The organism is Planomicrobium stackebrandtii (assembly GCF_030814955.1).
Lineage (GTDB): Bacteria > Bacillota > Bacilli > Bacillales_A > Planococcaceae > Planococcus > Planococcus stackebrandtii.
In genome coordinates this window covers 400,346-458,016 of record NZ_JAUSWB010000002.1, presented here as the reverse complement: position 1 = coordinate 458,016, position 57,671 = coordinate 400,346, and the positions used below count along the sequence as shown (strand labels likewise).

Annotated in this window: 56 protein-coding genes (2 of these 56 running past the window's edge); 5 read left to right on the top strand and 51 right to left on the bottom strand. The window is 45.7% G+C overall.

Annotated features, from left to right (window positions below):
- Positions 1–196: the 5' end (the start) of a WecB/TagA/CpsF family glycosyltransferase gene (locus QOZ98_RS05810; protein WP_308786533.1), read on the bottom strand. 539 nt of this gene lie to the left of the window's left edge; only the first 196 of its 735 coding nucleotides appear in the window; its start codon is at positions 194–196; the stop codon falls past the left edge of the window.
- Between the two features lie 118 nt (positions 197–314).
- Positions 315–2,285, bottom strand: coding sequence for an S-layer homology domain-containing protein (locus tag QOZ98_RS05805; RefSeq protein ID WP_308786532.1), 1,971 nt, complete (start codon positions 2,283–2,285; stop codon positions 315–317).
- A 427-nt stretch (positions 2,286–2,712) separates the two neighbouring features.
- On the opposite strand from QOZ98_RS05805, the gene QOZ98_RS05800 reads away from it, so the two are divergent.
- Together QOZ98_RS05800 and QOZ98_RS05795 are read left to right on the top strand one after the other, a co-directional pair.
- Positions 2,713–4,104 carry an N-acetylmuramoyl-L-alanine amidase gene (locus QOZ98_RS05800; RefSeq protein ID WP_308786531.1) on the top strand — a complete coding sequence of 464 codons (1,392 nt, stop codon included), beginning with the start codon at positions 2,713–2,715 and terminating at the stop codon, positions 4,102–4,104.
- A 76-nt stretch (positions 4,105–4,180) separates the two neighbouring features.
- Complete coding sequence (locus QOZ98_RS05795; protein ID WP_308786530.1) at positions 4,181–5,827, top strand: S8 family peptidase; 1,647 nt, start codon at positions 4,181–4,183, stop codon at positions 5,825–5,827.
- Positions 5,828–6,035: 208 nt separating this feature from the next.
- Here the strand turns inward: QOZ98_RS05795 and QOZ98_RS05790 are convergent, their stop codons facing one another.
- The 16 genes from QOZ98_RS05790 to QOZ98_RS05715 form a co-directional block, all read right to left on the bottom strand.
- Positions 6,036–7,070, bottom strand: a complete 1,035-nt coding sequence (locus QOZ98_RS05790) for a C40 family peptidase (RefSeq protein WP_308786529.1) — start codon at positions 7,068–7,070, stop codon at positions 6,036–6,038.
- Between the two features lie 333 nt (positions 7,071–7,403).
- Complete coding sequence (locus QOZ98_RS05785) at positions 7,404–8,822, bottom strand: alanine/glycine:cation symporter family protein (RefSeq protein ID WP_308786528.1); 1,419 nt, start codon at positions 8,820–8,822, stop codon at positions 7,404–7,406.
- 199 nt (positions 8,823–9,021) lie between these two features.
- On the bottom strand, positions 9,022–10,113 hold the full coding sequence (locus QOZ98_RS05780; protein ID WP_308786527.1) for an amidohydrolase: 1,092 nt from the start codon (positions 10,111–10,113) through the stop codon (positions 9,022–9,024).
- Positions 10,114–10,335: 222 nt separating this feature from the next.
- A complete protein-coding gene (locus QOZ98_RS05775; protein WP_308786526.1) occupies positions 10,336–11,292 on the bottom strand; it encodes a nuclease-related domain-containing protein in 957 nt (318 codons plus the stop codon).
- A gap of 228 nt (positions 11,293–11,520) precedes the next feature.
- A complete protein-coding gene (locus tag QOZ98_RS05770) occupies positions 11,521–11,874 on the bottom strand; it encodes a hypothetical protein (RefSeq protein WP_308786525.1) in 354 nt (117 codons plus the stop codon).
- A 276-nt stretch (positions 11,875–12,150) separates the two neighbouring features.
- The gene (locus QOZ98_RS05765; protein ID WP_308786524.1) at positions 12,151–13,764 is read right to left on the bottom strand and encodes a M20/M25/M40 family metallo-hydrolase; all 1,614 of its coding nucleotides are present in this window, start codon (positions 13,762–13,764) and stop codon (positions 12,151–12,153) included.
- 138 nt (positions 13,765–13,902) lie between these two features.
- Positions 13,903–14,817, bottom strand: a complete 915-nt coding sequence (locus QOZ98_RS05760) for a DMT family transporter (protein WP_308786523.1) — start codon at positions 14,815–14,817, stop codon at positions 13,903–13,905.
- Positions 14,818–14,897: 80 nt separating this feature from the next.
- Positions 14,898–16,358, bottom strand: coding sequence for a sodium/pantothenate symporter (gene panF, locus QOZ98_RS05755; RefSeq protein WP_308786522.1), 1,461 nt, complete (start codon positions 16,356–16,358; stop codon positions 14,898–14,900).
- Positions 16,355–16,624, bottom strand: a complete 270-nt coding sequence (locus tag QOZ98_RS05750; RefSeq protein ID WP_308786594.1) for a YhdT family protein — start codon at positions 16,622–16,624, stop codon at positions 16,355–16,357. The genes panF and QOZ98_RS05750 overlap by 4 nt, the downstream gene beginning before the upstream one ends.
- Before the next feature lie 185 nt (positions 16,625–16,809).
- Positions 16,810–18,108, bottom strand: coding sequence for an HlyD family secretion protein (locus QOZ98_RS05745; protein ID WP_308786521.1), 1,299 nt, complete (start codon positions 18,106–18,108; stop codon positions 16,810–16,812).
- A complete protein-coding gene (locus QOZ98_RS05740) occupies positions 18,101–18,793 on the bottom strand; it encodes a hypothetical protein (RefSeq protein WP_308786520.1) in 693 nt (230 codons plus the stop codon). The genes QOZ98_RS05745 and QOZ98_RS05740 overlap by 8 nt, the downstream gene beginning before the upstream one ends.
- A 453-nt stretch (positions 18,794–19,246) precedes the next feature.
- On the bottom strand, positions 19,247–19,477 hold the full coding sequence (locus QOZ98_RS05735) for a DUF2187 family protein (RefSeq protein ID WP_236015552.1): 231 nt from the start codon (positions 19,475–19,477) through the stop codon (positions 19,247–19,249).
- Positions 19,478–19,628: 151 nt separating this feature from the next.
- Positions 19,629–20,576 carry a C40 family peptidase gene (locus QOZ98_RS05730; protein WP_308786519.1) on the bottom strand — a complete coding sequence of 316 codons (948 nt, stop codon included), beginning with the start codon at positions 20,574–20,576 and terminating at the stop codon, positions 19,629–19,631.
- Positions 20,577–20,603: 27 nt separating this feature from the next.
- Positions 20,604–21,527, bottom strand: coding sequence for a S66 peptidase family protein (locus QOZ98_RS05725; protein WP_308786518.1), 924 nt, complete (start codon positions 21,525–21,527; stop codon positions 20,604–20,606).
- 612 nt (positions 21,528–22,139) lie between these two features.
- Positions 22,140–22,610 carry a transcriptional regulator gene (locus QOZ98_RS05720; protein WP_308786517.1) on the bottom strand — a complete coding sequence of 157 codons (471 nt, stop codon included), beginning with the start codon at positions 22,608–22,610 and terminating at the stop codon, positions 22,140–22,142.
- A 576-nt stretch (positions 22,611–23,186) separates the two neighbouring features.
- Positions 23,187–23,558 (bottom strand): hypothetical protein, encoded by a 372-nt coding sequence (locus QOZ98_RS05715; RefSeq protein WP_308786516.1) that lies wholly within the window; start codon positions 23,556–23,558, stop codon positions 23,187–23,189.
- Between the two features lie 197 nt (positions 23,559–23,755).
- Between QOZ98_RS05715 and QOZ98_RS05710 the strand changes: the two genes are divergently transcribed.
- Together QOZ98_RS05710 and QOZ98_RS05705 are read left to right on the top strand one after the other, a co-directional pair.
- The gene (locus tag QOZ98_RS05710) at positions 23,756–25,288 is read left to right on the top strand and encodes a hypothetical protein (RefSeq protein WP_308786515.1); all 1,533 of its coding nucleotides are present in this window, start codon (positions 23,756–23,758) and stop codon (positions 25,286–25,288) included.
- Positions 25,285–28,008, top strand: a complete 2,724-nt coding sequence (locus QOZ98_RS05705) for a DEAD/DEAH box helicase (RefSeq protein ID WP_308786514.1) — start codon at positions 25,285–25,287, stop codon at positions 28,006–28,008. The genes QOZ98_RS05710 and QOZ98_RS05705 overlap by 4 nt, the downstream gene beginning before the upstream one ends.
- Before the next feature lie 63 nt (positions 28,009–28,071).
- On the opposite strand, the gene QOZ98_RS05700 is transcribed toward QOZ98_RS05705, so the two are convergent.
- Both QOZ98_RS05700 and QOZ98_RS05695 read right to left on the bottom strand, forming a co-directional pair.
- A complete protein-coding gene (locus tag QOZ98_RS05700) occupies positions 28,072–28,215 on the bottom strand; it encodes a hypothetical protein (RefSeq protein ID WP_308786513.1) in 144 nt (47 codons plus the stop codon).
- A 27-nt stretch (positions 28,216–28,242) separates the two neighbouring features.
- Positions 28,243–28,653: a single-stranded DNA-binding protein gene (locus QOZ98_RS05695; RefSeq protein ID WP_308786512.1), complete on the bottom strand. Its 411-nt coding sequence runs from the start codon at positions 28,651–28,653 to the stop codon at positions 28,243–28,245.
- A gap of 292 nt (positions 28,654–28,945) precedes the next feature.
- On the opposite strand from QOZ98_RS05695, the gene QOZ98_RS05690 reads away from it, so the two are divergent.
- Positions 28,946–29,383 (top strand): YwpF family protein, encoded by a 438-nt coding sequence (locus QOZ98_RS05690; RefSeq protein ID WP_308786511.1) that lies wholly within the window; start codon positions 28,946–28,948, stop codon positions 29,381–29,383.
- Positions 29,384–29,489: 106 nt separating this feature from the next.
- Here QOZ98_RS05690 and fabZ read toward each other — a convergent pair whose 3' ends face one another.
- From fabZ to fsa, 31 genes are all read right to left on the bottom strand, one after another.
- Complete coding sequence (gene fabZ / locus QOZ98_RS05685; protein WP_142827149.1) at positions 29,490–29,927, bottom strand: 3-hydroxyacyl-ACP dehydratase FabZ; 438 nt, start codon at positions 29,925–29,927, stop codon at positions 29,490–29,492.
- A 136-nt stretch (positions 29,928–30,063) separates the two neighbouring features.
- Positions 30,064–30,327, bottom strand: a complete 264-nt coding sequence (locus tag QOZ98_RS05680; RefSeq protein ID WP_308786510.1) for a DNA-directed RNA polymerase subunit beta — start codon at positions 30,325–30,327, stop codon at positions 30,064–30,066.
- An 87-nt stretch (positions 30,328–30,414) separates the two neighbouring features.
- Positions 30,415–31,440 (bottom strand): rod shape-determining protein, encoded by a 1,026-nt coding sequence (gene mreB / locus QOZ98_RS05675; RefSeq protein WP_308786509.1) that lies wholly within the window; start codon positions 31,438–31,440, stop codon positions 30,415–30,417.
- Positions 31,441–31,714: 274 nt separating this feature from the next.
- Entirely contained in the window at positions 31,715–33,013 is a 1,299-nt protein-coding gene (murA, locus tag QOZ98_RS05670) for a UDP-N-acetylglucosamine 1-carboxyvinyltransferase (protein ID WP_308786508.1), read from the bottom strand.
- A 355-nt stretch (positions 33,014–33,368) separates the two neighbouring features.
- Positions 33,369–33,602 carry a DUF1146 family protein gene (locus QOZ98_RS05665; protein ID WP_142827145.1) on the bottom strand — a complete coding sequence of 78 codons (234 nt, stop codon included), beginning with the start codon at positions 33,600–33,602 and terminating at the stop codon, positions 33,369–33,371.
- 443 nt (positions 33,603–34,045) lie between these two features.
- Entirely contained in the window at positions 34,046–34,450 is a 405-nt protein-coding gene (locus tag QOZ98_RS05660) for a F0F1 ATP synthase subunit epsilon (protein WP_308786507.1), read from the bottom strand.
- 24 nt (positions 34,451–34,474) lie between these two features.
- On the bottom strand, positions 34,475–35,890 hold the full coding sequence (gene atpD / locus QOZ98_RS05655) for a F0F1 ATP synthase subunit beta (RefSeq protein ID WP_308786506.1): 1,416 nt from the start codon (positions 35,888–35,890) through the stop codon (positions 34,475–34,477).
- A gap of 303 nt (positions 35,891–36,193) precedes the next feature.
- Positions 36,194–37,051: an ATP synthase F1 subunit gamma gene (gene atpG / locus QOZ98_RS05650; protein WP_308786505.1), complete on the bottom strand. Its 858-nt coding sequence runs from the start codon at positions 37,049–37,051 to the stop codon at positions 36,194–36,196.
- Positions 37,052–37,098: 47 nt separating this feature from the next.
- On the bottom strand, positions 37,099–38,607 hold the full coding sequence (atpA, locus tag QOZ98_RS05645; protein ID WP_142827141.1) for a F0F1 ATP synthase subunit alpha: 1,509 nt from the start codon (positions 38,605–38,607) through the stop codon (positions 37,099–37,101).
- Between the two features lie 28 nt (positions 38,608–38,635).
- Positions 38,636–39,166, bottom strand: coding sequence for a F0F1 ATP synthase subunit delta (locus QOZ98_RS05640; RefSeq protein WP_142827140.1), 531 nt, complete (start codon positions 39,164–39,166; stop codon positions 38,636–38,638).
- Positions 39,163–39,684, bottom strand: a complete 522-nt coding sequence (gene atpF, locus QOZ98_RS05635) for a F0F1 ATP synthase subunit B (RefSeq protein WP_142827139.1) — start codon at positions 39,682–39,684, stop codon at positions 39,163–39,165. The genes QOZ98_RS05640 and atpF overlap by 4 nt, the downstream gene beginning before the upstream one ends.
- Positions 39,685–39,845: 161 nt before the next feature.
- Entirely contained in the window at positions 39,846–40,070 is a 225-nt protein-coding gene (atpE, locus tag QOZ98_RS05630) for a F0F1 ATP synthase subunit C (RefSeq protein ID WP_006829234.1), read from the bottom strand.
- Positions 40,071–40,128: 58 nt separating this feature from the next.
- Positions 40,129–40,839, bottom strand: a complete 711-nt coding sequence (gene atpB, locus QOZ98_RS05625; RefSeq protein WP_142827138.1) for a F0F1 ATP synthase subunit A — start codon at positions 40,837–40,839, stop codon at positions 40,129–40,131.
- Between the two features lie 27 nt (positions 40,840–40,866).
- Positions 40,867–41,238, bottom strand: a complete 372-nt coding sequence (locus QOZ98_RS05620; RefSeq protein WP_308786504.1) for an ATP synthase subunit I — start codon at positions 41,236–41,238, stop codon at positions 40,867–40,869.
- 1 nt (position 41,239) lies between these two features.
- Entirely contained in the window at positions 41,240–41,461 is a 222-nt protein-coding gene (locus QOZ98_RS05615) for an AtpZ/AtpI family protein (protein WP_142827136.1), read from the bottom strand.
- A gap of 232 nt (positions 41,462–41,693) precedes the next feature.
- The gene (gene wecB / locus QOZ98_RS05610; RefSeq protein ID WP_308786503.1) at positions 41,694–42,812 is read right to left on the bottom strand and encodes a non-hydrolyzing UDP-N-acetylglucosamine 2-epimerase; all 1,119 of its coding nucleotides are present in this window, start codon (positions 42,810–42,812) and stop codon (positions 41,694–41,696) included.
- Positions 42,813–42,831: 19 nt separating this feature from the next.
- Entirely contained in the window at positions 42,832–43,461 is a 630-nt protein-coding gene (upp, locus tag QOZ98_RS05605) for a uracil phosphoribosyltransferase (protein WP_142827134.1), read from the bottom strand.
- Between the two features lie 215 nt (positions 43,462–43,676).
- A complete protein-coding gene (locus tag QOZ98_RS05600; protein WP_308786502.1) occupies positions 43,677–45,851 on the bottom strand; it encodes a bifunctional diguanylate cyclase/phosphodiesterase in 2,175 nt (724 codons plus the stop codon).
- 255 nt (positions 45,852–46,106) lie between these two features.
- Positions 46,107–47,342 carry a serine hydroxymethyltransferase gene (glyA, locus tag QOZ98_RS05595; protein WP_308786501.1) on the bottom strand — a complete coding sequence of 412 codons (1,236 nt, stop codon included), beginning with the start codon at positions 47,340–47,342 and terminating at the stop codon, positions 46,107–46,109.
- Positions 47,329–47,913, bottom strand: coding sequence for a TIGR01440 family protein (locus QOZ98_RS05590; RefSeq protein WP_308786500.1), 585 nt, complete (start codon positions 47,911–47,913; stop codon positions 47,329–47,331). The genes glyA and QOZ98_RS05590 overlap by 14 nt, the downstream gene beginning before the upstream one ends.
- Positions 47,914–47,925: 12 nt before the next feature.
- Positions 47,926–48,363 carry a ribose 5-phosphate isomerase B gene (rpiB, locus tag QOZ98_RS05585; RefSeq protein WP_142827130.1) on the bottom strand — a complete coding sequence of 146 codons (438 nt, stop codon included), beginning with the start codon at positions 48,361–48,363 and terminating at the stop codon, positions 47,926–47,928.
- Between the two features lie 152 nt (positions 48,364–48,515).
- On the bottom strand, positions 48,516–48,944 hold the full coding sequence (locus tag QOZ98_RS05580) for a low molecular weight protein arginine phosphatase (protein ID WP_308786499.1): 429 nt from the start codon (positions 48,942–48,944) through the stop codon (positions 48,516–48,518).
- Between the two features lie 21 nt (positions 48,945–48,965).
- The gene (locus QOZ98_RS05575; RefSeq protein WP_308786498.1) at positions 48,966–49,958 is read right to left on the bottom strand and encodes an L-threonylcarbamoyladenylate synthase; all 993 of its coding nucleotides are present in this window, start codon (positions 49,956–49,958) and stop codon (positions 48,966–48,968) included.
- Between the two features lie 90 nt (positions 49,959–50,048).
- Positions 50,049–50,906, bottom strand: a complete 858-nt coding sequence (gene prmC / locus QOZ98_RS05570) for a peptide chain release factor N(5)-glutamine methyltransferase (protein ID WP_308786497.1) — start codon at positions 50,904–50,906, stop codon at positions 50,049–50,051.
- Positions 50,893–51,972 carry a peptide chain release factor 1 gene (prfA, locus tag QOZ98_RS05565; RefSeq protein WP_142827126.1) on the bottom strand — a complete coding sequence of 360 codons (1,080 nt, stop codon included), beginning with the start codon at positions 51,970–51,972 and terminating at the stop codon, positions 50,893–50,895. Before prfA ends, prmC begins: the two co-directional genes overlap by 14 nt.
- A 189-nt stretch (positions 51,973–52,161) precedes the next feature.
- Positions 52,162–52,752 carry a thymidine kinase gene (locus tag QOZ98_RS05560; RefSeq protein WP_308786496.1) on the bottom strand — a complete coding sequence of 197 codons (591 nt, stop codon included), beginning with the start codon at positions 52,750–52,752 and terminating at the stop codon, positions 52,162–52,164.
- 242 nt (positions 52,753–52,994) lie between these two features.
- Entirely contained in the window at positions 52,995–53,210 is a 216-nt protein-coding gene (gene rpmE, locus QOZ98_RS05555) for a 50S ribosomal protein L31 (RefSeq protein ID WP_006829249.1), read from the bottom strand.
- Between the two features lie 149 nt (positions 53,211–53,359).
- Positions 53,360–54,643, bottom strand: coding sequence for a transcription termination factor Rho (gene rho, locus QOZ98_RS05550; protein WP_142827124.1), 1,284 nt, complete (start codon positions 54,641–54,643; stop codon positions 53,360–53,362).
- Between the two features lie 282 nt (positions 54,644–54,925).
- Positions 54,926–55,891 carry a class II fructose-bisphosphatase gene (glpX, locus tag QOZ98_RS05545; RefSeq protein ID WP_308786495.1) on the bottom strand — a complete coding sequence of 322 codons (966 nt, stop codon included), beginning with the start codon at positions 55,889–55,891 and terminating at the stop codon, positions 54,926–54,928.
- Positions 55,892–55,966: 75 nt separating this feature from the next.
- Positions 55,967–57,265 (bottom strand): UDP-N-acetylglucosamine 1-carboxyvinyltransferase, encoded by a 1,299-nt coding sequence (locus tag QOZ98_RS05540; protein WP_308786494.1) that lies wholly within the window; start codon positions 57,263–57,265, stop codon positions 55,967–55,969.
- Positions 57,266–57,419: 154 nt separating this feature from the next.
- Positions 57,420–57,671: the final stretch of a fructose-6-phosphate aldolase gene (gene fsa / locus QOZ98_RS05535; protein ID WP_142827121.1), read on the bottom strand. Its footprint extends 411 nt past the window's final position; 252 of the gene's 663 nt are visible here — the last part of the coding sequence; its start codon lies off the right edge, out of view; it ends in the stop codon at positions 57,420–57,422.

Here is a 57,671-nt window from a genome sequence, read left to right as displayed (position 1 = left end):
CTGTTATGTACTGGGCTTTTGCCAGAGTCTGTTTGTATTGATCGTCTTCCAGGGAGTGCATGACGATTTCAGGATTTGCGGTTACCACGAAGGTCTTTTCCTGTTTGGCGATGCGGCTTTGAAGGGTGCTGATAAAATCTTTCTGGGATGTGTTAACAAACGGCACTCCCAGTATATGGACGAATTTTGAAGTCATGATTAATCTCCTCTTTAGGGCAAAATATCTTAGGCTAGTATAACATAAAGAAGAACCCTGTGTTCAAGCTATGACCGCTTGAACACAGGGTTCTTCTATTAAAGTTGTGTAAATATTATTACTGCGCAAGCGGCAGCATTTTGATATACGAGCCATGGACATAAGCTTTCGTAAAGGCTTTGTCTTCCGATGCGACTTCATACCATAGCGCTCCGTTGGATGCTTTTGTTTCGTTGTTGATGATGACCGGAACCCCTGCCGTCTTCAATGTATAGATAGAAGCAAAGTTTGTGCTCGCATCCTTTCTGAAGTTCAGCGGAGCGGTCGTCGTGTAGCCAAGTTCATGCTTGTTCAAGTCCTTGTTTCCAAGGTGGGCATCTGCACGGAACATGTGGCCCGCGATTTTTTCTCCCCAGAATGCATCAGACGCATAGCGAACGTTCATGCCAATGCCTTTGTTGCCCAGGACCGAGCCGTTGTAAAAGCCGCCAGTTGGTACTTGGTAGCCTTTGTTGATGCGCGTTGCTGCGTCTTCAATCGATTCTCTGAAAGTAGCATAGGAATAAGCACGGTTATAAGCATCGCCGTCCACCGCTCCATAGCCGAACAAGTTGAACTTGTCCTGTGCGATTTTGCTGACTCCCCAGCCGCTTTCATGAATGGCGTGGGACATCAGGTAAAGTGCGTTGATCTTATAGGTTTTTTCCATTTCTTTAAAGAACTTTCCAGTGCCGACAAGCGGACTGGTTGTCCATTTCTTGCCATTGAGAGTCTGGTTATAGTACGGGAATTTATCCTGCAAGTATTTGTCCAACTCTGCAGCTGTGTAGCTGGTTGCGGATTGGAGCGGCAGCATGTTGAAATACTGATGGCTCTCAACCACTTTGGCGCCGGATGCGTTGGTGAACGTCGCTCCGTCCCAGCTGTAATACTTCATGCCGCTGACAAATTCTTTCGGTGCTTTGCCGATGACGCCGGTTGATGCATAGCTGCCTGTTGCATGGTTGAAGATTTTATGGACCATGTTGCTGCCGGACGCTTCATAATAAGACTGCCCTTTTTGCATCAGTTCCGGAATCAGTCGGACCACTTTTGAACTGACATAGCCGACTTCGCCAGCCAACTCCACTTTGACGGTCGTCGCTGTAGCATCCAGGAATTTCAATTCTGTGTTGGCCGGTACGTAAGGACGGAAAGTTCCGTTGGCTGCCTTCAGGCTGTCCGTTGGATAAATTTCCGTAAAGGCGTTGGTAGATGCAATCCCCTGCTTCATCCAAAGGATCTGGTTGCTGCGCTCGACTGCCTGAACTTTTGCGTTATTTTGAGCATAATCTTTTGCCTGGGCAAACGTATCGAAATGCTTTACGACAGTTGTTTTATCTGCCGAAACCGCTGACGCCTGGAACTCCAGGTTTTGAGGCGGGAACACTTCATCTCTGGCTCTCAGCATAACTAACGCCACCATCCATCTTTCTGAGCTGTCTTTCGGTCTGAAAGTATTGTCTTTGTTGCCCGTAATGATTTCCAAATGGGAAAGAACACGGACATCGTCTTTATGTTCATTTCTGATTGTTGAAGTATCGGTAAAGTTTAACGCCGGTGTTTCTGAAACATTAATGACGATGCCTTTTGCTGTCAAAGCACGAGACACCATGGTCGCCATCTGTTCGCGGTTGATCAGTTCGTTGGGCTTGAAAATATTATTCGGGTAGCCTTTGATAATTCCAGCATCTACGGCTGTAGCTATGTCATTGTAATACCATTTTTCTGGAAAAACATCCTTAAAGTCCATCGTTGCTGCTGCTGTTGCTGCTGCCGTAAACCCTGCATTTTCAACAGAAGCACTTTCTGCGTCTGCCCCAAATTCAAATGATTGAACAACCATTTTAGCGAACTCTGCGCGTGTTACTTCTCTATTAGGCCGGATTGTTCCATCATCATATCCCTTAATGACACCCAGTTCCATCAATTCTCTTATTTCATCTTCATATGCATGGCCCGTTAAATCATCCGCTGCTTTTGCAGTCTCTTGCGTGAAGGTCGAAAGTGCTAGTAGCACCACCAGGAATCCAAGTAGTAGTTTTTTCATCTTTTAATAAATCCCCCTTTTACAAATTAAACCAATTTTTCTTTATCCATAAAACAAGCAACTTAAGGTTAGTATCTCTTTCTCCTACAATAAATCATATTACCCGGGCAAACTATACTTCATATTATCTATATTTATACATTTTTACATGGACAAATAATTAAATAATACCTACAAGTGTACCATTAGAGGGAGTATAGGAGTAAAGACAAATTTTTATTAATTTTGTTTCGTTGTAAAGTTTTTAGATTAGTCTGATATTATTACCAATAAAATAGGCATAAAGTATTAGATCAAAAATCCCTTTCCAAAATTACAACTTTTAAACCATACTATTTTCTTATTTATTAAAAAAAGGCATTAATTACAATAAATATCTGCTAATATCACTATCAGATAGAAATTACTAGGAGGAAATGACAAACCCATGAAAAACGTATTATCAAAAATTACTTTATTTCTCGTTGCTGCTGTTATTGTGATCTCGAGTTTAGGCATACAACCCGCTTCCGCTGCAAGTAATCCCTTTAAGGATGTTTCAGCTTCAGATGAAGAAATTTTGTATTTATGGAATAGAGGCTTGATTAACGGAGTCAGTAAAACATCATTTGGCCCAGAACAGGCAGTAACCCGTGAGCAAGCCGCAGCATTGATCGGACGGGCAATCGGACTTAATAAAACACTCCGCAAAACAAAGTTTTCGGATGTGGATCCAGGCCGTTATAGTTCTGGCTATATCCAATCAGCTGTTGATAAAGGCATCATAACTGGAGATTCAGATGGAAAGTTCCGCCCATACGATACAATGACGCGTGGCGAGATGGCTTTTCTCTTAAGCCGTGCATTCAATTATAATAAAACTGGCAATGTCTTCTTCTCAGACATCACGACCAATAATACTTCAACAAGCCTTTATACGGCCGTCAATAAAATTGCGGTTGCAGGCGTTTCAAACGGAACAGGAACTGGCACTTTCTCCCCTACTAAGAAATTGATCCGCAGTGAGTTTGCTGCTTTTGTAGCACGTGCACTGAACGCTAATTACAGAGTTGCTTATAAGAATACGACCGTTGCAAACTTGAACGTAACAGTCAACGCTTTGAATGTCCGCACTGGACCAAGCACAGGTTATGGTTCTATCGGCAAGTTGAACACAGGCGCTCCATTCCAGGTCTATGGCTATAACGGTTCATGGGCATACGGCAAAAGCGGCACCATCACTGGCTATGTAAGCACTGCCTACTTGGCAAAAGCGGCACCAGCCACTGCCAATAGCCGTTTTATCACAATTGACCCAGGCCATGGCGGTTCAGATCCTGGAGCAGTCGCTAACGGATTGCTCGAAAAAAGCATCAACCTTGATGTATCAAAACGTGTCGAAACTAAACTGAAAGCTAAAGGCATCAAAGTTTACATGACCCGCTCAACTGATGTGTTCCATACGTTAGGCGCACGCGTCGATAAAGGTGTCGCAAGTGGATCCAACGCATTTGTCTCCATCCATACAAACGCGGCTACTGCTGCTGCGAGCGGATCTGAAACGTTCTATTCTGCTTCAGTCGGCAACGACAGCAAGCAATTAGCTACATTTATCCAGAACCGTCTTTACAAAGCAATGGACCATCCAAACCGCGGCGTTAAAAACTACGGTTTCCAGGTTCTCCGCACTAACCCACTTCCAGCCGCTTTGGTGGAATTAGGATTTATTACAAACCAATACGATGCAGCTAAACTGGCATCCGGCACATACAAAGATCGTGCTGCAACAGCCATTGCTGATGGAATACAAGATTATTACAACTGGAAAGCAAAAAATTAATTTCACAAACGGACTTTTTAGTCCGTTTTTTTGTTGTATACTACAGGAAAGTTTAATGTATGCAGGAGGGAATCTATTGAAAAAATTATCATTTTTAGCAATTTCCGCTGTCCTTTTCAGTGGGTTGGCCAGCACCGCCGCCGCCGAAACTGACAACGCTTCAGAGCGTGTAATTATTTCATTTAAAGAAGAAATCGATTATGAGCTGCTCGAGGAAATGGGAGCAGAGATTCACGAGGAATTTGACGCTATTTCTGCAGTATCCGTAACGCTGCCGGATGAAGCAACAGTCCAGTCAGCAAGCATTGATTCTTCCATTGAGTACATAGAGGAGAACTCTGTAGTCCGTGCCGCAGCACAGGCAAGCACCTGGGGCTACCGCTCAGTCAAAGCAAATACGGCTTCGAGTCTTGGCTATACCGGCAAGGGCGTGAAAATTGCCATCATCGATTCAGGCATTAACTCCAAGCATCCTGACCTGAAAGTTGCCGGCGGCGTTTCCAAAATCGCCAATTCAAGTGCCTATACAGATGGACTGGGACACGGCACGCATGTTGCTGGAGTCATCGGCGCCCAAAACAATTCGATTGGCACGGTTGGTGTCGCACCAGACGCTCAGCTCTATTCGGTCAAAGTTCTTTCCACTAAAGGCCTCGGCACTTTAGAAGGCGTGGTCGCGGGCATTCAATGGGCCATCGACCAAAAAGTGGACATCATCAACATGAGTTTAACTACCGTCACCAACGACCAAACTTTGCGCGACATCACCAAAAAAGCGTATGACGCTGGTATCCTCATCGTAGCGGCTTCCGGCAATGAACGCGAAAGCGGATTGTACAGCGATGTCCTGTACCCGGCACGTTTCCCTTCCGTTATAGCTGTCGGCTCGGTTTCACAGCTCAACAGATTGTCCTATTTCTCAAATTACGGCCCATCACAAGAGCTCGTGGCGCCTGGCGAAAACATTCTAAGCAGCTTTGTCGATGGAACCACCACATCGCAAAACGATTATGCCATCTCTGAAGGAACGTCAGTCGCTTCTCCTTTTGCAGCCGGCACTTTTGCCCAATACATGGAAGCTTATCCGCACCTTTCAAACAAACAGCTGCGGGAAACCGTTAAACGCGCTGCAACGGATCTTGGACCTAAAGGACGCGACAATCAGTTCGGCAATGGTCTGGTGCAATCCCTCGAGACCAAAGCCGCATTATTTCCAGATTTAAAGAATGATGTCTGGTACTCAGAACCGATCCAAAAGATCTTTGACCGGAACATCATCACCGGTTTGTCGGACGGAACATACCGCCCGAACGCGACCATTACACGGGCTGAAGCCGTCACGATGCTTGGCCGTGCGCTAAACTTGGACAAGAGCAATACAAAACACCGCTTCAGCGATGTTTCAAAAGATTCTTTCGCAGCCGGCTATATTAACAGCGCCTTTGAACTGGGCTATATTAAAGGTGTGACTGCCACTAAGTTCCGGCCGAATGACCCGATCAAGCGAGGCGACATGGCAATGATCCTGCAAGCCGCATATGGGCTCACCAGCACACAGCAAACCGCCTTTACTGATGTACCAGAATCGATGTACTATTACGACGCCATCCAGGCAGCCTTTTCAAGCAATGCTGTAACAGGCTATAAGGACAATACTTTCCGTCCGAAAAACCCCATCACCCGTGCAGAGAATGCACAATTTATGAGCAACCTAGTGAAATAAGCAAAGCCAGAAGCCAACGGGGTTGCCGCTTGGCTTCTGGCTTTTTTGCATCAGCTTTTGCTTTTACCCTATGTTCATATTGATACTTTACAGCTTGTTGAGTGCTGCACGAAGTTTTGCATTTCCAATAATTCTTCCAACAAAAACAGCAGGACATCCCGGGTTAATAGGCTGTCCTGCTGTTTTTGATGCTTCCTATAAAAGAACTTTAGTTGCTTTCGATAGACCGGTAAACAAATGCGGTGAATTCTGATCGCTTAGCATTGGCATTTGGCTGGAATGACCCGTCTTTATGGCCAGTCGTCACTTTGCTGGCAGCCAGGATTTTGATGGAGCTTTCAGCCCAATGGCCTTTAGTATCCGTGAAGGATACGGCTGAAGATGCAGATACATTTTTAAATTCATATGCTGTTGTCAACAGTTTGCTGATTTCTGCACGGGTGATTTTAGCACTTGGTGCAAAATAACCCGGCGAACGCCCTTTGACAATACCCGCTTTCATAACCGCGTTAATATTGCCGGCTGCCCAATGTTTAGCTGGCACATCTTTAAAGGTAGTACCTGAAACCGGCTTTAGCTTTAATGCTCTCGCAATGATTGTCGCGGCTTCCGCTCTTGATACATTGTCATTCGGATTAAAAATACCGCTGCCGTCTCCTGTGAGAATTCCCTGTACAGTCAACGTTTTAATTTCATTAGCTGCCCAATACCCTGTTGGCACATCATAATACTGCCCAAGCGAAAGAGCCGGCTTTGCTACTGGTTTCGCCACTGGTGTAGCTACGTTTTTGACTTCGCTCAAGCGGCGTGCGCCCGTGTATTTAGGAGCCCAGTATGGATTGGTATTCAAGTTGGCAATTGTGACACCACCGCTTGTGGCAGAAATGAAATTGCCGCTTCCGACGTAAATGCCGGCATGTGAAATTCCTGCTTTATAAGTCCCTGAAAAGAAAACCATATCGCCTTCTTTCAGATTGCCTTTGCTGACGCCAGTACCCATTTTATACTGTTCTGCGGCTGTCCGTGGAATTGAAATATCAAAGTTGTTGAATACATAACGCAAATAACCTGAACAGTCAAAGCCTGAAGGTGTTGTCCCTCCAAATTTATAAGGTGTGCCTTTGAATTTCTTAGCATATGTCGTTAACTCATTTGGTGTCGCTGCACTGGCTTCGTTGGAGTTGAATGGATTTGCTGATACTAAGAGTACTGCGACGATTAGGAACATTAATAGTTTCTTCACTTGGCACCTCTTCTTTTGGAATTCGGGATGTTGATCAGACATCGACCGCTTTTTTCTTCTTTAGTATATTTTTGATTGTATCAGTAAAAACTACCATTTTATGTTACATTTATATTACAAATGTGTAACATGACCTATTTGTATGTTTAATTTTAGGAAATAAGGGGATACTAGTGTTTATTTTCTAAGCCACTGAAATAAGCATATAAACCTGTCAGATTTTATGGAGATATTTCTTTTCTTAAGTGGCATGCACCTATGTTTTTTCAGTCTTTTAATGCAAGCACAAAAAAGACCTTTTTGCACTTTGGCAAAAAGGTCTTTTGGTTTTATTTATTCGTGTCGGCTTTCGCTTTCGCCCCAGCATTCGGTATTTTTCAAGCCGGGGATGTTTTTCGCAAAGAACTCCGGATTTTTGCCCGCTTTGCGTTGAGCGGTGTAGTCGTCCAGCACCTTGAAGGCAATTTTGCCGAGCATGGCGATGACGACAAGGTTGAGAACAGCCATGAAGCCCATGAACAGATCGGCCATGTTCCAGACCAATTGAACCTGCGCCAATGCACCGAACATGACCATAGCCAATACGCCAAAGCGATATGCGGTCAACCAGCCACTGTGGGCGTTGATAAATTCGATGTTGGTTTCACCGTAATAGTAGTTTCCGATGATTGAACTGAACGCGAAGAACAGGATGGCAATCGCCAGGAAGTAAGGCGCCCAGCTGCCAAGATGGACATCAAGCGACGCTTGTGTCAGCAAGATCCCTTCTTGTTCTCCGTTGGAATACAAGTCTGCCAGGATAATGATGAAGGCAGTTGCCGAACAGATGATGATGGTATCAAAGAATACACCCAAACTTTGCACAAGGCCTTGTTTCGCTGGATGCGAAACGTTGGCAGATGCGGCTGCGTTCGGTACAGAGCCCATACCGGCTTCGTTTGAGAACAAGCCGCGTCTTACGCCCTGCATGATAGCTGCACCGATACCGCCGCCCACTGCTTCTTCCAAGCCGAATGCGCTTTGGATGATCAACGTGAATACTGCAGGAATTTCAGTGAAGTTCATGATGACGATGTACAAAGCAACAAAGATGTAGATTGTCGCCATAATCGGCACTACGACTTGTGTAACACGCGCAATGCGTTTAACACCGCCAAATATGATTACAGCCGTTAAAAGTACAAGTCCTAATCCAACAGACCAATCTGGAATATCGAAAACATCCTCGAATGATTGTGCAATTGTGTTTGATTGGACCGAGTTGAAGATAAACCCGAACGCCAACGTCAAAAGAATCGCAAAAACAATCCCGAGTTTACGGTTGCCGAGCGCTTTTTCCATGTAGTAAGCAGGGGCGCCGCGGAATTGTTCGCCGTCGCGGACTTTGTAAACCTGCGCCAATGTGCTTTCAATGAAAGCGGTGGCCATCCCGATAATAGCAACCATCCACATCCAGAAAACCGCTCCCGGTCCCCCGATGGCGATTGCCAATGCAACGCCGGTGATATTGCCGGTTCCTACCCGTGACGCTGTAGAAATAGTGAACGCCTGGAAAGCAGATACACCGCTGTCCCCATCTTTTTTCTCGGTGATGACACGGAACATTTCACCGAAAAGGCGAACTTGAACGAATTTGGTGCGAATCGTAAAGTACAGGCCAAGGCCCATCAGAAGTGCAATTAGTATGTATGTCCAGAGTAAAGTGTTGACGTTATCAACGAACCAAGTGATTCCATCTAAAAAAGCATCCATCCATATTCCTCCCTTTTTTAATTAAACTTGTCTACAATACCCTATTTGAGGCAACCAAAACGCTCTTTGCCCATCGGATATAAAAATGAGACCCTCTAGTAAAAGAGGGTCTCGGATATCGGCTCACCTTCATCATAGCATGATATTTGGCGAGATAAGAGTTGTTAGTATTTTAAGTTATTTCCCGGGGAATAATGCGTTAGGTAGCTCTAATGGTATTTGCCAGCACCTGTGCACCGATCGCCAGTGCTTTCGGGTTGAAACTCATATTGGGATGATGAAGCCCCGGCGACAAATCTGCGCCGATGCCGATCATGGTCGCATTAAGTTCAGGCTTTTTGATGGTATAAAAATGAAAGTCATCAGCACCTGTCGTGTGGATTGGCAGTGCCGTCGCTGCGTCTCCAAGTGTTTTGCGAATGGCGCCATCCGCAATTTGCATGGCGGTTTCCGATACTTCTGCAGCAGGCGTATAATCGGTCCATTCGAAGCTGATCCCAACATCGTGCAGCTTGGCAATGGAGTGCAAACCATCGGCGATTTTCTGCTGGAGTTCCTTCATTAATTCATTCGACTGGGAACGGACATCCATTGAAAACAGGGCAGTTCCCGGAATGATGTTCAGGCTGTCCCCGCCTGTCTGGATATGGGTCAGTTTCGCCGAATAGGATTCGAACGGCGAGAAATAGATCGATTTCACGAATTGATGTATTGCTGCGATGACATCGATGGCGTTCTTTCCTTGATGCGGGCGCGCTCCGTGGGCATCGACTCCCGTAATTTTTCCTCTCAGAAAAATTCCGGATCCGTGGTGAAGCGCTGGTGTCACCTGGCCAAACGGCAACTCTTCGATTGGACGCAAATGGACGCCGTATAAATGCGTAACATCGTCAATTGCCCCCCGTTCAATCATGGACAGCGAGCCGTTGCCAAGCTCTTCCGCCGGCTGAAAAATAAAGCGCACACGCTTCGTCAGTGTTTCATCTTCCAAGTGCAGGAGTGCTCCGAGCACCATCGCCATGTTGGCATCGTGTCCGCACGAATGATTGGCTTGCAGCGTGCCGTCCACTTCCTGCCAAAGCGCATCGATGTCCGCACGCACCGCTACAACTTGCTCTCCTTCACCAATTTCCGCAATCAATCCGGTGACATCGGGGAATGTATGAAAGTTTACGTTGAGGCCTGTCATAATCTCGGCCAGTTTCTTGGTGGTCTCCACTTCTTTCCAGCTGACTTCGGGATGTGTGTGGAAATGGTTGAAGTACTCGAGTATTTGCTGTTCGATTTCCATTTAGTCGTCTCCTTTTGTGTGAGAAATTCTGTTTGATTGTTTAGTTTGATTGTACACGAGTATAGGTAGTTTGTGAGTGGATTGGGCTGGGCGACGAGTGTGTGTGAGTGGGTTCAACCCGGGTGTTCGTTGTGTATACCCTGGTGTTCGCGTGTTATACCCAGGTGTTCGCACGGGCTACCCGGGTGTTCACAATTTCAACCGAAAATCCAATAGTTTTCACTATTTCTCCAGTGGTTCACGGATATAATGCCGATATCGCCGGCTGCCGACCGGCTTACAACCACTTTTGAGGAGAAAATGTTTGGCGTTATCCAAGTTTTTTAGGCCGATAAAATCGCGGCATTCGGCTGTTGTGATGCTCGGTTTTATAAGCATAAACCAATCGTTGAGAGCTTCAGAGTGAGCGTTTCTGCTGATCAGCCGACACGTCTCGCATTCCCAGGCGACGTGCGTTCTTACCATTTTCACGAGCAGGCAGCGCGGACAAAAGACACCGGTTTCGATTTCTGAGATTTCAATCTGAAACTTTGGAGCCAGGGGAAATGGCTGGTAGTCCCGATGGGCGTCCAGGAATGCTTGCCCAAGCCGATGGAGTCCTTCTATAGAAAGGATCGGCTTTGCTAATTTCATCTTCGACAAATAATAATTGACTTCTCCTGCTGAAAGAACTTGCGTATTATGCGGCGCATCTTCAACAATCTGTGACGGATGCGCAATGACAATCAAACTGATAATCGGCAAGCGGCAAGCGAGCATTTTCAAAAAAGCATACATCCGCATAGTGGTTTCATTCATTTGCGTAACTGGGCTTTTATAGCTCATGATCTTTCCGTCCGCAAGCACGGAATGCAGCGCGCTCGGATTTTTCTTGAATTGCAGTTTTCCGGTAATGTTTTTGACTTCCAGTAAGAATACACAACTTTGAGTTAACACTACCGTATCTACCTGAATTTTGAACGGTGCTGGCAATGAAAAATCCCGAATGATTTGATGCGCATATGGCGGGGCGAAAAATTCCATGGCTTCGTCCAACCGCTCTTCCCCTCCAAACCCTGCTTTGGCGCTATTGAGGCTCCTTTTAACCGCATGCCGCTTCGGATGCGTTGGCGGCAATCTTTTTAATAAAGCCTCGTATCCAGCAATTTTTACGGGCTCTTGTCGATATTTAATAATCATGAAACTCCTCCTTTTGTTTCTAGTTTAGCAGGAGTAAATATAAATTACCATTTATATCCAAATATTAGATTTAAACTTTCTATAGCTATCAAAAATGAGATTTGAACTGCCTTCAAGTGCAAATATGCCAAGCCCCAAACACGCTTTTCGCGCGCGAAAAGCCACAAACCAAAAAAGGCTTAAAGACAGGTGCCTCCAAGCCTTACTGATCAAAGAAGTAAACATTTGTTATTCTTTTTTTAACAAAACTTCTTTTGAAATTATCCTTATTATCAATTGTCCTACCAGCGAAACAACTGCCACAAATACTACTGCACCGCCTCTACCTACCGGCTTAAACCAACCATCATCTGGAATAAAGTAAATGGCCAAAACCAACGAAATTATCAATGAAATAGTATTAACCAAGATGACCGAACGAATTTTAATATGACGAGAAAGAAATCCAGTTACGACAACATAGAGTATAGAACCTACTAATAAAAAAGGGGCTTCTTCTCTTTGAACGTGTTGTCCGTATTCATAAAAATGAAAGAAGAATGCCGCGGGTATTAAAGTGAGTATCAACCATGTAACTTTCATAAAAACCTCCATTATAATTTAAAATATACTTTATTTAAGCTACCAAATTTATCAAGCTCCATTTTTATATTTACATAAATATCCAATAACCCTTATCAAATTATAACTTCTATATTATGGCTCGCACCTTGCCCATCAACTATTTCTAACTATTAAGAGAGTCCTCACTCTGTTAAAACTCTTGGAATTTAATAAAAAAGACCAGTCCAATAAAATGAAAATTGGACTAGCCTCTGGTGTGTTGTTTAGCTTTGTCATTGAAATAGAATTTTTACCTCAATGGCGGCTTTTCACTGGAATCGACAAAATCATTTCTTCTAACAGGATCGGCATTTCTTCGAAGGTGTTTTTGATATGAAGGCGCTCTGTTCGTTTGTGGGCATCTTTTCCGTAAGGGCCGACGTTCAGGACCGGCGCTTTCAGCTGCTTCATTGCCTGGAACGGGATGCTGTAAGGATCGCCGTAGACAGGTGTGTTGTTTTCATAGGTAATCCAGCCGTCGCTTTGGTTGTTGTAGTTGACGTAGCTCAAGTCTGAGATGCCGTTGAAATAATGGACTTGTTCGATGTCCAGATCAAACTTCTGTTTGGCGTTGGCTGTGACTTGCTCAACACATAGCTTGACCAGCTCGTTTTCTGACGAATTGACGGGCGGGTAGTACGGCGGCGCGTACATCAGCACCATCGCAGGCGTCAGTTCCTGGCAGTTGATCAGCAGGATGTCTGTCACGTGCATGGATTTTTCACGGACGTCCCATTCCGGGTGCATCAATGTGTCGTGCAGCAAATCAGTGATGTAGTCGTGGCCGAATTTATTGAGTGCGTAATCCATCAGTTTTTCATAGCGCATCACCGTGATTGGGCCGACGGGCTGAATGTTTTCTCGTTCGCACATGGCGTGGTAATCGCGCTCGCAATGTGCAGCCGCTTCTTTTGCGACGTTTTCAAAAATCTGAAACACTTCTTCAGCGTCTCGTTTCATTGTAAATACATTGTACATCGCGGATGTGCGGTAAGGCGTCTGCGCTGAGTATTCCAGCTTCAAGTCACGTTGCGTCAGAGTTACCGGCAACGGCGTTGTTTCACCGTAAACGACTTCTTTGAAATTCGGGTTCCATTCCATGCGATGTGTCAGGTAAGTCGAGATGTAGCTTGACGTAATTCCTGACAGCGGTTCGCCAACATGGGTTTCCTTGCCATAAAACAGTGCGGATGGCATGATTTTGCCGATCGACCCTGTGTACAGGTAATGGGACTTGTCGCCAGGTTTCATTGCAAAAACGGGTTCGCCGTTCAGGAACAGGGTGTATTCGAGGCCATGTTCGCGCTCCAAGTCGAGCAATTTGGACACGCCGTAGCGCATGCCCGCCGAGTTGACTTCCTCATCCGGAACCGTCATCAGCAGCAAATTGATCGGCCATTCTTCAATCGAGGCCTTTTCAATCAATGCCATGTGCAGCGCAAGTCCTGCTTTCATGTCCATGGTACCGCGTCCGAAAAGGTATTCACCAGAGTCAAGATCGCTCAACGTGTCCGCATCCAGTTCATCGCGTATTAACTTAAACGCTTCCGCCAGTTTATAGGGGCTGCATGCCAGAGGTTCCAAGTCGCCATATTCTCCTGTATGCACGGTATCAAAATGGCTGATCAGGACGATGGTATCGACCGCTTCCGGGTGCTTGTAGAGAGCCGTTACGTTTTGCCGCTCCCAATTCACTTCACCCAATCCAATGTATTCCGGATGTTCCTGGAAATATGGAAGCTCCATCAGCTTGTCTTTCAGCTTATAGGCAAACTCCACTTCTCCATCGGTCAATGTCAGGCTTTTCCACCCGACAAGTTCACACAATAAATCCTGTAATTTCTCTGGCGTCCCCCATAATGTGGCCACGGTTATTCACTCCTCTAGTTGTTCAAAGCTATCTCACTTCCTTCTATTATAATGAACTTACTTCTAAATAAAAAGAGGCTGCCCAAAATAGCGTGGACATGCCGATAAAGCAAAAAAGTTGCCAAATAAAAAAACGGCTCAACTTGAGAGCCGCTTTCTGCGTTTTTTCAAAAGGTCTTCCGCTGCTCCCGAACCGAACAGCACGCCGATGACAATCAGCACCAATCCATAAATATGGCCCACTGTAATTTCTTCATTCAAAATCACGCTGGCGCCAACTAAAGAAAACAAAGTATTCAAGTTCATAAAGATAGCGGCTTTTGTCGGTCCCGCCTGTCCGATTGAATAGTTGTAAAGCATGTGGCCAACTGCTGTGCCAAGCATCGCCGAGAATGCGAAAGCAATCCAGAACGATGTCGGGACAGTGGCGAACGTCCGGATTTCACCCGGTTCCTGAATCAGTGAAATGATAAACAGCACCACTGCACCCACTATAAACATATAGCCTGTCAATAAACGCGGATCCAAGGAGCGAGCTGCGTTGGCGATGACAATATAGCTCAGCACCTGTGCCAAAATCGAAATGAACACAAACACATCGCCGACGTTCAAGCCCGTTGCCGCGCCGTTTCCCACCAGCACCGTAGCAGCTACACCTGCAAAACCAACCACAACGCCCAGCCATTGCAGCTTCGACGGGTAATTGCGCATAATCAGCGACACCAGAACCGCGGTCAGCATCGGTCCTGTGCCCAGGATCAGCCCAGCATTCGAACCCGTTGTCAGAGACAGGCCGTTCGACAGGAAGTAATGGTGCGCGACGACATTGAGCAGCGAACCGAGGAAAATGAACTTCCAATCGCTTTTGGCTGGCCATCGCAGCATTCTGAAGCTGGCGAGAATTCCCATGACCGACAGCCCGGCCAGTAAAATACGGAATGCCGTCAAGGTGACAGGATCGACAAATTCCACCATGTATTTAACAGAGGCTAAGTTAAAGCCCCAGACAATCATCACTGCTGTCAGGATGCCGTAAATTTTCCACTGAGTCAATTGCGAAGACCTTCTTTCGTCTATCTGAATATAAGCATTTATTTTACGCCTGTTTTCGGTTTCTGTAAACGTCCGATAATTTACTTTAGAGCTGGCGCATTGTATTGATAAGCCTTCCTGCCGACCAACAAGCTAAAGATGATAAAGGCCACAAGCGACAGCAACACCGGCAGCGTCACGGTATGGACGCCGAACAAATTGCCGTTTTCCAGGTTGTAAAAATGCAGCCCGATATAGCTGACGATTCCCGTCGCCATCGATGCAATCGCCCCGTATTTATTGCCCCATTTCCAATACAGCCCGAGGACGATCGGCCAAATGAAAGCTGCTTCCAATCCCCCAAAGGCAAAAAGATTCAAGAAAATCAGCAGCTCAGGCGGATTCAATGCCAGCAAGAAGACGATGATGCCGAGCATGCCCGTGACACCGAACGAAATGCGCTTGATGGTTTTGATGGAGGCATCGGGTTTTATGTAATTCAAATAAACATCTTTGACAATCGACGAGCTGACCAGCAGCAACAAGGAATCGACGGTCGACATGATGGCAGCCATTGGAGCGGCCAAGACAATCCCCGCTACCCATGGCGGCAAAGTTTCCAATGCAATGAGCGGAATGACTTTGTCGCCGATTTCGATTCCAGGCATGACCGGACGTGCAAAAACACCGATCAAATGCATATTGAGCATGATAAGTCCGGTAATGATCGTTCCGATGATCAATGCCCGGTGCATCGAACGCGAATTTTTATAGGACATGGCACGGACGGCAATCTGCGGCAGGCCGACAACGCCGACACCGACCAGAATCCAGAACGACGACACATACGCAGCCGTCAAATCACCGTTTGCTCCGTACGGCGTGACCAAATTCGGGTTTTCATTGAGCAGGTCATTGACGATGTTCGGAATGCCTCCGCCTGCGATAATGACCGCAATCAGCAGGATCAGGGTCCCGATGAGCATGACGGCCCCCTGCACGGCATCGGTGAGTGCAACCGCACGGAAACCGCCGATCGTGACATAAACGAGTACACTGACAGCAAATAAAAATAAGGCCGAATTATACGATAAGCCCGTCAGTGATTCCACCAGGCGCGCACCGCCGATCCACTGCGCTGCCATTGCGGAGAACAGGAAAATGATGATGCTGAAAGCCGACAGCAGCACGACGGCTGAACTGTCATAGCGTGATTTCAAAAAATCAATCATAGTGATGGCTTTGTAACGGCGCGCCATAATGGCGTATTTTTTGCCGAGGATCATTAACACAAAATAGCCTGTTACCACTTGTGCCATTGCCAGCAGCACCCAGCCAAATCCCATGGTGTAGGCAGTTCCCGGACCACCAAGAAAACTGGACGCACTGCCATAGGTTGCCACCATGGTCATCGCCAGCACGAAGCCGCCAAGTTCCCGTCCGCCCAGGAAATAGTCGCTGATAAAATTGGACGATGCTGTCAGTTTGCGGCTCGCCCAATAACCGATAAAGAAAATAACCAATAGGAAGACGATCATCGGGACCAATACTTCATAATTCATGGCGAACCCTCCTCATCATCAAATGGCACTTCTGTAAAAAAGAAGTGGACAATTACGATGACCAGAACCGCAATCACTAAAAAGCCGAGGACGCAGCTATAGAAAAACCAATCCGGCAAGCCGAAGACGTAGCTGTATTCCTCGACTGGCCGAGACCCCATTCCGTACGCAAATCCAAACCACCACACAAAATTGAACAGCGCCAGGCCGACGCCGATTTTCGCCTCCCGGTGAGCTATTTTAAACCGCCAATCCGTTTCTTCCATTACACACACTCCGTTCAATCGCTTTTTTCGTCCTGCTTTCGTGCTCATCAACGTTTCTCTTTAACGGGAGCACGCTTTGTCTGAGTCTATCGTACACCATTGCCAAGTGAAGATTAACCCAATTTCTGTATTTTTGGCCAGTCAAAAACCCGAAAGCTGCTGCTTCCGGGTTGATCTGATGAAATTTACCGTGCCAGCAGGTATTCGATATAGGCACGCCAATGCGTATTTTTGGCGTATTCAAAATCAGGCTGATGGCTTGGAAACGGCATGAAGACTTTTGGAGGCGATACGAAATTTTCCAGCTTTTCTTCATTGATGACCATTGTTCCAGCTTCCGGGCCTTCGGACAGCACAGTTTTTGCCCCATCTTCAAAATCGGCTGCTACTGTGAGTGTCTGGGGGCGGCCATTGATGTTCAAGAGATGGGTTTTGCCGTCAACCCCGTCGTAATCGAAAAGCCAGCCAGTTGGAAGTGCAACTGCATCTTCAGCTGTTTCCAAAGTGATAGCCGCATTGACATTGTTGCCATATGGCATGGCGTGATCGAGCGGCTCGTCTGCAACAATCCGCACTTCGTAGTAGGCCAGCGGGTTGTTTTGCTCTTTTGGATCCAGTTGATGATAGGCTTCCAGCCATTTGGACTCTTCAGCCGGCATTTCGGAAACGCTTTGGACAGTTCCTGTGGCAACGCCCTCAATGCCCTCGCCTTGGATTTTCACCACGTCTGCCACTTCCACAAGCGGCCATTCATCTTCCAGCACATAGCTCAGGAACACTTTGTCATTGGAATAAATTTCAATGCTTAGCGGTTCTGTATCCCGGTTGATTTTAGATATTGTACCATCCACCGGACTGATAACTGCCGGATTTGAAAGATTTTGCGATAGTTGCGCATCAAGCACAGCCAGTTGCGAATCGATGGACGCCAATTGCTGCTCGGCCTGAGCGATGCCGGCGGCGTAGGAACCGTCCTGCGGAACCGCTACCCCAACCGAAACATTGACATCAAACTGGATGGTTTCATCGTCTTCATTGGTGATTTCGGAATTATCGGTTGCGTCCTGAGACACTGGACCTCCTTGGGCTGCTCTTGCCTGTTGAAGAGTGGCAAGCGAACTTCTCACTTCGGTCTGCTGCCCTTCCAAAGCGGTTTTCTGGGTTTCCCAAATCGCACGCTGTTCTTCGGTTTCTGCTTCGTTTAAGGTAGCCAGTTCAGCTCCTGCAGTGACGCTGTCGCCTTCACCCACCAGCCATTGCTGGAGCGCTTCATGGTCCTGCACGTAGATTTCGACTGTTCCCTGCGGCGCAGCCAAAGCTTCTTTGTAGAGGTTGGTCTCGTATGCCCGCGTATAAGCCTGCTCATAGTCGCTGACATAGACACTTTTGGATAAGATGCTTTTCTCGCCGAACATCAAAAGGAAGTTGGCCGTCAAAAAGGCAATAACCGCTACGGATAAACCGATAAAAAAGAACCTATTCAAACGGATTCCCTCCTTCCATGAAGCCGCTCAGCATATCGTCCACTGGAATGAGGCTGAATGATGCCACAATCAAAGCAGCAATAATGTGAAGCATGATCAAGCCGAATAACACGAGTTTCGGATTGATTTTTGTAAAGCTGCGAATAAAACGGTACTGTATTGCAATAACCAGGGAAGTGAATAAAGTCAGCTGGTTAAAGAAATAAATCAGGAAATCATTGTCCAAAAACGTGGATGCGATCGGCCCGAATGAAAAAATTGAGACCGACATCGTAAAACCCGTCAAGGCAAATAAAAGGAAAATCAGTCCCTTTTCGATGACCAGCAAAGCGGTGACATAAGTCTGCATAATAATTGCGGAACGCCATGGCATCCGTAGAATTTTGCTGAATAAAAAAGCGGCACCGTAAAGATGGAAAGCCAAATAAAAGCCGGCCCATAGGAGCGTACCCGCAAGCGAGGTCCAGCGCGCCAATGTATAGGCATCCCACATGCCCGCTGCCAAAAGCGGTGTCAGCGACTCGGTGTTCATGCCCCAGATTTCACTGAGCGCAAAGACCAATAGGCCAATCGCAATGATACAAGCAATACGCTTATTGACGTTGCGCATTTCAGTATGTTGGATGTTATGTATAAGTTGCCCTTGTCTTGGGAAAAAGTGCCAGAATCTAAAGTCTGATATCATGCGTATAGTTCCTTTCAAGGCAATTGACGTTCTGCTTCACTTTACTTTACCAAAAAAGCGTCCCCTTTGGAACGCATTAGCTGGTACATTTTTCAATATTTGAAACGTTTGAGCCAAAAGGCATAGGAGCGTGGTTATTTATTTCCGAACAAGCCAGCAGACTGGGTCTGAGTAGAGAAATCGCTGCAAGCGGAGACGTTCTTATCAGTAGTCAAGCATTTTTTCTGGCGGATTTGCCGGAAGAGGCGAAGGAGCGAGGAGTTCGCAGGCCAAATAAACCTGACAATCCCTTTTTTTCGCAGGCGTTTATTGATAACGGGATGGGAGCCCACTCCAGAGCGACTGAAGCAGTTTTATTAAGTGATCTCTTTGTTCAACTTATATATTTAAAATTCATCTAAAAATACAAAAAAGGAAGGTTGTTCTTGGTGAACAACCTTCCTTTCAATCGTATTAAGCTTCGATAATCCGGTATTTCTTATGTGAAATTACGGTCATGTTGGATGCAGCACCAATTTCTTTTGCATCTTCTGGTGAAATTTCAACAATCACTGAGTTATCCATAATTTTAAAGATGGTGCCGTTAACATCGACGCCGTTGCGAGTGAAAGATATCCATTCACCGATGTAGCGGGCCGCTACGAATTCTGATACTTCTTTTTCATGGGGTTGGAATGCCATCATTACCACGCCTCTCTTTTGTGAAACACTATCTGTTTATTATAGCACAATTTATCAAGGATTTCACCTTTTAACGAGCTCTGCAGCTAAATCAACCGATTCGGAAAGCTATTGCTGGCAGGTGTTTTGGAAAATACAGAGAGGTAATTCTTCATTAGTCCCGATTTTCTGTTTCTGTAAATCGGCGAACTGCACATAACTCTGCTTCATGCTTTGTGCCGGCCAGTTCGATGATTTCTACCGCTTTTCCAGGAGTCGGGGAATGAAGCATCAAACCGTTGCCGTAATAAACACCCACGTGATGCAGCCTTCCTTTCCCTTCCTCGTAGGCAAAGAACAGCAAGTCGCCGATATGCCAAGAGTCTTGGGTATGCTGATCGATTTCAAACCCTTCGAGTGCCTGATCGACCGCATCGCGTGATATGATAACTCCGTTTGCTTTCATTAAATTATATGTGAATCCCGAACAGTCAAAGCCATAGCTCGACATGCCTGCCCATAAATAAGGAAGATCCAAAAATTCACTACCCAGCCGGGCAATGTCCAAGCCGCTTCCGAGGGGGACTCGGTCATAGGCAGCGACGATTTCCACAGTGTCTGCCTCAATCATGGCATCGCCATCCGGTGTTTGAAGCCGGACAAACTCGCCCAGTTCCTTGACCGGCAATAAGGTATTAAACGATACCGTTTTCAAAGGCTTGAATTCCGCAGTCCAAAGCTGAGCTTTGTTCGCCGTTACGCGTGCATAGCCGAGTTCAGTCAAAGCTTCAACTTTCTTCAATTGGCTCATCGGCACCCAGCCCGGATAGCCGCGTTCGTCTTTTTGGCAAGGCTGCCAAAGTGCCGCGATTTTCGCCCAGCCTTCCACCACTCTATCAATCATCACAGGCTCCCCGTAGAGAAGCTGCGTCTGGATTCGGTTGCTGTTGGTCAGGTCGCTGTTCTCTTCGCGGCTCATTTCCTGCAGCCATTTATTGATATTTGGGTTTTCCGCAATGTTTTCCGCATCGACAGAACGCACTTTTTCCGGCGCTGTCCAGACGGTTGCGACCGGAACACTGCATACCCATGCCGTTGATTTTGTCTGTGGCAAACTCTTCACCCCACCTCTTGTTTGATTCCCCAGATTTTATTGCACACCGGGAAGGATCGTCAAAGTTTTAGCGTCCCCATCCAACCGTGCAAGTGCACCAAGCGGCACAGAAAAATGCGGTTCGCAGTGGCCAATTTTAAAACCTTTGACCACCGGAATTTTCAACTCGCTAAAGTAATCGGCAAACACTTGATCCAAAGTCAGCGAAGGGGTGTCTTGTGGGGAAACGGCATTCTTAAAATCCCCGATAACAATTCCCGCTGCTTCATCGAACTTGCGAGCCAAACGCAGTTGGTTAAGCGTCTCGTCCACTTCGTATGGTTCTAAGTTAATAGCTTCAATCAATAAAATTTTGCCTTTGACATCCAAGTCGAACTTAGTGCCGACTGCGCTGCGGATCAGCGACAAATTGCCGCCTACTAGTTCGCCTTTCGCAACTCCACCCACAAGCGTTTCGAGCGGCGCCACTTCTTCTGTGTAATGCAGCTCAAAAGGCTCGAATAACTGGCCAAACATGCGCGCGCTGCGTTCGTGAAATTCCGGTTTGGCAACATCGGATGCCAGCATCGGTCCGTGGAATGTGACCATTTCGGCATACTCTCCGATTGCTGTATGTAAAAATGTAATATCTGAATAGCCCCAGAACACTTTTGGGTTTTCCATGATCATGGCATAATCAATCCGATCCGCGAAACGCGCCGAGCCGTAACCACCGCCTGCACAAATAATGCCGGCCACTTCCGGATCTTCGAACATAGCATGCAAGTCATCCAGACGTTCTTCATCAGTTCCTGCCAAATAGCCGCGGGAAGCATCGATTGATTTGCCAAGTTTTATTTTTAATCCAAGTTCTTCGAGAAACGGTAAAGCTTTCCTCAGATTTTCTTGATCCGGTGGACTAGAAGGTGCAATTACACCGACTGTATCCCCTCTTTTTAGTCGCTTCGGCAATTTCCTCAACATCATCTACTCCTTTATTCTTTATGTTTTCTTTATTATAGCCTTTTAATGGCATTTTTAACCTATCAAGCCACGGCAGGTTTTCAAAACTCTATAGATTAAAGGTAATGTTCAAATCTTCCGAAATCTGCAATCAGGCCCCTAACATGTCTCAATGTATCAATACCTGCATGATAGTTCAAACAAGCTCCTCGCGATTCTTGTATAAATTTTGAAAAATATTTTGTTTTTTGAATTTTTAGTCATTTTGTACGATGTTTATCATAAATCAATAATTTATACTAAAAATAAGTTAGCGAACATCCTAACTTGCTGTAAGATCTTCCATTTACAGACCCAATCGAAAAGGAGCGGATGGCGATGAATTTTGACAAAGTACTTGAACTCGGCTGGGAAGATCTTGCAATTGGAGTAGCGGGCTCTACAGCAATAATGCTGTTTATCAATTTCTATACTTTGATGTAAGGGGTGACCTATGAATTACGCAGAATTATAAAAGCTCTTTTCCCATAAAAACGGAAAAGAGCTTTTCATATGCTTTTTTTTATATTCAAAAACGCCTCCCCATTGATCCGGAAAGACGTTCTTTATCCATAGGCTGCTAGTTTCACTTTACAAACCTCCATATAATTGTTTTGATTCGCGCTGCTGGGCGATTAATTCATCGAACATCGTCCGGTCTCCTGCACTTAATGCTTCATCAATCATTCGGCTGTAATTTTCCTGCTCCAGAAAATAAATAGCATCGGCTGCTTCTTTTCTAGACTGTTCGTTCACTTCGATCAACTCGGCTCTTTCTTCCTGCAGGATCGCTTGAAGATGCCTGTGAATATCCGACACGAGCAACAATTGATAAAGAGGCAAGCGGATAAAACGATTGCCTTTTTGGAAAACGAAGACTTCCGAAAGGTTTTCCACCTGGAACGTATTCAGGTTGACGATAATCTCTTTGCCTTCCACGGGAATAAAGTGGAACAGCTCATCGTCTTTCATGATGGAAAAGTATTGATAGGCAAAAACAAATTTCACTAAATGCCCTTCTTTCTTTGTATAGAACGGCTTCATGAGCTTCACATGCAACATCTGACTCACCCCCATTTTTTAAATATTCTGATTACATATATCATACCATAAAAACCTCTTTTCGAAAATAGTATTGCATAAGAACCTCCTTATATAGTAGACGTTTCAGAACATATTTTTGTCACATTTTTTAATAAAAAAGTCACGAATTTATTTATAATATTTTCTCCTTCATTCTTTAGGGTTCTTCCGGTAACAGATGGCAATTTTAAAGGCCAAAATCATCAGTTCAACATCTCTATGGAAATTTGAAAAATTTTGCACTTGCGCTTTTAGCGAAGGCGCGTGCACCACCGCCGCCAAGCGGTTTTAGAACTAATCTCTCCCTACCTTCTGAACACAACACCAATAGTATCTTTATCAACCAATTGCCAGGCTGAGGCGCTCCAAAGCGGCCGAAGCAACTTATAAAACCCACTAAAACTGCTATACAAAAAACTTTCCAGCGAAGGCGCATGTACTTTTTTAGCTCGAGCAAGCTGTAAAAATCCGCTCTTTTGACAACACCCTTTCCAATAAAAAACCTCCCGGCTTCCCAATAGATAGGCAGACAAAAGGCTCTCAAAAATAGCTATGTTATTTTTTGCTGCGCGTTCGTTGATGGCGATGGCGTGGAGCTGCCACCATGAAATGCATTTCGTTTGGATTAATGTAAATTGAGACTTTCTCCATGATATAAGCCACCAGACTATGGAATTCTTCATCAGACAATTGCCGCTTATAAAAAATAATTCGATTCATTTTGAAATCAACCTGTACCTGCTCCAAGTAATCCGGAAAAAGCCGGGGGTTATAGATGCTGTAACAACTACCATCTGATGAAATTTGCCAACTGATCTTACCAAATACCAAATCGGCTTTTGCATACACTACTTCCCAGGCCACAACGTCCTTCGGATGCAAAACGGACCGCAAATCGGGGATTTCCAAAACAAACGAATTGAACAACGATCATTCTCCTATCCATATATCTAAATTAGGTATTTATTACTTTCATAATACCATTTAACTTACATAAAACAAGGACTCTCGAAAAATAATAGAATAAGATAATGTTCTCTAAAGCAATAACCTATTCTTCACCGTTTACGGAGCAGTCAGAAAGTCGTATAATAGAAGGAAAGTTTTATTTTGGGGCGATGCATATGGCTACGGTTCAATCCCTGGCGAAAAGATTCGAAGATACGATTCACAATTATATGGCTGCTATCGACAAATCGCTTCTCCCGACTCGTGCGTTGGATGAAGAAATGGTTCGAAAAGCAGTCTTTTTAGTGCGCCACGACGGCGTTCAGATTCAGTCGTTCAATGAAGAGCGGCTGCTTCTTGAAGCAATCGTCAAAGATGCACATGCAGTTAAAATTATTCTCAACTTCGATAAGCTGACGGCAATTTGCGCTTGTCCGCAGGAACCGATGTGCCGTCATCGGCTGGCGGTCATTTTTTCGCTGTATCAAAAGATTGGCTCTCTTTCAGAATGGGTAGCCGCATGGCGGGAGCCTGAAAACAAACAGCTTACTTTATTATCCGAAAAGCGATCTCCGGAACAGTGGACAAAATTGATCCGAAGTGTATGGCGTGAGGCCATTCCGGATTATACGACCCGCAATTATTTTTATTTTGAACAAATGTACGATGGCCGTTTGAAGAATGCCTTGTCTTACGTACCTTTAGAACGTGAGTGGAAAGTGCTTTACCGCACCTATGCCCACTTTATTTCCTTGACTGAAGTATGGTCAACTTTTATATCAGGCACCCAAGAAGTCCATCATTCCTTTTTTAAGACGTGGTTTGACGACGAATTGCATGAATTGCGCGACCTGCTTGGACAGCTGCGTGTGCAGCACCGCACTTTCGAAGCGGATGCTTTTTTTGAGTACTTGAAAACCTTGATCCGCGAATTCATAGAAGTGAAGGATGCTTCGTTTTCGCAGCGTTTTACACTTTATCAACTGTTCTGGACCAATTTGTTTACCACCAGCAAACTGCGTGAAGAAGAACTTGCCGCATTGAAAAATCCGGATGAGCGGTTAAAAGCGTTTTTCTCCATCCTATTGAAAAAAGATTTGGATATCCGGAAAATCTCACCCAATGAAACGCATGATTGGGTCGAACTGGCGGTTCTTGCTGAAAATGAGGGGCACCCACAAGCATTGTCCAGCATCTTGCTGGCGATTAAGCCGCATGTTAAAACGTTCCTGTTTGAAGGACTTTATACGCAATACCGCCACCAGTATGTGCGGACACTCAGCCGCCTGTTTTCACAAATTGATTTGAGCGAGCTGGACTGGGAAGATTTGTTCAAGCAATTCGGCCATTATGGCCTTCCCGCCTATTCGGCTTATTTGATTGAAAAGCAGCTATACAAACAGTGGGCAGAGCTGCATCATCTTCACAATTCTCCCTTGTACTTCGCTGAGGAATGCGGGCTAAAAGAAGTTCAGGCAACCGCGCCCGACTACGTGCTGCCCTTGCTCCATCGGTACGCGCTCGCTCATTTGGAGGAGCGCAACCGCCCAAGCTACAAGCAAGCCGTACGCGTCTGGAAAAAGATGAAAGCGGCATGCAAGAAAAGTGGACAAATGGAGTTTTGGACTGCGTACATCAATGAAATCCGCACACAGAACAAGCGCCTTCGTGCACTCCAGGAAGAGATCGAGAAAGGAAATCTGATATGAATCAATTCCAAACTGAAGGAAGCCGCCTCTATTATTTAACGATTAGCCGCGGTGAACTTTTTCGCATCCAGGCGACCAATGAAGCAGGCAACCGGATTCCACCGGAAATCTGGAAACCGTATTTGTATTTTCTCGACAAAGACAGCTTTTTCGGTTTAACGGCAGAGACAGATGGCTTGGACCTGGTGCTGACACCCGCTGATTTTGTCCGCCTGTTCCAGCGCGAGCCACATCATTATGTGTTGTTTGCCGGACAGCGTGCAGAAGACGAAGGTTGGCTGAAGCTTGCCGGAAAAGTCGCTGATTCCTTAAGCGATCCCGATTTATGGGACCATGTGACCGTTGAAGACGGAGACATCATCATCAGCAACAAATATGGTGATGAAGAAATCCGCACTTTCCTTAGCGATACCATTCACCATCAATTGCGCCAAAAAGGATTATCGGTGGCCCAGCTGCCTTATATCCAAGGATTTATCCAACAAGCCGGCTGGCAAGGCTGGCCGGATGCGGATGACTACGTCGTCGCGGTGCAGCTGAGCGAACCCGACGCAGATGAATTTTGGTCCTTTAAAGTCGTCATGCGGTCCAAACGGGGCAGTGTCTACTGGTCCCCTTCCAAACGGCGCGCAGACGAACCGATCGATAAGGCGTTGCCGGAAAAATGGCGCCCTTTTGCGGAAGATATTCAACAGCGCCAATCACTGCTATTGAGCTTATGCCCTTCTGTAGAGCGGTTTGACGAAGAACGTTTTTACCATGTGGAATGGACAGATGCGGAAATTCTCGAGTTCCTGCGCAACGACGCTGAAATTTTGCAGGCATTCGGCATCGAGGTATCGATTCCTTCCTGGCTGAAGGCAGTTCAGGAATCAAAAATCCGTGTCAAAGCCAATGTCAATTCGCCGATTAAGAAAGCATCGGTTGTCGGGCTTGATCAAATCATCAATTTCGACTGGCAGTTTTCCCTTAATGGCCACGAACTGAGCATGCAGGATTTCCAGCGCCTCGTCTCTGAAAACAAGGAATTTATTCGCATCGGCAATGAATGGGTCCGTGTCGATTCAAACCTGCTGATGCAATTGCGCAAAATGATCGAAGAAGCAGAAGATGCTGATTGGACAATCAAAGACATGCTGTTCCAGAATGTTCCGGAAATTATGTTGGAAGAAGCAGCGGACGAAGACGATCCATTGGTGGAATTCCATTTGAACCGATCGTTGAAAACACTGCTCGATAAGCTATTGGACAAACGCGATTTGCCGGAAACGCCGCTGCCGCAGAATTTATTGACGGAACTGCGTCCTTACCAGAAAATCGGTTTTGATTATTTGGTATTTATGCGCGAAGAAGGCTTTGGCCTTTGTTTGGCGGATGATATGGGGCTTGGCAAAACTGTTCAGCTCATTACGTATCTGCTGCATGTCCACGGGAAAAATCCGGATCAGCCCTCGCTGATTGTCTGTCCGACTTCTGTGCTCGGCAACTGGCAGAAGGAATTAGAGCGTTTTGCGCCTGATTTGAAGGTTGTCACCCATTACGGCAGCATCCGTCCGAAAGGCGAAGAATTTAATGCCTTTTTAGCGGAAGAGCAGCCGGATGTCGTCTTATCAACTTATGGAATTGTGTCTTCTGACGGGGAGGAAATGCAGAGCCTGCACTGGTCGAGCATCACCTTGGATGAAGCGCAGAACATCAAGAATATGTACACAAAACAATCGCGGACAATTCGGAAGTTCAAAGGCGACCACCATATTGCTTTGACAGGTACGCCGATTGAAAACCGCCTGTCGGAATTATGGTCGATTTTTGATTTTATCAATAAAGGCTACCTGTACCGCATCAAGCAGTTCCAGGAAAACTTCATGATCCCGATCGAACGCGACAATTCTGAAGATCATAAAGAGAAGTTGCGCCAGCGGATTCAGCCATTCCTGCTGCGCCGGACGAAGAAAGACCCGGACTTGCAGTTGAACCTTCCTGAAAAACAGGAACAGCTGGAGTATTGCCCATTGACGCCTGAACAGGCTGCTCTTTACGAAGGACTTGTCCAGGATACGGTGCAGAAAATGGAGACGCTCACAGGTTTTGAGAAAAAAGGGCTGGTACTGAAAATGCTGAGCAAATTAAAGCAGCTATGTAATCATCCGTCTCTTTATTTGAAAGAGCCATATACGAGCGCCGCTGAAATCCTGCCCCGTTCTCAAAAACTGGAGCGCATTGTGACCTTGGCCGGGGAAATTGCTGAACGCGGGGAACAATGTTTGATCTTTACCCAATACATCGGAATGGGGCATTTGCTGCAGCAGGCCATCAATGAATTGTATGGCCATGAAGTTCCCTTCTTGACCGGCAGCATGCCGAAACAGCAGCGTGATTCCTTGGTAGCTTCTTTCCAGGCTGGAAAATTCCCGATTTTCATCCTGTCCTTGAAAGCGGGTGGCACCGGCCTAAACTTGACGGCTGCGACACACGTTCTTCATGCCGACAGATGGTGGAACCCTGCCGTGGAAAACCAGGCAACTGACCGTGCTTATCGGATTGGACAGACGCAATTCGTCCATGTCCATAAATTTGTGACGATTGGGACCATCGAGGAAAAAATCGACTCCCTGTTGGTGCAAAAACAGTCCATGTCCGAAGAATTCATTCAGTCCAGCCAATGGATGACCGATCTTTCGGATAGCGATTTGAAAGAACTGTTCACTTATTCACTTTAAATAGCTTTAAATAAATCCGGCCAGGTCCCCACCTGGCCGGATTCCCCTTTTAGACGTGAAAATTCACCCTTTTTGAGCGGAACGGAAGATCGATTTCAGTTCACTTAGTTCCCGCTCCGCCTCTGCCAGTCGCTGATGGAGCAAAGCCGTTAACTTTATCAATTGCTCCATATGCACTTCCAGTTGCAGCTGTACATCTTTTGGCATCGCTAAGTGCCTCCTTTGTGTAATCGCTTATGCGTTCACCTGTTCCGTCCCCGGCGGCTGGAAATCGAAGTCTGCATCAGACTGCGGTGTTTCCTGCTGAGGGACGGTTTCTTCTTGTGTTTTTCTTCTGTCGAGAAAGCGTATCTGGTCTCCGAGCACTTCTGTTACATAGATGCGCGTGCCATCTTCTTTGTCGTAGGAACGTGATTGCAGGCGCCCGGTGACCGCGACGAGTGAACCTTTGACGCAGTATTTTGACACATTGTGGGCTGGTTTGCCCCAGGTCGAGCAAAGAACATAGTCTGTTTCCGTTTCTCCTTTCTGGTTTTTATAGTTCCTGGAAACTGCGACGATGAAGGATGTATGTATTCGCCCTTCCGTCAGCACGCGCATGGATGGATCTTTTGTTAAACGCCCTACAATTCCAACTTGGTTCATTTTCTCACCCCCTTTCGCTTATCTAGAGCATACTAAGAAGATTGAATTCTTTGCAAAACCGAAAAAATTATTTTTTGCGCTTTTTCCGCTTTCATATTTCATTTTTGGAAGCATTCCAAAACTTTTTTTCAACGCTGTCTACTGGCTTGGCCGCATTCCAGCTTAAATGACTGCTTGTACCAAAAGTAGTTTTTAGCAGAACAACCGATTTTTTTCATCCATCTTTTCAGTTCGCGTGCTAAATCTTCTCTATGCTATACTGAAACAAAGTAAGCATTGGAGGCATCGCCGCATGAAAACATTTAAAATGCTGTCACTGGGTGTTGAACAAGACGATCAAGTAGTCGATTATCCGGTGCATGACGGCATCATCATCAACCAGGAGAATACTGAGAGATCGTGGATTCTTGAAATGCTCATTGATTTATCCCATCAGGAAATGTTTGAAAAACTAAAGCAAACAGAAGAAGTTGTAGCCGTGCAGGTTGTCATTTCCTATCCTGGAAATGAGCCGGCTCCCTTTGAAGTTGTGGTTCATGCAGTAAAGGCCATGGGCGACCATATTTCTGTATTGATGAAAGGCACCTTGAAACGGGCCCGCCGGAAATACGCGGAAACCTTGCTGTCAGAGCTGCTGGAAGATGGTTTTGAAGGGCAAGAGCTGCTTGAACGCTTTGAAACTGATATGCGCACCCGCCCTGGCTTGAGAAAAGACGAGGCAAAATCCTAGTTTGCCATAACGAAAAAACTGCCGAAGTCAATGTGACTTCGGCAGTTTTTTATGAGAGCGACAATTACTATATGTCAGTCGCTCCTCTTATGGATGAAAAGTTTAATTATTTTGCTGCTACCGGTCCTAAAGCGAAGAGGATATCACATTCGCATGCAATTTCTCCGTCTACTGTCGCAATGGCATGGCCTTTGCCCATTGAACCGCGCAATTTCGTCAATTCAACTTCCAAACGCAATTGGTCGCCTGGAGTGACTTGGCGTTTAAAGCGGCAATTATCAATGCCGGTGAAAAACGCCAGACGGCCTTTGTTGGCATCCAGCTGAAGAACAGCCGCGGCTCCGACTTGCGCCAGTGCTTCCACAATCAAGACACCCGGCATGACTGGATACCCCGGGAAATGTCCATTAAAAAACTCTTCGTTTGCAGATACGTTTTTTAAACCAACCGCTCTTTTGCCTGCTTCGATTTCCAACATCCGATCCACCATCAAAAATGGGTAGCGATGCGGTAAAATTGCCTGAATTTGCTCTGTTGTCAACAATCGATTCCACTCCTTTTATCCCGCTTTAACGGTCAACTCCCGCTTCTTAAAGCGGAAAATCAACTGACCGTAAAAGTCCGATTGGATCAACTAACACTCAGTGGAAATGAAGAACTCCACTGAGTGAAGTTTCTCTTTATTTTCCGCTCATAATATCCAATATGTGCTGCCATGTCTCCCATTTCAGTGCATCCGCTGGCCTGCCATCTCCGATGACGCCAAAGCCCACCATCGCACCCAGAACAGCCGCTAAGGCAATCAGGGCGATGACGAGGATGATACGGAGCCAGATTGGAAACAGGCGAATTTGAACCCACCATGTCTTTTTCGGCTCTGATGTGTCTGGTACTTCTTTTTTCGCTTTTTTCCGAAGAGAAAAGTTTTTTTTCAGCTCAGCCATTCACTCTGCCAACCTTTCCATCTACTGAATTCTCGACTTTGCCGCGAAGCAAACTCGTACAAATTACTGTCATTATACTAAAATGAATTATTTTTGCCATTCGCTAATTGGCTCTGTTTTTTTTTGGCGAAAGATATTTTCTTTTGCTTCCAGCATCAAACCTGTACCGAGTACAACACATTCCATTGGATTTTCGGCAATTGAAACTGGCACTTCCAACTTTTCAGCCAACAGCTTATCCAGTCCGTCCAACAAAGCGCCGCCACCCGTCAAAATTGCTCCGCTTTCAATGATATCAGAAGCCAGTTCCGGCGGTGTTTTCTCTAACACCATCCGCGCAGCCTCGACAATCAACTGAATCGATTCTCTTAAGGCTTCTTCAATTTCTATCGATGTGATCATCAGCGTTTTAGGATATCCTGTCAGAATATCACGGCCACGGATTTCCATCTCTTTTTCTTCAGTATGCTTTAATACTGTACCGATTTCCACTTTAATTTTTTCAGCAGTTTTTTCGCCGATCAGCAGCTTGTGATGTTGTTTGACGTACCGCATGATTTGCAGGTCAAATCGGTCGCCAGCTACTTTTATCGTTTCACTCGTCACAATGTCTCCCATGGATAAAACCGCAACATCCGTTGTCCCACCGCCAATATCGATGACCATGCTGGCACTTGGCTGATAAATATTAAGGCCAGCCCCGATGGCAGCGACTTTCGGTTCTACTTCTACATACACTTTTTTTCCGCCCGCTTTTTCTGCCACTTCACGTATGGCATTTTGTTCAATGCTTGTTACGTTTGTAGGGCAGCAAATCAAGATGCGCGGCTTGGTCATAAACCCTTTTAGTTTTAAGATGTGTATAAAGTGTTTGAGCATCGCTTCGGTGACATCGAAGTCGTGGATCACGCCATCTTTCAATGGACGGATAGCCACAATATGCTTTGGCGTTCTGCCCATCATTTTACGCGCTTCTTTTCCGACAGCCAGTACTTCTCCGGTCTTCCGATCCATGGCCACTACCGAAGGCTCGTTCAAGATGATTCCTTTGCCTTTAACGTATATCAATACATTCGCTGTTCCCAGATCAATTCCAATGTCTTTAGAAAACATCAAGCCCGCACTCCTTTTAAACCATTTTTCCTGCTTATTCAATCGAAAGATCCAGTCCAGCAGCCTAAAAACCTGTTTAGATTGCTTGCATTCATTAAGGTGAGCCCAGCTGAATAAAGTTTCTCTTTGATCCTATGTATGTTCAAAAAAGATTCTCTTAACTCCATATTTTATCATAGTCAGGATCGCAATGACAAAAATTCCTGAATTCAGCCAGTTCATAAAAAAAGCTTGCGGGGCTGGTAAAAGCCTCGCAAGCCCATATGAAAATCGATTAGACCAATTGTTCAACTTTCGTTTCTGCCTGTTCAACAGTTACACGCTCAATATCTGCACCTAAAGCTGCCAGTTTTGAATGAAAGTTAACATATCCGCGATCTAAATGATATAGTTCGTTGACACGAGTAATGCCATCTGCAGCAAGTCCTGCCAAAATCAAAGCAGCCGCCGCACGCAAATCAGTAGCTGCAACTTCAGCACCTTGAAGATTTGAAGGGCCTTCCATGATTACTGAACGGCCTTCAATTTTAACAGAAGCATTCATGCGGCGGAATTCTTCCACGTGCATGAAACGGTTCTCAAAAACTGTCTCCGTCAGAATGCCGCTGCCAGTAGCTGTCAGCATCAAAGACATCATCTGTGACTGCATATCTGTCGGGAATCCCGGATGAGGCATCGTTTTAATATCAATTGAACGAAGCGGACGGCTTGCACGAACGCGCAATCCTTGTTCCGTTTCCTGAATATCAACACCCATTTCTCCCATTTTGGAAATCAAAGCAGTCATATGTTCAGGTACAGCGTTCTCAATGATGACATCGCCTTCTGTAATTGCAGCAGCAACCATAAATGTCCCAGCTTCAACACGGTCAGGAATAATGTAATGCTCAGCTCCGTGCAATTCTTCGACGCCTTCGATACGCATAATATCCGTACCCGCACCAATCACGCGTCCACCCATTTCATTGATGTAGTTCGCTACATCTACAATCTCAGGCTCTTTAGCCGCGTTTTCAATAAGTGTCGTGCCTTCTGCCAATGCAGCAGCCATCATGATGTTTTCGGTTGCACCAACACTCGGGAAATCCAAATAGATTTTTGCTCCGCGCAGACGTCCAGTTGTTCTGGCTTCAACAAATCCGTTGCCAAAAGTGATGCTTGCGCCCATTGCTTCAAAGCCTTTTAAATGCTGATCAATCGGACGTGAACCGATTGCACAGCCGCCTGGCAAAGCTACACGAGCAAATCCATTACGTGCAAGAACTGGTCCCATTACCAAAATCGAAGCGCGCATTTTACGCACATACTCAAATTGGGCTTCGCTTGATAATGTTGCTGAAGAATCAATCAGCATTTCATTTTTTTCAGGTGAATACTCAACAGAAACATTTAAGCTTTTTAAAACTTCCTGAATCGTGTAGACATCTGCTAAATTTGGTACTTCTTTAATGATGCTCTTGCCTTTTGAAGCTAATAACGCTCCAGCCAATACCGGAAGAACTGCATTTTTAGCACCCTCGACCCGTACCTTCCCCGTTAATTTTTTTCCGCCTTTTACAATGATTTGATCCACTGATATGCCCTCCATGTGTTTAATAGTCATCTATATGTATCCCATATACGTTTAAAAGTCCAATGTCATTATTTAGAAACAAAACCTTTCTCATACTAACCTGTTTTTTAGTAAAAAACAAGCAACTATACTCTCATTTTGCGCTACTATTTCGTCCTGACAAAACATTATTCGATTGGGATATCATATTTATGTCCGTCAGGGTGAGAAAAGTCACGTTTTAAATTCATCCTTCTAGACCTTTTCCCCACTGTACCATGCTTAAACATGGAATGAAATTTTATTTCCCAGGAAATAAAAATTTTGCCGTTTTGCCATAGCCATGAGCTTCAGGACCATGGCAAAACGGCAAGTATTAAAACAGATAAGGCAATTGCCTTGACCAAGATGAAATATTTAGGAAAAAAGTAGATACCATGGTCCCAATTGCAATACTAAGAAAAACATAGAGAATTTGAGCCTGCAAAACGTGATGTTTGTGGATCCACTTTTCAAACATTACTGCCCGCATTGCGTAAAAAGCGACGCCGCTAAAAAAAATATGGCTAAATATTGAAATTAAAGCCGTTTGCCCAATCATGGTCTCCATCTTATCCATCCTCTCACAAAATAGAAAAAGCGGACAAAAGTCAATTGCCCTTCTGTCCACTTCTGCTTTTCTTATTGTCCAGCCTCGGCGGCTAGATTCTAGGGTCATAAGCTACTCTGGCTGTCCAGTTGCAAGTGCCTAGCTCTTCGGGACATAAGTCAACCCAGCTGTGTGGCAAAAAACGCCACACTGCTGGTCTGCCTTATGCCTGTCAGAGCTGAACAGGCACTTTCACTTTTCTTTCTGTGCGGCTGAAAAGATGCCACTTCGCCATTCTGCCTTAAGCCCGTCGGAGCTGAACGGCCGCTTGTGCTTTTCTTTGTCTAGACTCCAACGGCCAACTCCTCGAACTTAAGCTGCCCTTCCTATGCGGCAAAAAGCGCCGCTTCGGAAGTTCAACTTAAGCCTGTCGGAGTTGAACGGCCGTTTTCGCTTTTCTTACTTTAAATGTTACCCTCATAAACGTTGATACGATTCATCGCACGCTTTAACGCCAATTCTGCACGTTTAAAGTCGATTTCATTTTTATTTGCCTGCAAAAGTGATTCTGCACGTTTAGCGGACTCCTGAGCACGTGCCAGATCGATGTCTGTTGCGCGTTCAGCCGATTGTGCAAGAATGGTCACTTTTTCAGGGCGGATTTCAAGAAATCCACCGTTTACAGCAACCAATTCTGTCGAGTTCTCTTTTTTCAATCGGACTGCACCGATTCCAAGAGGAGCTACTGTCGGAATGTGGCCGGGCAGAACGCCCATTTCGCCTGTTGCTGTAACTGCAATAACCATAGATACTTCTGAATCGTATACCGGGCCGTCGGGAGTGACAATATTGACTGTAATGGTCTTCATTTTTTTCCCTCCTGGTCCCTGGTTTTAGACTTCTACGCCCATGCCTTTTGCTTTTGCAATAACATCTTCAATGCGTCCGACCAAACGGAAAGCATCTTCTGGCAAGTGGTCATATTTTCCATCAAGAATTTCTCTGAATCCTTTGATCGTTTCTTGAACAGGAACATAAGAACCTTTTTGGCCAGTGAACTGTTCAGCAACGTGGAAGTTCTGAGAAAGGAAGTTTTGGACACGGCGTGCACGGTTAACCGTCAGCTTGTCTTCGTCACTTAACTCATCCATACCAAGGATTGCAATGATATCCTGTAATTCCTTGTAGCGCTGAAGCGTTTCTTGAACTTCACGTGAGATGTTGTAATGCTCTAGGCCAACAATTTCAGGTGACAATGCACGTGAAGTAGAAGCCAGAGGATCTACCGCTGGGTAGATACCCATCTCAGAAAGTTTACGTTCAAGGTTAGTTGTTGCGTCCAAGTGGGCGAAAGTTGTAGCCGGAGCCGGATTCGTATAGTCATCGGCTGGCACATAAATCGCCTGGATTGAAGTTACAGAACCAGTGCTTGTTGTCGTAATACGTTCCTGCAATTGACCCATTTCAGTCGCAAGTGTCGGCTGGTAACCAACGGCAGATGGCATACGGCCAAGAAGGGCCGATACCTCAGAACCTGCTTGCGTGTAACGATAGATATTATCAATGAATAGGAGTACATCCGCGCCTTGTTCGTCACGGAAATATTCAGCCATTGTCAAAGCAGACAAAGCAACACGCATACGTGCGCCCGGCGGCTCGTTCATTTGGCCGAAAACCATTGCCGTTTTCTTGATAACGCCGGAATCGCTCATCTCGTGGAATAAGTCATTTCCTTCTCGTGTACGCTCACCAACACCGGCGAATACTGAAAGACCGCCGTGCTCTTGAGCAATGTTGTTGATCAATTCCTGGATAAGAACTGTTTTACCTACACCAGCACCACCGAAGAGACCGATTTTACCACCTTTGATGTAAGGGGCAAGCAAGTCAACAACTTTGATACCTGTTTCAAGAATTTCAACTTCTGTGGAAAGATGTTCGAATGTAGGCGCTAAGCGGTGAATCGGATCACGGCGCTCTGTAGCAGGAATCTCTTCCCCTAAATCGATAATTTCACCAAGTACGTTGAATACGCGGCCCAATGTTGCTTCTCCAACTGGAACAGTAATAGCGCTGCCCAAATCGGTTACAACCGACCCACGCTGCAATCCATCAGTGGATTCCATCGCAATTGTACGGACTGAATCATCACCGAGGTGAAGAGCCACTTCAAGCGTCAAAACGACTTGAGCTTGTCCGGGACGATCAATATTTACAGTTAGGGCATTGTAGATAGCTGGAAGTTGGCCGTTAGCGAACTTGATATCTACAACCGGTCCCATAACTTGAAGAACGTGTCCTGTGTTCATGCTGTTCCCTCCTGTCTTACTTTTTTAAAAACTTCCTGTCAGGGAAGCTCGCAGTTTTTATTGTCCAGACTTCAGCCCCCAGATTTTCGGGTCATAAGCCGCCCCATGTCCAGTTGCAGTGCCCAGCTCTTCGGGATGTAAGCCACTCTGGCTGTGCGGCTGAAAACATGCCGCTTCGCCAGAGCGTCTTACCCCTGTCAGAGCAGAACAGGCACTTTCACTTTTCGTGCAATGTGGCAAAGAGCGCCACTTCGCTGTTTCGTCTTATGCCCGTCAAATCTACACGGGTGCTTACGCTTTTCTTTATTCCAATGCAGCTGCTCCGCCGACAATCTCAGAGATTTCCTGAGTGATTGCCGCCTGGCGGGCACGGTTGTATTGAAGTGTCAATCCGCCGATTAAATCAGACGCATTGTCGGTCGCGCTCTTCATTGCTGTCATAGATGCAGCATGTTCACTCGCTTTGCCGTCAAGAAGGGCCCCAAAGATCAAGCTTTCCGCGTATTGTGGAAGAAGAACTTCCAAAATCGCTTCTGCTGAAGGGTCAAACTCGTAAGATGCAGTAGACCCTGTCGGTTGAATATCCGTCAGCGGCAAGACTTTTGTCTCTGTGACTTCTTGTTGAATAGCTGAAACAAAGTGATTGTAATACATATAAACTTCGTCATACGTACCATCTGAGAACATACCAACAGCTTTGCGCGTTATTTCTTTAATATCCGAAAACGTCGGATGGTCCGGAAGCGCGATTGCACTTTCAAGGATGGTCATTCCCTGTTTTGTAAAGAATTCCTTCCCTTTCCGGCCGACACTCAGGATAACAAAGTCGTCATTGGATGTATGCCGTTCACGGATTCTGCTCGTGACAGTACGAAGAATATTACTGTTATATCCACCTACAAGGCCACGATCTGATGTAATCACTAAATAAGCGGTTTTCTTCACAGGCCGCGCAATCATCATCGGGTTGCTTGTGTCCGAAGACCCAGCTGCGATGGATGCTACTACATCCTGGATTTTGTCCATGTAGGGAACGAACGCTTTCGCATTCACTTCCGCACGGCTTAGTTTAGATGCAGAAACCATTTGCATGGCTCGTGTAATCTGGCTCGTTTTCTTGGTTGACGTAATTCGTGTTTTTATATCGCGTAAAGATGCCACTGGTATTTCACCACCCTATTATTTTTTCTTCATATTCGACTCTAGAACTACTCTGATTTTGCGAATGTGCGTTTGAATTCATTGATCGCTGCACCAAATGCGTCATCAGCAGGTAAACCTTGAGTTGTACGAATAGTATCCAAAATTTCTGTGTGGTTTTTATCTAACCAGCTTGTCAATTCAGCTTCAAAGCGAGAAATGTCGTTGATAGCGATATCGTCAAGGAATCCACGAGTCAACGCATAGAAAATAACAACTTGTTTTTCAACTTTGATCGGGTTGTTCAAATCCTGTTTCAAGACTTCAACAGTACGTTTCCCACGCTCGATTTTCGCAGCAGTTGCAGCATCAAGATCTGAGCCGAACTGAGAGAATGATTCAAGTTCACGGAAAGATGCTAAGTCAAGACGCAATGTACCCGCAACTTTTTTCATTGCTTTGATCTGAGCTGAACCACCAACACGTGATACAGAAAGACCCGCGTTGATCGCTGGGCGTACACCGGAGAAGAATAGATCCGATTGAAGGAAAATCTGGCCATCCGTAATCGAGATAACGTTTGTTGGAATATATGCAGAGATATCGCCAGCTTGCGTTTCAACGAACGGCAATGCTGTGATTGATCCTGCTCCAAGAGTTTCGTTCAACTTCGCAGCACGTTCAAGCAACCGTGAGTGCAAGTAGAAGACATCCCCCGGATAAGCTTCACGGCCTGGTGGACGACGAAGCAATAGTGAAAGTTCGCGGTAAGCAGATGCTTGTTTTGTTAAATCATCATAGACGATCAACACGTGCTTGCCTTCAAACATGAATTCCTCAGCCATTGTGATGCCTGCATAAGGAGCAAGGAACAATAATGGAGCTGGCTGTGAAGCCGAAGCGGTTACAACGATTGTGTAATCAAGTGCTCCGTTTTTGCGGAAAGTTTCTACTACGTTACGGACAGTAGATTCTTTTTGTCCGATTGCGACATAGATACAGATCATGTCTTGGTCAGATTGGTTCAAGATCGTATCGATCGCTACAGAAGTTTTACCTGTCTGGCGGTCACCGATGATCAATTCACGCTGTCCACGGCCGATTGGCACAAGTGCGTCAATCGCTTTGATGCCTGTTTGAAGTGGTTCATGAACCGATTTCCGGGCCATAACCCCTTGTGCAGGGCTTTCAATTGGACGTGATTTTGTCGTGTTGATTGGTCCAAGACCGTCAACAGGCTGTCCAAGTGGATTTACTACGCGTCCGATAAGTTCAGGTCCTACCGGTACTTCCATAATGCGGCCAGTTCGACGCACTTCATCGCCTTCTTTGATGTCTGTGTATGGGCCAAGGATAATGATACCAACGTTGTTGGCTTCCAAGTTCTGCGCCATACCAATAGCACCAGTTGAGAATTCTACAAGTTCTCCAGCCATGATGTTGTCGAGGCCATGAGCGCGCGCGATACCATCACCAATGGTGATTACTGTACCAACGTCGTCAACTTTCATCTCTGATTGATAATTTTCAATCTGTTGTTTGATCAGACCGCTGATTTCTTCAGCTTTGATGCTCATGTATGTCACCCTCTCATAATTTCATAGATTAACCGATCAATTGACGCTGCAGACGTGCCAACTTCGTGCTCACGCTGCTGTCGTAAATGCGGTTTCCGATTTGAAGACGCAATCCGCCGATTAACGATGGATCGATGATGTTTTCAATTCGTAAAGATTGTTTGCCGATTTTGCTTGCAAATACAGTAGAGATGGATGCGCGTTCTTCCTCAGTCAAAGGACGTGTAGAATAAACTTTCGCATCTTCAATTCCCTGTGCATCGTTGGATAAAGCGACGAACTCGTCAACCAGTGAGCCGACTTCGTTCAAACGTTTGCGTTCTGCCATCAATTGAAGTGTATTTACGACAAACGGATTTGCCCCATTGAATACTTCATTGATCAAGTTTGTTCTTTTATCAGCAGAAAGTTTTGGAGAAACGATCAAATTGTAAAGTTCTGGAGTCATTTCAAAGACTTTTTTCACTTCACGCAGATCCTGTTCTACATCCAATGACGATCCATGCTTTTGAGCGACTTGGAACAATGCTAGAGCGTAGCGTTCTGCAACTTGACTCACTGAACTTCGCCTGCCTTCGCAATCGTTTCGTTAATCAACTGGCGGTTGTCTTCCTCAGAGATTTCTTTTTCAAGCACTTTCGTAGCAGCAAGCAATGACAATGCCACAACTTCTTCACGAACAGCTGAAATAGCTTTATCTCTTTCGTTGGCAATTTCCTGAACCGCAGCATCTTTCATGCGGCCAGACTCAGCGCGCGCTGTTGTAATGATTTCCTCACGCGAAACTTCGCCTTGCTTTTTAGCGTTTTCGACGATTTCCTGTGCTTGCGTACGCGCATCTTTAAGAAGGCTGCGCTGCTCTTCAAGCAACTTATGAGATTCTAGACGGCTGTTTTCAGCAGTTTCGATTTCACTTTTGATCAAATCTTCACGCTGCTGCATAATGCCCATCAAAGGACCCCATGCGAATTTCTTCAAAAGCAACATTAGCAAAATGAAGATAACAAGTGTAGCGAGAATGTCTCCAATATTCAAAAACTCCCCGGTTGCACCGAGTACAAGGTGATCAAAAAACACGATTGTTTCACTCCCTTCAAGAGCCTAAAATACAATTTCTTCTATAGTAAGATCTTTATCTGTTATAAGATGAATTTTCAAAAGAAAATGGGTTCATACAAGTTTAAATGGCGAAAACCATATCGAAGCATCCCCACCATTTAACTTTTTGTATAAAAATACTATTGGTTCATAACGATGAACGCGATAACTACAGCGATGATTGGCAATGCTTCAACCAATGCAACACCGATGAACATTGTTGTTTGTAGAACGCCGCGAGCTTCTGGCTGGCGTGCGATGCCTTCAACTGTTTTTGAAACGATAAGACCGTTACCGATACCTGCACCTAGTGCTGCTAAACCTACTGCGATTGCTGCTGCTAATAAACCTAATGAACCTGTCATTGTAATGTGTCCTCCTCAGGATAGTTGTTTTTTTGTTTGCTCGATGAGCAGTTTATACTCAATGGTCGTCGGCAACTTTATGCGATAAATAGACCATCGTCAACATAACGAAAATAAACGCTTGGATTGCCCCGATAAAGATCGAGAACCCTTGCCATAACATCATTGGCAAAATGCCTGCTGCAAATCCGAAAATACTTGCTGATGCGAGGCCTGCCAACAAAGTTAACAGGATTTCCCCCGCGTAGATGTTACCGTAAAGACGCAGACCGAGTGTCAGCGTATTTGCGAATTCCTCAATGACTTTTAGCGGGAACAGGAATGGCATCGGCTTGATGTAGCCTGCTGAATATCCTTTAAGCCCCTTCAGCTTGACGCCATAATAATGGCTCAAGATAAGCACCATTGCGGCTAATGTCATCGCTACTGTCGGATCTGCTGTTGGTGATTTCCACCAAAGATCTCCGTTGACGACTATTGCAAATGGAAGCCCTAACATATTCGAAACAAAAATGAACATGATCAGAGTGATTCCAAGTACATGGAATCGGCCACCATCTCTCCAATCCATATTGCTGTTGATAATCCCTTTTACGAAATCCATGATCCATTCCATGAAGTTCTGCATGCCCGTTGGTTTGAGCTGCAAATTCCGTGTAGCGATAAAAGCAATAAGGAAGACGATAAGAGCGGCTACAAGTAGCATCATAACGTTGGATAGGTTGAACCAGATCCCGAACACCTCGAGCATAGGAGCGCCATGATCCACGATAGTTTCACCTCTCTTTCCACATTGTTAATGGTGTTTCACGTGATACACAATCCGCTCTGTCAATAACAGAACGTAAGGGACCATCAACCCAATTACTGTACTGACCAAGTGAATATGCTCTGCGAATAAAATAGCAATCGCTACAGCTGCAACACCTGATGCAAACCGTAATGCCGTTCCAAGCGAACGAACTTTCGAGCCTTCAGCCACCGCACGGTCGAATTTCTCCATCCGGCGAACCAGAATCCACATATTGTAAATGCCGAACAAAGTTCCGATTATGAGACCCGCGAACACCTCTTGATAAGGGGTAAACCCCCAACCAATAACGCAGAACGCCAAGATGAAGAAAATCATCTTTTTCAGCCTGGTATATATCTCCCTAAGTCCATCCATTTTACTTGTCTCCTGATTCGAATTTGCGGACAGTCTGAAGCATTGCCCAAACACCGGCAGTGATGCCTATGAATAGGCAGATGATCATGAAAAACGGGGCGGTCCCGAGCCTGTCATCGAGCCACATACCTGTGAACACACCGATGAGCACGGACCCGACAAGTTGTGAGAGGATGGCGCTGTAAATTGCCATCGCTTGTAAGGGACTTTTTGTTGGGCGCATGATAACCCCCTCGAACTTCGTTGATTTGACATTAAACCCTTAAAAAGAGCCGTCGCATCAGGCTTCCAAAACAACATAATCTATGTAAGAAAACCTTCTCATGCATACCCTTTGTAAGCATACATTAGGGGTAAAATCATGTCAATTAGTAGAAGTGAAAAACTTCACAAGCGATTTTCCTCTGACATATTGTTGACAAACTTTAAGAAAAATGTCCAATTAACCGTTTCTTTTACAGCTTCGAAAAATAAGCATGAAGCCCTTCGACGATCCGGATAGATGCTTTGCCGTCTCCGTATGGATTGGATGCTTGGGACATGGATTTGTAAGCTGCCTCGTCCGTCAGCAATTCCTTGGCCATTCCGTAAATCGTCTCTTCATCTGTCCCCGCAAGCTTCAAGGTTCCTGCAGCAATGCCTTCAGGACGCTCCGTTGTATCCCGGAGAACCAGCACCGGCTTGCCGAGTGAAGGCGCTTCTTCCTGAATTCCGCCAGAGTCAGTCAATATAAAGAACGAGCGGGCCGCAAAGTTATGAAAATCCAAAACTTCGAGCGGTTCAATTAAATGAATTCGCGGATCACGGCCCAATACTTCATCTGCCACTTCACGTACAGCGGGATTCATATGCACCGGATAAACCACTTGGATGTCGTCATGCTCTTCGATCAGCCGTTTGATGGCACGGAACATATTGCGCATCGGCTGTCCCAGATTTTCACGGCGATGTGCCGTCAGCAGGATCATGCGGTCAGTGCCGATTTTCTCCAGTATGGGATGCGTATACGTTTCACGCACCGTCGTTTGAAGTGCATCGATGGCCGTGTTCCCAGTAATGTAGATGGTTTCCGGCTTTTTGTTTTCGTCCAGCAGGTTCTGAGCTGATTTTTCAGTTGGTGAAAAATGAATATCTGCCAAGACTCCCGTCAATTGACGGTTCATTTCTTCAGGGTATGGCGAATATTTATTGTGCGTACGCAATCCTGCTTCGACATGTCCAACGGCAACCTGATTGTAAAAAGCGGCAAGGCTGGCAGCAAAAGTTGTCGTTGTATCGCCATGCACCAGAACAATATCCGGCTTTGCTTCTTTCATGATTCCATCAAGCCCCTGCATCGCACGCATGGTCACATCGGTTAATGTCTGGCGATCTTTCATGATGTTCAGATCAAAATCAGGTGTGATTTTGAACGTCTCCAACACCTGATCCAGCATTTCGCGATGCTGAGCCGTAACCGTTACCAACGGTTCGATGGTTTCGGGGTATTTTTGAAGTTCCAAAACAAGCGGCGCCATTTTGATGGCTTCAGGACGCGTACCAAATATCGTCATTACTTTCCATTTTTTCGTCAAGCTGATGTACCCCACTCTCTTATTTTGTTCCGAACAAACGGTCTCCAGCGTCTCCCAGACCTGGAACGATATATCCTTTTTCATTCAGCTTCTCATCAAGTGCCGCAATGTAGATGTCCACATCGGGATGCGCTTCCTGGAGCGCTTCTACACCTTCAGGAGCTGCAATGATGCACATGAAACGAATTTTTGTTGCGCCCCGTTTTTTCATGGAATTGACAGCTTCGATTGCAGATCCGCCTGTAGCAAGCATCGGATCGACAACGATAAAGTCACGCTCTTGCACATCAGATGGCAGTTTCAAATAATACTCGACCGGCTGCAGCGTGACAGGATCACGGTACAAACCGATGTGCCCGACTTTAGCGGCTGGAATCAATTTCAAAATCCCATCGACCATGCCGATGCCCGCACGCAAAATTGGTACAACACCCAATTTTTTTCCGGCAAGCACTTTGGATGTAGCCATTTGAACCGGCGTCTCCACTTCGATTTCCTCTAAAGGCAAATCGCGTGTGATTTCAAATGCCATCAATGTGGCAATTTCATCGACCAATTCACGAAACTCTTTGGTGCCTGTAGACTTGTCACGGATGTACGTCAGTTTGTGCTGAATCAGCGGATGATCAAAAACGTATACTTTTCCCACGGCCTATCTCTCCTTTTCAAACATTATCTTAAATAGTATAACAGAAAATCATTGGCCCTAGTTGCCAGATCCCGCTTTGGCATTATTCAGTTATTTTCGCCTATACTTTATTTCTCCACAGAAAAAAACCGGGAAGTATTTCCCCCGGTTCTTCTTTAGTGCAAAAGATTTTTGAAAAAAGGCTCGAAATTTCGCCGCAGGCTGCGGACTTCTTTCTATAATAAAAATGCTTCGTTCAGCGGCATCGGTTTGTAGAACAGATAGCCTTGCCCTACTTTGCAGCCGAGAGCCAATAATGTCTGGCGATCTTCTTCAGTCTCCACACCTTCTGCAACTGCGCGCATGTTCAGATTTTCCGCAAGCTGAATGATGGTTCGGATGATTGCCAAGGTTCCCGGCTCACTCATATTCGCAATGAAAGAGCGGTCGATTTTTAATTCTTCGACGGGCAGCTTCTGCAAATAGCTGAGCGATGAATAGCCTGTCCCGAAATCATCAATCGATGTTGTAAAACCGCAATGTTTCAAATGCTTGAATACTTTATTGGCCGTTTCAATATCCACAAACCCAATCCGCTCTGTAATTTCCAATTGGATCCACTGCGGATCTATGCCGTACTTTGCCGTCATATCCATCAGATGCGGCACAAAGGAATGATGAAAAAAGTGATCGGCAGATATATTGATAGCTACTTGCTGGAGCTTCAGGCCCTGCTCGACTCTCTTTTTCATCCAGGCCAATACATGCTGGAGAACATTTCGCTCCAATAAACGAATCTTGCCGTTTTTTTCCGCAGCCGGAATAAAGATATCCGGAGGAATTATCCCCAGCTCTGGCGATGTCCACCGCGCCAGCGCTTCGAAACTTAGGATTTTGCCGCTTGCCAAATCAACTTTAGGCTGCAGGTGAACACCGACTTCGTTGCGCCGGAGTGCGGCTGTCAATTCGTTGGCGACGCGCAGATCTTTCATCATGAATTCGTCATGTTCGCTCTCAAAATAACAAATGGATTCGCCTGTCCGAAGCTTTGCCTGAGACAATGCACTGTCAGCACAACGAATCAGTTCTTCCGAATCCTTCTGATGCGGAGTCACAATCGCTATCCCCATTTTCAAAGTCAGGAACAATTCCATATCTCCGACAGTGATCGGCTCAATCAGCCCATGCAGCAAATGCTCCAGGTACTCTGGAATTTTCGTGAAAGGCGTCATGCTGTACATCGCCAATGTTGAATCTGAAAACCGTGCAATCAAGTCTTCCGAAGAGTGTTGCGACAGCATCAACCGTTTGCCAATTTCGTTTATGATGGTATCACCTGCACTATGGCCGTACTGGTCAACCACTTTGACATATTCATCTGTTGAAATAAAGGCGACAAAGCCTTCCTTGTTTTCTTTCAGCAATTCAACGATTTCGTTTCTGAAGAAATTCCGGTTGGGCAAATCGGTGTTTTCGTCTATATAGGCAAGCCGCAAAATCTCTTCCTGCTGCTGGGAGTATTTGATCGCCAATGAAGCAATTGAGGCGATTTCTTCCATAAACGCCAAATCTTTTTCATGGGGTATTGATGATGCAGGAAAGTACATGCCAAAGGTGCCGATTGCGGTTCCTTCCACACTCTTTATTGGAATAGACCAGCTTGAAACAAGGTTAAATTCCTTCACTAGATGCTGATGATTCCGCCATAAATAATCTGTACTCATATCCTCAGTAATTACCGGCTGCTGACTATGATAAGCCGCTCCACAGCTTCCAATATCTCCCTCAGCTACAAGGCCGCTGATTGCATCCAAAAATCCTTGCGGCATGGAATTTGCAGCACCAATTTTGTAAATTTCAGTCTCATCGATCAACAAAACCGTGCATTTTGCGCCGTCAATAAAGAACGATTCCGCAGTATTGCAGATATTCTGAAGGAGCGCACTCAACATATAGCCTTTTTCAATTCCCGTATAAGTCTCTTTTTGGAGCTTAATCAAGGCTTCTGCACGCTTACGGGCAGTAATGTCGTGCTGCAGCATTAAAGTAAATTTAAAGTTTTTCTCTGGAAACGACAAAGGTTGAACCGTTATTTCATTCCAGAATGGCGTCCCGTTTTTGCGGTAATTGACGATTTCCACGATGCCGCTTTCGCCGGCATCCACGCAGGCACGTATTTTGTCGCTTGCTCCTTTGGCGGTTTTTTCGCCATGCAGAAAACGGCCATTTCGTCCGAGCGTTTCCTCTTCGCTGTAACCAATCATTTTATAAAAGGCGTTGTTGGCATAAACGACAGGCTGGTTTTCCATTTCCGAATTGACGATCAAAAACGACGTGTGGAATTCAACACCAAGACGGCGCAGCCACTCCATGATTACCTTTTTATCTCTCTTTAGTTCATGCGTATGCATACGACGCGTCCCTCCTATTGACAATTCTATGTATTCAAATGGGTTAAAGGATTATCTTTTCTCACGGCTTTGGACATCGTTGAGAAACTCCTTAAAACTAAGAGGAAATTTATTTTTCTGGTATCTGGGTTAAAAATTTTGACGCAAATCAGCTCTGTCTTCTGGCCCATAGGTTGTTTAAAGTTGGGCTTCAGTTTAACTTACTTAGGGAAAAAATACAGCTGCCAAGCGTCATTACCCGGCAGCTGTATGGATTTATTTATATAAAGGATGTGCAGCAGTCAATTTGGCTGTACGTTCTGCAGCATCCCTTTTCACTGATTCGTCTTCCGGGTTTTTCAAAAGCATGGCCATGATGGAAGCAATTTCCTTCATTTCCGCTTCTTTAAAGCCGCGTGATGTAACAGCAGCGGTTCCTAAACGGATACCCGAAGTAACAAATGGGCTTTCCGGATCGAAAGGAATGGTATTTTTGTTTGTCGTAATACCGACTCTATCCAGCACGTGTTCTGCGACTTTCCCTGTCAGGTTCAACGAGCGAAGGTCGAGCAACAGCAAATGGTTGTCTGTGCCGCCTGAAACGATATTGACGCCTTCAGCGATCAAGCTTTCAGCAAGGGCATTGGCATTTTTTACGACTTGTTCAATATAGGATTTGAATTCTGGCTGCAGTGCTTCGCCAAATGCGACAGCTTTTGCTGCGATGACGTGCATCAGCGGCCCGCCTTGAATTCCTGGGAAGATGGTTTTATCAATTTTTTTCGCAAATTCCTCATTGCAGAGGATCAACCCGCCGCGTGGTCCGCGAAGTGTTTTATGCGTAGTCGATGTAACAAAATGGGCGTGAGGGACAGGGTTGGAATGAGCTCCGGTTGCGACAAGGCCGGCAATATGGGCCATGTCGACCATTAGGTATGCTCCGACTTCATCAGCAATTTCACGGAATTTAGCGAAATCCAACTGGCGTGAATAAGCGCTTGCTCCAGCAACCACCATTTTAGGCTTGTGTTCCAAGGCTGCCTGGCGGACTGCTTCGTAATCGATCAATTGCTCTTCTTCAGTGACACCATACTCAACAAAGTTATACTGCATACCGCTGAAATTTACTTTACTGCCGTGCGTCAAGTGTCCGCCGTGGTTCAAGTTCATTCCAAGAATGGTATCGCCTTTTTCCAAAACTGCTGTATAGACAGCCATATTGGCTTGTGATCCGGAATGTGGCTGAACGTTTGCATGCTCCGCTCCAAAAATTTCTTTTAAGCGGTCGCGGGCGATATTTTCAACAACGTCGACAAATTCGCAGCCACCGTAATAGCGTTTGCCCGGATAGCCTTCCGCGTACTTGTTTGTCAATACCGATCCCTGTGCATCCATAACGGCTTGTGAGACAAAGTTTTCAGAGGCGATCAATTCAATATTCGCTTCCTGTCTTTCTTTTTCTGCGTTCATCGCTTCATATACTGCTGGGTCTTGCGCCTTAATCAATTCCATCCGTATATCCCTCCCGTGATTGAACAAGCTCACGATTGTAGCTTGCACGTTCACCGCCGATCAATTTCGGCCGTGTTGTTGCAGCTGCCACAATCGCTTCACCTACTAGTTTAACAGATGTTCGCAACGGAACGGCAACTCTTTTCAAATGCATGCCGATCATCGTTTGTCCGATATCAATGCCTGCATGGGCCTGAATTTCTTCCACCACAACCGGATCGGCCATGTTGCTGAATGCATAGGCACTCATCGAACCGCCTGCTTTTGCAACAGGAATAACAGTGACAGGTTCCCAGCCATATTTCTCAGCTGCCCGGCGCTCTACCGTCAATGCACGGTTGATATGCTCACAGCCTTGAAAAGCCAAAAACAGGTGATGGCGTGCCGCGAATTTCTCTAAAGGTTCAAACAGGCCTTCTGCAATATCAAGCCCGCCGCCTGTACCGATGCGTTTTCCTGCTACTTCTGATGTCGAACAGCCGACTACAAACACTTGGCCTTTCCTGAATTCGATCTGCTGCTCCAATTCGCTTAAAACCTCTTCAAGTTGCAATTGCCATAATGTTTGCATGCCGACTCCTCCTTATTTTTCGAGGTCTGTGATTTTTTGGATGCGTTTTTCGTGCCTGCCGCCTTCAAATTCTTCTGTCAGCCAAGTTTGAGCGATTTCGCGCGCAAGCCCTGGGCCTATGACGCGCTCACCCATTGCCAAAATATTGGAATCATTATGCTCTCTTGTCGCTTTTGCGCTGAACACATCATGCACAAGTGCACAACGGATGCCTTTGACTTTATTGGCCGAGATGGACATGCCGATGCCCGTTCCGCAAATTAGAATACCGCGATCAAACTCCCCGCTCGCGACACGGTCTGCAACCGGTTTTGCATAATCGGGATAATCGACCGAATCGTCTGTATGCGGACCAAAATCCTGATATTCGATGCCGATTTCGTTCATTAGGTTTACGATTTCTTTGCGCAGGTTATTGCCGCCGTGATCTGATGAAATTGCCACTTTCATAATATGCCCTCTTTTCTTAAAATCAAATTTATGGATCAGCCAAAAGCGCATTGTCGAATCATGCCGAATGCCCATCACGCTTTTAATCAATTCTAACATTTTTACGCAAAAAAGACAGACTAAGCCTCGAGGGGCTCGCCTGTCTTTTTAACTCATGTCAATTTTATGATTAACTTATCAACTAAAACCTGAAGTTCCTGAAATGTCTGCTCATAAAGCGCTAGTGGGCCACCATAAGGATCACTGATATCCTCCGTTGATCCATCGGCAAATTCCTTCAGCGTATACATTTTTGTCGCTGCTTCAGGATATGCTTGCAAAAGCGTCATTTTATGCGTATGGGTCATGGTCAATATCAACTCAGCCCAATGCATATCCTGCGTATCGAGCGGCTTTGATGTATGTGTGAAAAGAATTTGCTGTTGGGCCAATACGGCTTGCGCATTTTTGGATAGAGGCGCAATGCCGGCAAATATACCGGCAGACCTCGCTTCAATTCCGGGCAGGTTTCGGGCAGACAAAATGGCTTCAGCCATCGGACTTCGGCACGTATTGCCTGTACAAACAAAAAGAATCTTCATGCTGCACCCTCCTTCAACAAATCAGCTGAACCACTTGTGGTCGGCTGCTTTTTCGAGCCTGTTCATCAATGCATCATTTTGCTGCATGCCGCTCTCAACCGAAGCTAAAATCAGATCCGCGTCCGTTGAATCGCATTTCCGTAAACTGGCATACAGGCTTTCTGTGGAGAGCGGGAAATTATAGTCGGCTGTCGGATATTCACTTTCACTGATGACAGCCACGCGCTTCCCTTTTTTCTGGACATATTCAATTGCTTTTTCAATCAATCCCGCTTCGTTTTCAATCAAATACAGCGGTGCAGAAGGTGCATAATGCATGTATTTCATTCCCGGCGATTTGGGTGCGTTCGTTTTGTTTTGAGACGCTGATCGAACCATTCCAATAACTTGTTCAATCTGCTCTTTCGAAACTTTTCCCGGACGCAATATGATCGGCGGTTCGCAAGTCATATCCAAAACCGTAGATTCAATGCCGATTTCCGTAGCGCCTCCATCTAAAATCAATGGGATTTTGCCATTCATATCATGATAAACATGCTCAGCTAAAGTCGGGCTGGGCTTTCCACTGGTATTGGCGCTAGGGGCAGCCAAAGGCAGCTGCAGCTCCTGCAACAGTTTGAGCGCTACTGGATGATTGGGAACACGAATGCCCACCGTATCCAGATTTGCCGTAACATTACCGGCAAAAGTTCCTGGTTTTTCCTGCATGATCAAAGTTAGAGCGCCTGGCCAAAACGCATCCATGCATTGCAGCGCTTTAGCTGAAACTTCCTGCACATGAGTCAATGCTGCCTCTTTTGAACCCACGTGAACTATCAAGGGATTATCCGCTGGCCGTCCTTTCGCTTCAAAGATCTTGCTTACCGCTTCCGAATTGGTAGCATCAGCTCCCAATCCGTAAACCGTTTCGGTTGGAAACGCGACAACATCACCCGACCGAAGGATTTCCACAGCCTGTGCATAATATTTTTCTTCATCCACATTTTTATCCACAGAAATAACTTCCGTTTTCACATGAACAACTCCTACTTTTTAAGGGTTTTCGTCACTTTATCAACAATAAGTGGATAACTATCTCTTAATCATGCACATTTTGTGCATAACCTACTTGATTATTGCAAAAACCATCCGATCATTTTTGTTGATATCTTTTTTACTATAGACTAAAGCATCTGGAAAAGCGTCTTTTAACAATTTTTCGACTGCTGCTCCCTGTTGATAACCTATTTCGAATCCGATGATCCCCGGCTTGTGGAGCAAATTCGGCAGTTGTTCTGCCATTTTTTCGTAAAGATCCAAACCTTCTTTATCCGCAAACAAAGCACTGTGAGGTTCAAAGTCGCGAACGCTATCCGATAATCCAGGTGCTTCGGCATGAGCAATATAAGGCGGATTGGATAAAATAACATCCCATTTCCTGTCTTGAATCGGTTCGCTTAAGTTGCCTAAGCGAAAGTCGATTTCAGCATTCAATAGTCCTGCATTTTTTGCAGCCATCTCTAATGCAGCCTGCGAAATATCAGTGGCAGTTACTTGTGCTGATGGCAGTTCACATTTCATTGTGATGGCAATAACTCCGCTGCCCGTTCCAATATCAGCAATGAACAGTTCTTTTTTTGTCAGATAGCGACCGATTAGCCCCAGTGTTTCTTCTATTAACTCTTCGGTTTCCGGCCTTGGTATCAGTACATCCGAATTTACCAGAAAGTTTCTTCCATAGAATTCTTCACTGCCGGTCAAATGCTGAACAGGAATTCCTTTCGCGTGCTGCTCGACATTTATCCAGAACTTTTCAAATTGCTGCTCTGTAATTTCGTCGCGCATCGCAGCAATCAAACCGGAATACGTTAGTCCCAACTCGTGCTGCAGAAGGATGCGTGCTGCTCCTTCTTCGCGGCCGTTTGCCTCTAAATAAGAAGAAGCCCTCTTGAGGGCCTCATAAACATACTTAAGCTTGGTCATTGTTCAGGCTTTCCATGCGAGCAGATTGTTCTTCCACAATCAATGCATCGATAATTTCATCCATCTTGCCTTGCAAAATCTGGTCCAGCTTTTGAATCGTCAAGCCGATCCGGTGATCCGTTACCCGGTTCTGAGGATAGTTGTATGTCCGAATCCGTTCAGAACGGTCGCCCGTCCCAACTGCAGATTTACGGACTGCGTCGTATTCAGCCTGAGCTTCCTGCTGGAATTTCTCGTAGACGCGTGCACGCAATACTTTCATTGCACTGGCTTTGTTTTTGATCTGTGATTTTTCATCCTGACAAGTTACCACAGTATTTGTCGGAAGATGCGTTAAGCGGACGGCTGACATCGTCGTGTTGACCGATTGTCCACCAGCTCCTGAAGAAGCATAGGTATCTGTCCGGATATCGTTGTCATGAATTTCAATTTCCACTTCTTCCACTTCAGGCAAACAAGCCACAGTTGCAGTGGAAGTATGGATTCTTCCGCCAGATTCAGTTTCTGGAACCCGCTGTACACGGTGTGCGCCATTTTCATATTTCATTTTCGAATAAGCGCCTTTCCCGGTAATCATAAAGACGATTTCTTTAAAGCCGCCAAGTCCGGTCGGGCTCGAATCCATCACTTGTACTTTCCAGCCATTGGATTCGGCAAAACGAGTATACATGCGGTAAAGATCGCCGGCAAACAAAGCCGCTTCATCTCCCCCAGCCGCTCCTCGAATTTCCATAATGACGTTTTTGTCATCGTTCGGATCTTTAGGAATCAACAGTTTGTGAAGACGCTCTTCGACTACTGTAATTTGCCCTTCCAGTTCGCTGACTTCTTCTTTGACCATTTCACGCATGTCGGCATCCATCTTGTCGTCGAACATGGCTTTCGCTTCGGCCAATTGGGCAGTCAAATCTTTATATTCCCGGTATGTCTCAACCGTATCCTGCAAATCGGATTGTTCTTTGGAATACTCGCGCAGTTTATTGGTATCGCTGACGATATCCGGGTCGCTCAGTAATTCGTTTAAACGGTCATACCTATCTTCTACTGATTGCAATCGATCAAACATGGGTGTCACCTCGAGTTCTATTTTTTTGTTTTTATTTGTAATGAAGAAATCGCTCCAGGCGGACGCTTTCCGCGGGGCGATCCGCGACGTCCTATCTCGTCAACTGCATGAACCGCATCCTGCAGGTCCGAGAGCGAAGTTGGTTTGCGGACTATCAGCAGACTACTATCATTAGTTCAACTTATCTATTCATTTAACAGTGACGCCAGTCGGCACTTCGTGGTGATGGCGGCAACGAGGCTCGTAGGCTTCTGAAGCACCTACTAAAATTGTCGGATCGTCCGAGCCTGCCGGTTTTCCGTCGATTAAGCGCTGCGTACGGCTAGCGGGAGAACCGCAAACTGTACAGACGGCTTGAAGTTTGGTCACTTGTTCGGCGATTGCCAGCAATGCCGGCATCGGGCCGAATGGCTGCCCTCTGAAATCCTGGTCAAGTCCGGCCACGATGACACGGAAACCGTGGTTCGCCAGTTTTTGGACATTTTCAATAATGTCTTCGTCAAAAAACTGGGCTTCATCTATGGCAATAACATCGAATTCATCTGTAATATACTCCCACATTTCATTGGAACGGGAAATTGGCAAAGCAATCACAGTAGCTCCATTATGCGAAACAACCGCTTCTTTACTGTAACGGTCATCAATTTTCGGTTTAAAAACGGCAATTTTTTGTTTGGCGAACTGGGAACGGCGGACGCGGCGGATCAGCTCTTCTGATTTTCCGGAAAACATGCTGCCACAGATCAATTCAACCCATCCTGTTTGTTTCATGACGTACATAGGTGAGACCCCTTTCAAACACTTTGTTGTTTTTTGTTATCCTTCTTGTTAAGGAGAACCTAGAATTTTTCGTATCCGAGTTATAGAAACGACATGCTCTGTTGCAGATGAAGTTTCTCTTTATTCTACCAAAAATAATGCGGCTACTTGCTGTTTTTTGGAATATGTAAGGTGATATTTCAGATAGAAGGCGAAAAAAAATACCCGCCAGGCGTTTGCGCGCTAGGCAGGTATATTTTTATTTACTCGTTGATTTCTTCTTTTAGGCCGTATTTTTTGTTGAAACGATCTACGCGGCCATCTGCTGATGCGAATTTCTGACGTCCAGTGTAGAATGGATGACATTCAGAGCAAAGCTCAACGCTGATGTTTTCTTTTACAGAACCAGTTGTGAAAGAGTTCCCACATGAGCAAGTTACTGTAGCTTGTTTGTAATCTGGATGAATACCTGTTTTCATACTATTTTCTCCTCTCGCCCTGAACCATCTGGAACAGAGTTTAATCTATTTTACTATTGCCTTACACGGTTCTTTAGACCGTATATGCAATAGCTTTGCTTTGATTCACTTTCATAATCATATCAAATTCCCACACATTTTGCAAGCAATTAAATCATCTTCTTGTTGCTTCGATGGGTCTTCATTTCCGTTGCCAATTGCTCAAAGAATTCTTCGTTTGTATCTGTTTGGCTCATTTTTCTCAAGAAACGTTCACCAAAATCATGCGAATCCGAGAAGGTTTTTCGAATGGACCAAAGCTTTTCGAGCTGCTTCGGCTCAATCAGCAATTCCTCTTTGCGTGTTCCGGAACGGCGAATATCAAGTGCCGGGAAGATACGGCGTTCTGCCAAAGATCGGTCAAGATGCAATTCCATGTTGCCCGTCCCTTTAAATTCCTCGTAAATGACTTCGTCCATGCGGGATCCGGTCTCTACTAAAGCAGTGGCTAAAATCGTCAAACTGCCACCCTCTTCGATATTGCGTGCTGCTCCAAAAAAGCGTTTCGGCCGATGGAAAGCTGCTGGATCGATTCCTCCTGATAGTGTACGCCCGCTCGGCGGAATAACCAAATTATATGCTCGCGCCAAACGTGTAATCGAATCCATCAAAATGACAACGTCACGTTTATGTTCGACAAGGCGCATCGCACGTTCGAGAACAAGTTCTGCAACCTTGACATGATTTTCTGGCACTTCATCAAATGTTGACGAGACAACGTCTGCATCTACCGACCGTTCGATATCCGTCACTTCTTCAGGACGCTCGTCAATCAGCAGGACAATCAATTCCGCTTCCGGATGATTGGTTGTGATCGAATTGGCGATTTCTTTCAACAGCATCGTCTTACCGGCTTTTGGCGGTGCCACAATCAGACCCCGTTGGCCAAAACCGACCGGTGCGACCAAATCCATGATACGCGTGGATAAATGATCCGGCGTAGTTTCCAAACGGATGTGGCGATCTGGGTAAAGCGGCGTGAGCCCAGGAAAATGGACGCGTTCTTTAGCCACTTCCGGATCTTCGCCGTTTACCGCTTCCACTTGAAGCAATCCGAAATAGCGTTCATTTTCTTTTGGCGGACGCACTTTGCCGGAAACTTTATCGCCATTTCTCAAATCAAAACGGCGGATTTGGGAAGCGGAGATATAGATGTCCTGTGAACTGGGCGAATAATTGATCGGGCGCAGAAAGCCGAATCCTTCTGATTGGATAATCTCCAAAACACCTTCCATAAAGAAGAAGCCTTCCTGCTCTGCACGCGTTTTCAAAATCGCGAAAATCAACTCTTTTTTTGTCAGCTTGCTGTAGTTGGTCAGCTTGTATTCTTTTGCTAAATTATAAAGTTCTTTTAATGTCATGTTCTCCAATGCGGAGATCGTTATCGTTGCCATATATCGGACACCACTCTTATTCGTATTATTTTTTTGTTTGTAGATAAGTTGAATGCCTGCATTAAGTTTTCCAGCTCGCTCAGAAGTCTTCAGAATCACTTTTTTTCCAGCGCAGGGGCAATCGTCTTTGCTCTACCCGAAGCGATAGCTGAAAGCTGATTTTTTTAGTTCAACATAGATAGATTCAACTTATATGATTTGAGGATCAGTAGTGAATGATTGAGAAGATCTTTAAAGAAGAAGCCCGGCAATTTGCCGGACTTGTTTTATGAAGTAGGATCATTAATCGTTCATTACAAGATTGGGCTTTTTCTGCAGGCTGTGGCGCCCTTCGATAAAGCGGATCGTTCCTGATTTCGCGCGCATAACCAATGTATGGCTTTCGGCGAAACCACCTTTAAGCTGAACGCCTTTTAATAATTCGCCGTCTGTGACGCCTGTAGCCGCAAAAATGGCATCATCGCCTTTGACAAGGTCCTCCATCATCAGGACTTTGCTTACGTCAATGCCCATATCGATGCAGCGCTGCGCTTCTTCTTCGTTCTGAGGAACCAATTTCCCTTGGATTTCACCGCCCAGGCATTTTAAGCCGACTGCTGCGATAACGCCTTCAGGTGCTCCGCCAGTTCCAAACAGTATATCGACACCCGTTTGGTCGAATGCAGTGTTGATCGCACCGGCTACATCGCCGTCATCGATCAGTTTGATGCGGGCACCCGCTGCGCGGATCTGGCCAATGATATCCTGATGGCGCGGACGGTCCATAATTGTGGCCACGACTTCTTCGATGTCCTTATTTTTGGCTTTTGCCACTGCACGAAGGTTGTCGATGACGGGGGCGTTAATGTCGATTTTGCCTACTGATTCCGGCCCAACCGCAATTTTTTCCATGTACATATCAGGAGCATTCAGAAGGTTGCCGCGATCCGCGATTGCAAGAACAGCCAAAGCATTCCATCCACCCGCAGCGACAATATTTGTTCCTTCCAAAGGATCTACGGCAACGTCCACTTCCGGACCGTTGCCCGTCCCCAACTCTTCCCCGATATACAGCATAGGTGCTTCATCCATCTCACCTTCGCCGATGACTACGACGCCACGCATCGGAATGGTATCAAATACCGTTCTCATTGCAGTGGTCGCTGCATCATCCGCTTCAATCTTCATGCCGCGGCCCATCCATTTTGAAGCAGCAATTGCTGCCGCTTCAGTGATACGCACTAATTCCATCGAAAGACTTCGTTCCATATTATAAGTTCCTCCAGTTCAGCTTTAGCTCTATGTCACCATTATTGTAGCACAAATTTTTGCGCTAAATGAGAGTCAGTTTGCGTCCTGGCTAAGGTCAGACTTCACGCTTGCAACCGGGTCGATCGTCTCTCTCCGGATGTCAGCGCCAAGGCCTTGAAGTTTTTCGATAATCGACGAATAGCCGCGTTCGATGTGATAGATTTCACGAATCTCGGTTTCGCCTTCTGCCAGCAGTCCAGCAATAACCAAAGCTGCTCCTGCACGCAAATCAGATGCTACAACGGTTGCCGAGGTTAATGGAGTAGGTCCTGTAATAATCGCTGCTCTCCCCTCAACGCGGCCGCTTGCATTCATCCGGCGAAGTTCATCAATATGCTTAAAGCGTGCTGAATAGATGGTATCGGTGATCATGGAAGATCCTTGAGCCTGCGTCATCAATACCGAAAATGGCTGTTGAAGATCTGTCGCAAATCCTGGATACACTAAGGTCTTCACATCTATGGCATGCAAATTTTCGGATTTAGGAATGTAAATCGATTCTTCACCTTCCTGCACATCAACGCCCATTTCGCGCAATTTGGCAGTTAATGCTTCCATATGGAAAGGAATTACGTTATCGATGGTGATGCCATCTCCAGCAGCAGCAGCCATGATCATGAACGTCCCGGCTTCGATCCGGTCAGGAATGATTGTATGGTTGGTGCCGTGTAATTCTTCCACGCCATCAATTCGGATGACATTTGTTCCGGCTCCTTTGATTTTTGCGCCCATATTTGTCAACAGGGTCGCTACATCAATAATTTCAGGCTCTTTTGCCGCATTTTCGATGGTCGTTTGGCCTTTTGCAAGAACTGCAGCCAGCATGATGTTGATCGTTGCACCAACACTAACGACATCCAAATAAATTTTTGCGCCGCGAAGTTCATCGGCACGCAAATAAATGGCGCCGTGTTCGTTCGTCACTTTTGCACCAAGCGCTTCAAAACCTTTAATATGCTGATCGATTGGGCGGGGCCCTAAGAAACAGCCCCCTGGCAAACCGATTGCTGCATGTTTGAAACGGCCTAGCATTGCACCCATCATATAGTAAGAAGCGCGCAACTTTTTCACATTGCCGTTCGGCAAAGGCATATCAATCATTTTCGACGGATCGATGTTCATTGTCCCATCTTCAAACGATACTTCCCCGCCGATTTCTTCCAAAATGCTTTTCAGTGTCCATACGTCGGAAATTCCCGGCAATCCTTCAATCGATACAGGCGAATTCGCCAAAATCGATGCAGGAATCAAAGCGACTGCACTGTTTTTAGCGCCATTGACTTTGATTGTTCCGGAAAGGCGATTACCGCCCTTTATTTTATAAACATCCATTAAATTTCTCCTTTATCCACTTTTCCGGCAGCTCAATTGGCCTGAAAAGTTCCATTGGTTCGGCTTCCAGGCTGGCTGCCGATTTCGATTATTCCACTTTAACGCCAGCAGAATTCCCGCTTTTAATGCTTGGAAATCCACTTGCCAGTATTCTTTATTTTACGCCATCTTCTACAGAGCGTTTTTCCCAGTCCGCAAGAAATGCTTCGATTCCTTGATCTGTCAACGGGTGTTTGAACATTTGGTGCATAACTTTAATCGGCATCGTAGCGATATGCGCGCCGTTCAACGCAGCTTCTGTAACGTGCTGTGGATGGCGGATTGAAGCAGCGATAATTTCTGAAGAAATGTCATGGATAGCAAAAATCTCTGAAATTGTTGCAATCAAATCCATACCGTTGTGTCC

What these genes read in the sequence shown, in the direction of transcription:
- QOZ98_RS05805 (WP_308786532.1), bottom strand. Translation starts at nt 2,285, where the DNA reads ATGAAAAAACTACTACTTGGATTCCTGGTGGTGCTACTAGCACTTTCG.
- QOZ98_RS05800 (WP_308786531.1), top strand. Translation starts at nt 2,713, where the DNA reads ATGAAAAACGTATTATCAAAAATTACTTTATTTCTCGTTGCTGCTGTT.
- QOZ98_RS05785 (WP_308786528.1), bottom strand. Translation starts at nt 8,822, where the DNA reads ATGGATGCTTTTTTAGATGGAATCACTTGGTTCGTTGATAACGTCAAC.
- QOZ98_RS05780 (WP_308786527.1), bottom strand. Translation starts at nt 10,113, where the DNA reads ATGGAAATCGAACAGCAAATACTCGAGTACTTCAACCATTTCCACACA.
- QOZ98_RS05775 (WP_308786526.1), bottom strand. Translation starts at nt 11,292, where the DNA reads ATGATTATTAAATATCGACAAGAGCCCGTAAAAATTGCTGGATACGAG.
- QOZ98_RS05770 (WP_308786525.1), bottom strand. Translation starts at nt 11,874, where the DNA reads ATGAAAGTTACATGGTTGATACTCACTTTAATACCCGCGGCATTCTTC.
- panF (WP_308786522.1), bottom strand. Translation starts at nt 16,358, where the DNA reads ATGAATTATGAAGTATTGGTCCCGATGATCGTCTTCCTATTGGTTATT.
- QOZ98_RS05750 (WP_308786594.1), bottom strand. Translation starts at nt 16,624, where the DNA reads ATGGAAGAAACGGATTGGCGGTTTAAAATAGCTCACCGGGAGGCGAAA.
- QOZ98_RS05740 (WP_308786520.1), bottom strand. Translation starts at nt 18,793, where the DNA reads ATGATATCAGACTTTAGATTCTGGCACTTTTTCCCAAGACAAGGGCAA.
- QOZ98_RS05735 (WP_236015552.1), bottom strand. Translation starts at nt 19,477, where the DNA reads ATGATGGCATTCCAACCCCATGAAAAAGAAGTATCAGAATTCGTAGCG.
- QOZ98_RS05720 (WP_308786517.1), bottom strand. Translation starts at nt 22,610, where the DNA reads ATGTTGCATGTGAAGCTCATGAAGCCGTTCTATACAAAGAAAGAAGGG.
- QOZ98_RS05710 (WP_308786515.1), top strand. Translation starts at nt 23,756, where the DNA reads ATGGCTACGGTTCAATCCCTGGCGAAAAGATTCGAAGATACGATTCAC.
- QOZ98_RS05705 (WP_308786514.1), top strand. Translation starts at nt 25,285, where the DNA reads ATGAATCAATTCCAAACTGAAGGAAGCCGCCTCTATTATTTAACGATT.
- QOZ98_RS05700 (WP_308786513.1), bottom strand. Translation starts at nt 28,215, where the DNA reads ATGCCAAAAGATGTACAGCTGCAACTGGAAGTGCATATGGAGCAATTG.
- QOZ98_RS05695 (WP_308786512.1), bottom strand. Translation starts at nt 28,653, where the DNA reads ATGAACCAAGTTGGAATTGTAGGGCGTTTAACAAAAGATCCATCCATG.
- QOZ98_RS05690 (WP_308786511.1), top strand. Translation starts at nt 28,946, where the DNA reads ATGAAAACATTTAAAATGCTGTCACTGGGTGTTGAACAAGACGATCAA.
- QOZ98_RS05680 (WP_308786510.1), bottom strand. Translation starts at nt 30,327, where the DNA reads ATGGCTGAGCTGAAAAAAAACTTTTCTCTTCGGAAAAAAGCGAAAAAA.
- mreB (WP_308786509.1), bottom strand. Translation starts at nt 31,440, where the DNA reads ATGTTTTCTAAAGACATTGGAATTGATCTGGGAACAGCGAATGTATTG.
- QOZ98_RS05665 (WP_142827145.1), bottom strand. Translation starts at nt 33,602, where the DNA reads ATGGAGACCATGATTGGGCAAACGGCTTTAATTTCAATATTTAGCCAT.
- QOZ98_RS05660 (WP_308786507.1), bottom strand. Translation starts at nt 34,450, where the DNA reads ATGAAGACCATTACAGTCAATATTGTCACTCCCGACGGCCCGGTATAC.
- atpD (WP_308786506.1), bottom strand. Translation starts at nt 35,890, where the DNA reads ATGAACACAGGACACGTTCTTCAAGTTATGGGACCGGTTGTAGATATC.
- atpA (WP_142827141.1), bottom strand. Translation starts at nt 38,607, where the DNA reads ATGAGCATCAAAGCTGAAGAAATCAGCGGTCTGATCAAACAACAGATT.
- atpE (WP_006829234.1), bottom strand. Translation starts at nt 40,070, where the DNA reads ATGACAGGTTCATTAGGTTTATTAGCAGCAGCAATCGCAGTAGGTTTA.
- QOZ98_RS05620 (WP_308786504.1), bottom strand. Translation starts at nt 41,238, where the DNA reads ATGGATGGACTTAGGGAGATATATACCAGGCTGAAAAAGATGATTTTC.
- QOZ98_RS05615 (WP_142827136.1), bottom strand. Translation starts at nt 41,461, where the DNA reads ATGCGCCCAACAAAAAGTCCCTTACAAGCGATGGCAATTTACAGCGCC.
- QOZ98_RS05600 (WP_308786502.1), bottom strand. Translation starts at nt 45,851, where the DNA reads ATGCATACGCATGAACTAAAGAGAGATAAAAAGGTAATCATGGAGTGG.
- glyA (WP_308786501.1), bottom strand. Translation starts at nt 47,342, where the DNA reads ATGGAATTGATTAAGGCGCAAGACCCAGCAGTATATGAAGCGATGAAC.
- QOZ98_RS05590 (WP_308786500.1), bottom strand. Translation starts at nt 47,913, where the DNA reads ATGCAAACATTATGGCAATTGCAACTTGAAGAGGTTTTAAGCGAATTG.
- rpiB (WP_142827130.1), bottom strand. Translation starts at nt 48,363, where the DNA reads ATGAAAGTGGCAATTTCATCAGATCACGGCGGCAATAACCTGCGCAAA.
- QOZ98_RS05580 (WP_308786499.1), bottom strand. Translation starts at nt 48,944, where the DNA reads ATGAAGATTCTTTTTGTTTGTACAGGCAATACGTGCCGAAGTCCGATG.
- prmC (WP_308786497.1), bottom strand. Translation starts at nt 50,906, where the DNA reads ATGACCAAGCTTAAGTATGTTTATGAGGCCCTCAAGAGGGCTTCTTCT.
- prfA (WP_142827126.1), bottom strand. Translation starts at nt 51,972, where the DNA reads ATGTTTGATCGATTGCAATCAGTAGAAGATAGGTATGACCGTTTAAAC.
- QOZ98_RS05560 (WP_308786496.1), bottom strand. Translation starts at nt 52,752, where the DNA reads ATGTACGTCATGAAACAAACAGGATGGGTTGAATTGATCTGTGGCAGC.
- rpmE (WP_006829249.1), bottom strand. Translation starts at nt 53,210, where the DNA reads ATGAAAACAGGTATTCATCCAGATTACAAACAAGCTACAGTAACTTGC.
- rho (WP_142827124.1), bottom strand. Translation starts at nt 54,643, where the DNA reads ATGGCAACGATAACGATCTCCGCATTGGAGAACATGACATTAAAAGAA.
- glpX (WP_308786495.1), bottom strand. Translation starts at nt 55,891, where the DNA reads ATGGAACGAAGTCTTTCGATGGAATTAGTGCGTATCACTGAAGCGGCA.
- QOZ98_RS05540 (WP_308786494.1), bottom strand. Translation starts at nt 57,265, where the DNA reads ATGGATGTTTATAAAATAAAGGGCGGTAATCGCCTTTCCGGAACAATC.